We start from the raw sequence: 55278 nt of genomic DNA, 5'->3' as shown, positions 1-55278 counted from the left end.
GCCTTGCCGATGGGCAGGTTCGGGACGTAGTCGAGCAGGCGGTTGTTGTCGAGCACGATGATGGAGTCGGCTTCGTTGCGAAGCTTCTCCAGCCCTTCCTCGGCTTTCACCGTGCGGGCGCGCTCGACGTTGAACGGCGTCGACACCATGCCAACGACGATGGCGCCCTGCTCTTTGGCGATCTTCGAGACGACCGGTGCGGCACCGGTCCCGGTTCCGCCACCCATACCCGCGGTGACGAACACCAGGTCCGCGTCGCCGAGTACCTCCTTGATAGTCCCCTGTGCCATCTCGGTGGCGCGCTCGCCCATCGAGGGGTCGCCGCCGGCGCCCAGGCCGTTGGTCAGGGACTTGCCGACCAGTATCTTCGTGTCGGCTTCGATCATCTTGAGGTGCTGTTTGTCCGTGTTGATGGCCACGGTGTCGGCGCCCTCGACGCCGATGTTGTAGAGCCGGTTGACGGTGTTGTTGCCGGCGCCACCGCAGCCGACGATGACGATGCGGGGGTCACCGAAGCCGTCGACGTCCTCGTCGGACAGCTTCTTCGACTCCTGCTCGTCGCGTTCGAGGGCCTCGTTGACGATATCCTGCATCGTTACACCCTCGCCCAGGTCCGCTTCTTGTTCTCGGAGGCACGTTCCGAGCCCTCTTGCTCGGACAGCATCTCCCGGACGGCCGACCGGATCGCCTCGCTCCGGTTGGGGTACTCCCCCGTTTCGACCATCTGTTCGACCTCTTCTATCTGCTGCTTCGGAATCCGTAGTGTCACACGCTCCATGGTTATTTCCCTTTGGGTAAGACGATCCAAACGGGCCGTGTTTACGGCCCGCCTGACTGTTATACACAGCGAAATCGCCGGACGGCGACTGGTACGCCGTCGGGACCCCAGCTGTGTAAGACGACCGTCTTACGCACGATGTACCACAGACTATGGGATAATAAAACTTCCGCCGAGTGTATGACAAAGTAGCGTTTACGGCAGTAAGTTACCTCTACTCCCTGTTTGCACCGCTTCTGGGCTGTTCGAGTACGTCCGCCGCCGGGGTCCGTCGCCCACAGCCGGGGCAGAACCCCCAGTCCGACCGGAGCTCGTCGCCGCAGTCACAGAACACGCGCCGGGAGGCCTTCTCTCCGCAGTTCGGGCAGTACACGTGCGACGACGACAGGTTTTCGCCACACTGGGCACAGCTGGATTGGGCGTGTGACGCGTCCGTTTCACGCTCTTCGCCACCTGTCTTACGCTCTTCGTGGCCGTGTGATACACCCGTCGACTCCGCCGTCGCGGCGGTGTCTGACGCAGGTCTGCTGTCAGCTTCGTCATCCGTTACAGACCCGCTACCACCGTCGAGAGAGATGTTTACATTCACGTCCTGTGGCTGGCGGGTCGGTGTCACCGTTTCCAGTCGGTCCGCGATGATAGCGTCGACACGGTCCGCGATGAGCGCGTCGATGCTCTCGGTGTCGGTCGCCGATCTGGTTCCGTCCGACGGTGTCGACGTCTGGTCGCCCTCGCCGTCGAGGTACGCCCGGAGCGCCTCGCGCATGACCTCGCTTTTCGACGCCTCGAACTCCTCGAGGCGGTCGATGAGGTCGTCGTCGGCGCGGAACGTTATCTTGCTCATCCGACTCGTCATACAGGTTGTCTCCCGGGTATTTCAATCTTCCCGCCGTGTCTGACGCCCGTCTGCCGTCAGCGCGGGTCGAATCCGATGCTCCAGCTCAGTTCACAGTTGGGACAGCCTATCCTGTACGTGTTCGAGCGGAACAGGTGTGACTCGACTGTAACCGAGAGCTCACCCGCATCGCGGGCACATTTCGCGTGGAATCCCTCTCCACAGTGGTCACAGCTCACCGACTCCAGCTCGTTGGTGAGCGGGTCACTACAGTAGCTACAATCCCCAAGCACGTCCCCACTTCGTTCACCAATGATTTACATATTGTGTGCGATTGTCTCCATGTCACCGGACCGCGAACGCTTCGCGAATAACAATCCTTAAGTCCGGACGGCGGGCTATTTTCGACTGCAGCCCGCCCTTAGCTCAGACTGGTAGAGCAGTCGACTGTAGATCGACTTGTCCCCCGTTCAAATCGGGGAGGGCGGATTTGCGTAGCAAATCCGGCCGAGCCGATTGAGCTCGGTAGTTCCAGTCCGCACAGCGTAGCGAGCAGACTGTCTACCGGCGTTCAAATCGGGGAGGGCGGACTTCTCCTGTCCACTGTCACTCGCGAGTGGCCCACCGGCGACGGGCCCGCTCTTTCGACTCCAGACGAGCCCTCGCGGTAGATGTGCGGGATTCGTGGCGTCCAGTAGGCAGTCCCCGCCCGCACGGGCGTGTCGGGCTTTCACGCCACGAGACCTGTCGAGTTTGCAGCGGTATAGCCTGCTTATCGCAGTAAGTCACTCTCTACTGGCGGCCGAGGGGACCGGAAACACTTGCTCTGTCATGTCCCTACTCGGCTTATTTATGGGGAGCAGGTAACATATCATGCATCTCTAACGTATCGGCGGTAGTGACCGAGCACTGTGCCGCTCTCGCGCCGCGAGCGCCGTCTCTCGGAGCCCGCTGTCACCGGTCACCGACTACCGAACTTCCGGAACGCCGATTTCCCAAACCGACAGACGGCACCCGGTGAAATAGCATGAACTATCAGCGCTCTTTTTGATAGTATGGTTCTACCTACCGGTGTGGTCGTCGATGGGAGTCTTTGACAAAGCACGCAACGCTTCCCGCGGCGGGGAGCAAACGGGAAGCCCGTACATATGTCTAGCATGTGAGGCGTCGTTCGACCTCCAGCACCATTCCTGTCCGGCCTGTGGCGGCTACGATGTCCGCCGGGCCAAATGGGTCGAGTAGCCCTCGGCGTCCACGCCGGCACGTCCGCTTTGCTATCGGGCCGCCGCCCATTTTTCGGTGGTCGGGTTCGCTCTCGACGACCCGTGACCCGTCACTGCGCTCTCGACCGACGGCTACGTGGCTCACTCACCGCCGAGATATATAGGTATACGAACCAATCTCTGGCCGGAAACAGCGCGCTATCGACGAACAATACCGTCGGAGACATGCACGAACCAACTCGACTGAGTACGGCGGTTAGTATTCGACATCTAACTGTAAACACGCTCGCTTACATACGAAATATGATAGTATCGACACTCTCTACTATATGCCTTATTACATGTGCAAGACGACCGCAAGACATCGGCTGCTCCGTCTGCGGGCGGGTTCGACCGGTGCGGGGCAGTGACCGCACAGTTCAAGTGCGATTGCAGTAACCACACGGACGTGGTAGTTTCGTTCGACCTGTTCGGGACGCTCGTCGCGGCCGACCGGCCCGACGAGCCCTGGGCCGCCGTGGCCGACAGCCTCACAGAGCGCGGCGTTCCCGTGCCCGACGACTGGGAGGCCGCCTATCGTCGCTCCCATCGGGAGTACGACCGCGGGCAGGAGGCGCCGCTGGACGAACACGTTCGGCTCGCACTCGCCAGCCGTGACATCACGGTGACGGCGGTGACCGCTCGCGAGGCCGTTCTGGCCGCCTTCGACGGCTCGGTCGCCCGTCGCGACGGCGCCCGCGCGGCGCTCACCGCGGCGGCCGAGCGTGGCCCGGTCGCAGTCTGCTCGAACTGCAGCGTCCCCGGACTGGTCGAGCGGACGCTCGCACGGACCGAACTCGGGCGGGGTGCCGACGTGGTCGTGACCAGCGTCGGCTGTGGCTGGCGCAAGCCACACCCCGACATCTTCGAGGCGACCGCAGCGGCGCTCGACGCGCCGCTCTCGACGCTCGTCCACGTCGGCGACGACGCTCGAACCGACGGCGGCGCCGGCCGCGCGGGCGCTCGCTCGGTCCTCATCGACGACGTTCCGCTGCCGGCCGTCGCAACACGGCTCCGGGAGGGGCGGCTATGAGCCCCGTGGTCGCACTGCTGGTCGCCGGCGCGCTGGAAGCCGTCGTCGGCGAGCCGCCCACCCGGTACCACCCCGTCGCGTGGCTGGGCTCGCTGGTCGCGCCGCTGGACCGCGAGTGGACCCGCCCGCTGCTGGTCGGTTCGTTCGGCGCGGTCGCGCTCCCGCTCGCGGCGGCGGCCGTCGTCGCGGGCGCCGTCTGGGTCGCAGGCAGCGGACCGCCGCTTGGCGGGGCGCTTGTCGCGGGACTGGCCCTGTTTCTCTCGACGAGTCTCCGACGGCTGCTCACCGTGGCCCGGTCGGTCGTCGCCGACGCCGAGACCGATATCGACGCCGCCCGCGAGGGGCTGCTCGCACTCGCCGGCCGCGACGCCGCGGCGCTCTCGCCCGGACTGCTCCGGAGCGCCGCTGTCGAGAGCGTCGCCGAGAACCTCGCCGACGGACTGGTCGCGCCGCTTTCGGCGTTCGTCCTCGTCGCGGCGGTCGCCGTGACCGCCGGCGTCCCAGCGCTTCCCCTCGCGGCCGGCGCGGCGGCGTGGGTCAAGGCCGTCAACACCATGGACTCGATGCTGGGCTATCGCGCCAAGCGGGTCGGCACGCCCGCCGCCCGGCTCGACGACGCCGTGATGTGGCTCCCGGCCCGCCTGAGCGCGGCGCTTCTCGCGGTCGCGTTCGGGAGCGCTCGACCGCTCGCACACGCGCGAGCGTGGCTCGCCGGGGTCCCGTCGCCCAACTCCGGTTGGCCGATGGGCGTCGCCGCCGCCGGCCTCGACGTCCGCCTGGAGAAGCCCGGCGTCTACGTTCTCAATCCCGACGCCGCGCTCCCCGACGCAGCGGCCGCCGGCCGCGGCGTTCGCGCCGTCGGCGTCGCGGGCGTGCTGACCTACGTGCTCGCCGGGCTCTCGCTTGCCGCGCTGGGGGTGGGCACCTGATGTGGCGCGCGCTGCGTGGCTCGCTCGGGTTCCTCTCGCGGCTCCCGGTCGGCGGCGGCGAGGCCGCCTGGGCCGCGTTCACCGCGACCCCGGCCGCGTTCCCGCTCGCGGGCTACGTCGTCGGCGGACTCGTGGCGCTGCCGTTTCTCGCCGCGGGGAGCCTGCCCGGCCCCGTCGTCGCCGCCGCCTACCTCGCGAGCGTCGTCGCGGTCACCGGCGTCAACCACGCCGACGGGCTGGCGGACCTGGGCGACGCCGCGGCCGTCCACGGCGGGCCGGCCGAGCGCCGCGAGGTGATGCGCGATACGACCGTCGGCGTCGGCGCGGTGCTGGCACTCGGCACCGGCCTGCTGGGACTGGCGTTCGGCGCGCTGGCGGTGGCGGCACTGCCCGCGGCCGTGGCCGTGGCCGTCGTCGTCGCCAGCGAGGTCGGCGCCAAGCTCGCGATGGCCGCCCTCGCCTGTCTGGGCTCGCCCAGCCACGAGGGCTTCGGCGCGACGATGCTCGACGGGAACGGGCCGCTCGACCTGATTGTGGCACTCGCCGCGGCGCTGCCGGTCGCCGTCGTCGTCGTCCCGGTCACTGCCGTCGCGGTCGTCGCCGCCCTCGCCGTTGCCGTCCTCGTCCGTCGGTGGGCCCGGCACAGACTGGGCGGCGTCGGCGGCGACGTCTTCGGCGCGACGAACGAACTCGCCCGCGTCGTCGCGCTCCACAGCGCCGTCGCCGCGTGGCATCTCCTGGGGGGTCCGGTGTGGACGCTCTGGTGATGTGTGGCGGGCGCGGGACGCGCCTCGACACCGACGCCGAGAAACCCCTGTTTCGGGTCGGGGGCGTCCCGATGGTGGACCGCGTGCTCGGTGCGCTCGAAGAGAGCGCCGTCGACCGCGTCTTCGCGGTCACCTCGCCCGGTGCTCCCGAGACCCGCGCCCACCTCGATACCCCCTGTATCGGGACGCCGGGCGACGGGTACGTCGCTGACCTCGACGCGGCGCTCTCCGACGACCGCGTCTCGCTGCCCGTCCTGACCGTCGCGGCGGACCTCCCACTGCTCGACGGCGAGATAGTCGAGCGCGTGCTCGACGCTCACGTCGAGGGGTCACTGTCGGTACTGGTCCCCGCCGCCCGCAAGCGGGAACTGGGCGTGAGCGACGACGCGACCTTCGAGCGCGAGGGCCGCGAGGTCGCCCCCACCGGCGTCAACGTCGTCGGCGCCAGCGGTGACGACGCGTGGCTCACCGAGGATACACGGGTGGCTGTCAACGTCAACACGCTCGCGGACGCTCGGGTGGCCGAGGAGCTGCTGTAGCTCGTCCGGTGTCGTGTCGGCGCGTCTCCGAACCGGAAAGCTCCGACCGGGCAACTGGCTACAGGTGGGACTTTCTGACTGGTCGTCGTCACTCGGGGGGCGGACAGGTCGCACGAAAGTTTCTCCCCACTCCTCACCGTCGTCATTCCTATGGACCCCGACACCGTCGCGCAGTTGCGCGCCGCCGGCGACTCCGACCCGCACGTCGGCCCGGACGGGCGCGTCCCACACGGGAGCAGCGACGACCCCTCGCTGCTGGATTTCAGCGCGAACACCAACCCCCGGGTCCCGCCCGGCGCTCGCGACGTCTTCGAGGCGGCCTTCGACGCGGCGCGGACCTATCCCAACGACGGCTACCCCGACTTTCGCGCCGCCGCGGCCGAGTTCGTCGGCTGTGGCCCGGACGAGGTCATCCCCACCGCGGGCGGACTCGAAGCCATCCGGCTGGCCATCGAGACGACCGTGCACGCGGGTGAATCGGCCCTGCTCCCGGCCCCGAGCTTCGGCGAGTACGCCCGCGAGGTTCGCCTGCAGGGCGGCGAGCCGACGTTCGTCGCCCACGACGCGATACTGGACGCCGACCCCGCCGGACACGCCGTGGCCGTCGTCTGCAACCCGAACAACCCGACCGGGCAGTGCTACGACGCCGACCGGCTCCGGGCCTTCGCCGACCGCTGTCGGGCGGCCGGGACCGCGCTGCTCGTCGACGAGGCGTTTCTGGGTTTCACCGAGCAGCCCTCCCTTTCGGGCCGCGAGGGCGTGCTCGTCGCCCGCTCGCTCACCAAACTGTTCGGCCTGCCGGGCGTCCGCATGGGCTGTGTCGTCGGGACCGGCGCGGCGCTCGACCGCCTCGTGACCGCCCGGCGCGCCTGGTCGATGAGCGCACCGGCGGCGGCGCTGGCCACGCACTGCTACGGCGCCGACGAGTTCGTCACCGGGACCCGCGACCGCGTCGAGCGCGAGCGCGAGCGCATGCGCGGACGGCTCGCGACGCGGTTCGACGTGTTCCCCTCGGCCGCCCCGTTCCTGCTGTTCGGGACCGGCGAACGCGGCGTCGAGGAACTGCTCGCGACGGCCCGGGAGGCGGGCATCGCGCTGCGGGACGCCCGGACCTTCCGCCGGCTGGACAGCCACGTCCGCGTGGCCGTCCGCCTGCCCGCGGAGAACGACCGGCTACTGGAGGCGCTGGATGTTTGAGACGACCCGACGCGACGGCATCGCACAGCTCCGTCGCGACGGCGCCCGCTGGCTCTCGACGGCGTGGGACGGCGGCTACGTCGCGGCCGACGCGGTGTACAACGTCACCGTCCCGACCGGCTTCGACCGAACCGACCTCGACGCGTACCGCGAGGAGCGGCTCGCCGCCGCCGGCTTCCCGGTCGGCCCGGCGCTGCTGACCGGCGTCGAGATGCGCCACGCCCGGTGCGCCGCGAGCGGGCCGGTGACGGTGCTCTCGACGGCGGGGCTGTCGAACCCGGCGGTGTTGCCGGCCGGCGACGAGGCGGCGGGAGCGGACACCGACGGTCGGGCCGAGCCGGCGGACGCCGCGGCCGACTGGCGGCCCGGGACGGTCAATCTCGTCGTCGGCGTCGACAGGGCGCTCTCCGACGGGGCGCTCGCGACGCTGCTCGGGACCGTCGTCGAGGCGAAGGCGGCGACGCTGCTCGGGGCCGCCGACGCGCCCGGGACGACGTCGGATGCCGTCCTCGTCGGCGCGGACCCGGGCGCCGAGCGAGCGCGCTTCGCGGGGAGTGCCACCGAGGTCGGCTCGGCCGCCCGGGCCTGCGTGCGCGACGCCGTGCTGGCGAGTCTCGACGCCAGATACGACGAGGGGCCGCCCGCGGCCGCCGACGCCGAGTACGGTGTCGTCACCGACCGCCAGACGGATGTCCGCCAGCCCTGAACTACTGGTATGAGCGACAACACTGCCGGCCCGACCGCCGAGCCCATCGCCCCGAGCGCCCCCGAGGAGTTCGGCCTGGTGCAGGTGTGGTGGGGCGACGGCAAGGGCAAGACAACGGCGGCACTGGGGATGGCGACGCGCGCGGTCGGCCACGGCTACCGGGTTCACCTCCTGCAGTTCATGAAGGGCGGGACCGGGACTGTCGAGGACGTCCGCGGGGAGTACAACGCCATCGCCGCCTTGCCGGGCTTCTCCTACGAGAACGCCGGCCACTACGGCTGGCACGGGTTCATGGACGGGAGCTCGGACGACGAACACGCCGCCCGCGCACGCGGCGCGCTCGAACGCGCCCACGAGATTCTGTCCGCCAGCGCCGAGGCGGACCTCTCCGAACCGCTCGACGCCGACGGCCCGCCGGAGGACGGGGTCAACATGCTCGTCGTCGACGAGATACTCTACGCCGCGAACCGGGACCTCATCGACCCCGCGGACGTGGTCGAACTCGTCGACTCGAAACCCGACGACGTCGAGCTCGTCCTCACCGGCGGCCACGAGGCTCCCGAGTACGTCTTCGAGCACGCCGATCTCGTCACCGAAGTCGGGAAAATCAAGCACCCGCTGGAGGCGGGCCACCCGGCGCGGAAGGGAACCGAGTTCTAACGCCTCACCCGTCGGACAGCAGCTCCGCGACGAGTTCCCGCGCCGCGTCGACGTGCTCGTCTGCCTGCTCGTCCCCGGTCGTCTCGACGTGACCCAGTAGGTCCTCGACCTTCGCCAGGCGCTCCCGGCGCACGTCGGGGTCGGGGTCTCCCCGCACGATGTCGCCCGCGACGGCCTCGGCCTCGCCGAGCCACCGGCTCGCCGTCCGCTCGACCGGTCGCTCGCCCGTCGCCGCCAGCCGCTCGTAGAGCTCGTCGAGTCTCTTCTCGTCCATACCCTGTCCAGATGTGCCGGCCCCAAATATCCGCCGTCGAACGACTCATGTCCGCGGCGCTCCCAGCACAGGGCGATGGCCGAGACGCTACTGGTCGCCGGTACAGCCTCCCACGTGGGCAAGAGCACGATAGCGGCCGGACTCTGTCGGCTCCTCGCGGATCGGGGCGTCTCCGTCGCGCCGTTCAAGGCCCAGAACATGAGCAACAACGCCCGGGCGACCCCGGGGGGCGAAATCGGCGTCTCCCAGTACGTTCAGGCCCGCGCCGCCCGCGTGTCGCCGACGACCGACCACAACCCCGTTCTGCTCAAGCCCCGGGGCGACGGGGAGTCCCAGCTCGTCGTCGACGGCGCGGCCGTCGGGGATTACGCCGCCGGCCAGTACTACGAGGACCACTGGGACGACGCGCTGGCGGCCGCCCGCGCCGCCCACGCGAGACTCGCCGCGGCCCACGACGTCGTCGTCGCAGAGGGGGCGGGCTCCATCGCCGAGATCAATCTCCACGACCGGGACCTCGCGAACGTCGAAACGGCCCGCTTTGCCGACGCGGACGTTCTGCTGGTGGCGGATATCGAGCGGGGCGGTGTCTTCGCCTCGCTGGTGGGGACACTCGAACTCGTCCCCGGGGACATCCGCGACCGAATCGCCGGCGCCGTCGTCACGAAGTTCCGGGGCGACCAGTCGCTGCTCGCCCCGGGACTCGACGCCTTCGAGGAGCGCACCGGCGTTCCGGTGTTGGGCGTGCTCCCGTACGACGACCCGGGTCTGCCCGAGGAGGACAGCGTGGCGCTCCCGCCGGTCGGCGAGCGGGCGGTCCGGGGCGCCGACGACGGCGTCCCCGACCACCAGAGCGTCACCGTCGCGGTGCCGAGGCTCCCCCGCATCTCGAACTTTACGGACCTCCAGCCGCTGGCGGCCGAACCGGGGGTCCGGGTCGCCTACGTCCCGCCGTCGGCCTCGCTCGACGGTGCCGACGCCGTGGTGCTCCCGGGGAGCAAGAACACCGTCGACGACCTGCTGGCGCTGCGCGAGGCCGGCTTCGACGAGCGACTCGCCGGCTTCGACGGCCCGGTCGTCGGCCTCTGTGGCGGCTATCAGATGCTCGGCGAGACGATATCGAACGCGTCCCTCGAAGGAACCGGAGACGAAGACCGCATCGACGGATTGGGATTGCTCCCAGTCAGAACGGTCTTCTCCGCGGAGAAGACCGTCGAACACGTCGAGCGTGAACTCGACGGCGTCGGGCCGCTCGCCGGCGCGGGCGGCACCGTCTCGGGGTACGAGATACACATGGGTGACTCCGAACCGACCGCCGACGTGGCGCGGCCGTTCGACGGCACCGGCGCAGCCACGGCCCGCGTTCTCGGGACCTACCTCCACGACCTCTTCACGAACCGGACTGCAAGGGATGCCTTCGTGAGAAATACGTTCGAGGCAGCTGGTGTCGCCCGCGACCCGGTCGAATCGACGGCGCGGCCTGACCCGTACGACCGGGCCGCCGAACTCGTCGAGACGCACGTGGAACCCGGGCCGCTGCCGGTCGACTGGTAGTTTATTCCCCGAGAGACGACCGGAACTTTATATGCTGTCGGCCGGCCACTACCGATAATGGTCGAAGTGTTCGCTGTCGCCAGCGGGAAGGGCGGGACCGGGAAGACCACGAGCACGGTCGCGCTGGGGATGGCACTCGCCGAGCGCTACGACGTGACCGTGGTCGACGCCGACACCGGCATGGCGAACCTGCTCTTTCACGCCGGCCTCTCGGACGCGGAGACGACGCTGCACGACGTGCTCGCCGATTCGGCGGCGGTGAGCGAGGCGACCTACGACCGGTTCGGTATGACCGTCGTCCCCTGCGGGACGAGTCTGGACGGCTTCCGCGACGCCGACCCGACGCGGCTGCGGGAGGTGGTGGCGACGCTGGCCGCCGACACCGACGTTATCCTGCTCGACTCGCCGCCGGCGCTCGACAGCCGGGCCGCGGTGTTGCCCGTCGTCATGGCCGACCGGGCCGTGGTCGTCCTCCAGCCGACCATCCCCGCCATCTCCGACGGCCTGAAAGTCCAGGAGTACGCCGCGTCCTACGACACCGACGTGGCGGGCATCCTCTTCAACAAGGTCCGGGAAGACGGCATCGAGGCCGTCGCGGAGAAGACCGAGCGCTACTTCGAGGGGCCGACGCTCGGTGCGGTCCCCGAGAGCGAGTGTGCACGCGAAGCCCGACGTGCCGGCCGACCCCTGCTCGCTCACGCGCCCGACTGTGCGGCGGCGCAGGTCTACCGACGGGCCGCCGATTCGCTGTCGGTCCGGGACGGCGAGTCGGGCGACGTCGCCGACCGGTTCCGCAGCGCCGTCATCCCGGAGACACCATGAGGCTCCCCCGTGGCCGGCTCCGGAAGTCACGCGTCGTCAGCGACCCGCGGGAGCCGCTGGCGGACGTGCTCGACCGGGCCGTGACCGGCTACGCGGTGTTCGAGTCACAGGACTCGCTGTTGCTCGACGCCGACGGCCGCGGCGTCGTCACGTTCACCGACGGCGTCCCCGTCGTGGCTTACCACACCGGCACTGGCAGGGGCGGTCCACCGGCGCTGGCTGACCTCGCCGTCCCCGGGCCGTACCACGTCTCCGTCTTCGAACTCGACGCGGACGACCTCGCGCCCGTTCACGATGTCGAGACGCTCTGTGTGCCGCCGGGCATGCCGGCCGAACGACTCGCCGGCGACCCCGCGCTGGCCGACAGTACCCGACGGGCGGCCCCGGCGGAGCGGACGACTGCGGCGGCGGCCGAGCAAGACGGGGACCACAGTGCCGTCGAGGCGTTCCTCGAAGACGAAGCGAAAATCGCTGCTATCAGAGAACAGGCCCGCAAGGAAGCCAGACAGCGCGCAGCGGAATGGGGGCTGAACGATACGTAATTAACGCTTCGTCGAGTAGTAGCTGCCACACTAATGCGGCGTTCTTTCGCCATCGTGATTGCCGTGTTCGTTCTCGCCGTCGTCGGGCCGCTGTCGGCGCCGGTCGCGGGTCACGGCCCGGAGCGGTCTCCGCAGGCCGCTCAGTCGAAGACGATGATCGAGGTCGCGGACACCGGCGACCGGCTGTGGCCCTACACCAGCCGCTCCGAGACGTTCGACGAACGCACGCTCGTGATGAACGCTCTCGTCACCGAGGACCCGGAGACCGCCAGAGAGCTGCTGGGCGAGAACGTCGAGGACGGGTGGCAGCGGACGAAACCGACCAGACAGCCCCTGGGCGCACAGATAGACGTCACTAACGGCGACTCGGTCTCGAACTGGAAACACGCCCACGGCTCGGTGCGGTACACCTACGTCGAAACCCGGTCCGACGGCGAGGGCCGCTGGCTCAAACAGCAGTACCAGCTCCACGTCGGCACGTATCTGGGCTCGCGCCACCACATCAGGGCCTTTGCCCCCTCCGAGGAGTCGTCGTGGACGGCGCTGCAGGCCCACTCCGAGTACTGGGACTGGTTCCGGCTCCGCCACACCGTCACCGACGTCCGGGGGACGGCGGACATGCTGGAGTCCGAGTTCGAGGAGAGCGACGTCCGGGCCGTCGAGCGGCGACACAGGCAAAACGCCCGGGGGCTCGACCGCGGTATCGTCGTCGTCGTGAGCGCGCTGGTCCCGCTGCTCTTTGGCATCACAGCCCGGGAGGAGTGGACCGACATCGACGAGCGGCTCTCCCAGCCCACCCGCCGTAACCAGACGCTGCTCGTCTTCGGGCTGGCCGCCGGCATCCCGCTGGCGATTCGGGCCGTCGGCATCGGGCTGGAAGACGCCATCCCGGTGGTGACGCCGAAGCTGTTCGTGTTGCTGCTGTACCCGTGTCTGGCTGTCGGGCTCCCGGTCGCCGTGGTGTGGTACGCCGCCGACCTGCCCGCGTGGCTCGCGGCCCCCGCCGCCGGCGTCGGGCTCGCGTTCGGGTTCGCGTTCGAGTTCGCCATGCTCGCTGTGGTCCCACCGAACCCGATACTGCAACACCGACTGCTCGTCGCGGCCGGGCTCGGACTGCTCGTCGCAGGCGGGGGCGACCGGCGGTCGCTGTACACCCTCGTTGGCGCCGCTGTGTGGGTCTGGGGGCTGGTTGCCCCCCTGTTCGGATTCCTGTGACCGCTCGGTGACAAACACAGGGCTGTTATATCATGAGCTAAACACCTACAGTAATGGAGACCCGTTCCGGTGGTGATATCGGGGTCACCCGTCGGTCCGCACTGACAGGTCTCACCGCGGGGATTGCCGCGACGAGCGGCTGTCTCAGCAAGATACGCGCCCTCGTCAGTCGGAGCCGACCGACTACTGTCTCGTTTTCGATCAAGACGCTTCCGGTGGATCAGGACCCGTACGCTATCGCGATTGCGCGCCAGGTGTCGGCGTGGTTCGAGGCCGCGGGCATCCAGGCCAGCATCCAGCCGATGACCGCAGAGGAGCTCTACCGACAGACGCTCACCAACCATCAGTTCGACGTGTTCGTCGGACAGTATCCGGGTGAGTTCGCGGACCCGGACGCGTTCTACCCGCTGTTGCACTCCACGTATTCGGTCGAGTCCGGGATGCAGAACCCCTTTGGCTACACCAATCTCTCGATGGACGACCTGCTGGAACAGCAGCGCCGGGAGACCGGCACCGACCGAACCGAGACCGTGACCCGCATCCAGCGCCGGGTCGTCCAGGAGTGTCCGTTCGTGGTGCTCGGGTTCCCGAACGTCATCAGGGCCGCGCGCACCGACCAGTTCACGGGGTGGTCGGGCGTGTTCGACCCGACGCCGGTGAACCTGCTGTCGCTGAACCGCACCGACCCGTCGGCGACGACGCTCCGCGCGACGACGCCGGACGACCGGCCGATGCGGAACCTGAACCCGCTGATGTCGACGTACCGCGGGCCGGGCGACGTGACCGACCTGCTGTACGATTCGCTCGCCCACCGCTACCGGGGCACGCTCTACCCCTGGGCGGCCGCGAACTGGGAGTGGACTGGCGAGGACCCGCTCGAACTCGAGGTGACGCTGCGCGAGGACCTCACGTGGCACGACGCCGAGCGCCTGACCGCTTCGGACGCCGCCTTCACCTACCGGTTGTTGCGCGACACCTCGCTGGGCGCGCTCGACGAGACCGTCCCCACGTTCCGCTTCCGGGGCCGCTCGTCGCTCGTCGAGGACGCGACCGCCGTCGACGACCTGACGCTTCGCATCCAGTTTACCGACTGCAGCCGGCAGGTCGCGCGCCGGGTGCTCACCGTGCCCGTGTTACCCCGGCACATCTGGAGCGACCGCACGGACAAGGCGACGCTCAGCGGTGTCGACGTCGGCGTGACGACGACTGACGCGCTCGTAAACCAGAACATCCCGCCCATCGGGAGCGGTCCGCTTGCCTTCCGCTCGGTGACGCGTGGCCAGTCGCTCCTGCTGGAGCGGTTCGACGACCACTTCGTCGAGCGGGAGGACGAAACAGGGGTCCCGAGCGACCTCAGCGGTGGGATTCCCTTCGAGGAGTTCGAGCTGCGTTTCATCGGCTCGGACTCCTCGGCCGTCAATCTCGTCGTGGACGGCGAGGCCGACGTGACCGCGCGCGGCGTGGGTCCCGACCTCACGTCGAGAATCGGGGTCGCGGAGGACGTCTCGCTCAACATCGACCGCAGTGGGGCGTTCTACTACCTCGGGTTCAACACCCGCCGGTCGCCGCTGACGAACCCGCGCTTTCGGAACATCGTCTCCAGACTGGTGGACCGGGCCGCGCTCGCAGAGTCGGTGTTCGACGGCTACGTCGACCCCGCCGTCAGCCCGCTGGCCGGGAGTTCCTGGCTCCCCTCGGACCTCGCCTGGTCTGTGTCGGACCCCGTTATCGAGTTTCTCGGGAGCGACGGGGCAGTCGACGCCGAACGGGCCCGTGAGGCGTTCCGCGCGGCCGGATACCGGTACAACGAACAGATGCAGCTCCTTCGCTCCTAACGATGGGTGTCGTCGCCGTCTTCCTGGAAGTCGTCGCGGTGCTCTCCCTGCTGTTGACGGTATCGCTGACCGTCGTCGTTGGCCGGGGTCGGCTCCGGGCCGCCGCGAGCGAGCTCCCGGCGCGGCTCCGTATGGCAGCGAAACCGATAGGGTTGCTCGTGGTGGTGCTCGCGATAAACAGCCGCGTCCGTACCACCGGCGTCGACCTCTCGTGGATAATCGGCGTCAACATCACGCGGCTGATATACACCCTCGAAGGGACGGCCGTCGCGACCATCCAGTCGATAGTCCCCGGCTGGCTGACGCTGTATTTCGGCTACGTGTACGTCTACGGCTACGCGTTCCTGCTCGTCTTCCCGCTGCTTGCGGGTATGCTCGCCGCCGAGCGACGGCTCCTCCGACAGACGGCCGTCGCCTACGCCATCAACTACACTATCGGGATGGTGTGTTACCTGCTCTTTATTGCCTACGGCCCGCGCAACTACATGCCGGCGCTCGTCGAGCCGCTGCTGTTCGATACGCTCCCGCGGTTCCAGTTGCTCACGAGCGAGGTCAACGCCAACACGAACGTCTTCCCGTCGCTGCACACCTCCCTCTCGGTGACCGTCGCCCTGCTGGCGATTCGGGACCACGAGACGTTCCCGAAGTGGACGCCGGTCGCCGTCTTCCTCGCGGCGAGCATCGTGCTCTCGACGATGGTGCTTGGCATCCACTGGGCGACCGACGTGGTCGCGGGCAGCCTGCTCGCCGCCTTCAGCGTCTGGGTCGTCTCCTCGGCCCGCGTCGGACCGATGTTCGACCGGCTCGGCTCACTCACCGATAGCTGGCGTTCGTTGACTGACCGCTGGCGCTAGTCCGGCGGAAGATGACCACCCCGTCGTTCTCGAAGGCCCGCTCGTAGCGCGAGTGGTTCTCGAACGACCGGACCAGCGAGCCGTCGGCCCAGTGGTGGTCGCCCCGGACCGTGTACCCCCCGCGGGGCAGGTAGACGTAGTCGGGGCGGGCGTCGACGGACGCCATCGCCCGCTCGGCACAGCTCGCGTTCTCACAGACCGAGCCGTCGGTGAACGCGTCGAGGTGGGGACCGTAGGTGTCCGGGCCGCGCCACTCGGCGCCCCACGGCGAGACGAGGATGGGCCGGTCGGCGACGACGGGGAACCACTCGGCGGCGTCGCCCCAGACGACGAAGGTGGCGTTTTCAGGAGTCTCGGCGGCGGCCCACTCCATCGCCGCGACGTCGGCGCCGTCGACGAACTCCGGCGTCGTCCCGTCGCCGGGACCGGCAAAGGCGTAGCCGACGCCGCTCGCTCCGACCACCGAGAGGACCACCATCGCGGCGACGACAACCCGCGCCGTCCCGACGTCGGGTCGGTCGAGGGCCCCGGGAGCGGAGCGGCCTCGGTCGACGAGCGCCGCGACTCTGTCGACGTATCCCCGCTCGGCGAGTTCGGCGACGGCGGCGACCACCGCCACCGCCCCGACGGCGTAGGTAAAGCGCGGCTGGGCGAACAGCAACCAGACGACGACGGTCCAGCCCCCCAGTACGCGGCGGTCCGTCGCCAGCAACCCGACGGCCGCGACCAGTGGCAGGACGCTCCAGGTCAGCCCCCACCTGCGGAGCCGGTAGACGCCGCCGAGGAGGCCGCCGTGTGTGCCCGCGGCGCCGGCAAACACCGAGACGCCGTGGTAGCGCACCACGGTCCACAGCCACGGCGTCGCCAGCGCGAGCGCGCCGAGGCCGACGACGGCGCCACGCCCCAGCCCGATCAGCGAGCGGTCGTAGCCGGCCCAGAACACGAGGTAGGTCGCGACGGTGAAGATGGTGTAAGTCGGATGCGTGTGTGCGACCAGCGCCACCGCGAGCAGCCCCACCGGGACCCACTCGGGGTCGCTGTCACGGAAGATCCGGAGCGCGGCGTAGCTGCCCCAGAGCGCGAACACGAACGCCGGCGCGCGGACGAGCCCGCCGGCGCTTACGTGCCACTCCAGGACCTGCGGGTTCAGGACGACGAGCAGCGCCACGGCGGTTCCGGCCCGGCGGTCGCCTATCGCGTCACGGCCCAGCAGGTACGCCGGCACGAGCGCCGTGACGGTGACCAGCGGGGGGAGATACAGCGCCATCGCGAAGGCCCCCACACCGAGGTCACGCAACACCGCGAGGACGTAGAACATGAGCGGCGGATAGGCGAAGGGCACGCCCTCGGGACCGTAGTGTGGCACCGTCGCCGGGAGCGCGTAGCCGTTCGCCCGAACGGTGTCGGCCGTCAGGGTGTACAGCCCCGAGCCGTAGGCCGGGTAGTCGTTCGTCGCGACGTACAGCGCGGCGACGGCGAGCCCCACCGCGAGCGGCCAGCCGAGCCAGCGGGCGTCGCCGCGACCCAGCGGTGACGCCGGCAGCCGCTCGCAGAGCCCCTCGACGAGGTGGGAACCGGTCATCGATTACGTATCTGGAAGGGCCACTGCAAATGCACTTCGAAGGCGCGCCGACGCCACTCGACGACAGTCCACAGCGTCAGGACGACCAGCAGGCCGAACGCGGCCAGCAGCTCGACGGTGCCGACCCAGCTCGGCAGCAGGTAGGCGACGCTGTTGACGAGCGACTTCGGGAGCAGGGTCGTCGCCTCCTCGACCGCGGTGCGGTCCGAGGCGTTCGGGACGTGGTCCGGGAGCCCGAGCGCGGCGGCGCTTCGCCCGCCCGTGCTCTCGTCGCCGGTGCCCAGCCGTTCGGACTCGTAGGGGAAGCCGACGGTGGTCTCCCAGACGACCTCGGCGTCTTCGTCGACTTCGAGGACGCGGTCGCCGTTCGAGTCGGTCAGCAGCGTGTGGCCGTTCGGGAGGCGGTCGGCGTCACGGACCCACGTCAGCCGCTGGTCGCGCCACTCCCAGGACTGTTCCCAGGAGCCGTTTTGGCGCTGGTACTCGACGACGCGGCCGTTCTCGGAGTCGGCGACGAGGACCGCCGGGCCGCCGCGTTCCGCGGGGATGTAGTCGGGGTTGTGCTGCTCGTACAGCGTGTCGTGGTCGCCATCGCTGCCGAGCGTCCAGTTCTCGCGCAGCCCGGTCTCCATGTCGACGAAGACGACCTGGTCCTGGTTGCGCACGCTCACCATCACCGTTTCCCGGCCGTCGAGTTCGACGTACTCGACGTCGTTGATGTGCGTCCAGTCCTCGGGGTACGGACCACCGCTGGCCGTATCGAAGTCCGTCTGGGCGTCCCACGACCAGGTGACTCGCTCGCTGGTGGTGTTGACGACGAACGCACGGTCCTGAGCGATGTCGGCCACCAGCAGGCGGTCCTCGCCGATGCGGTCGGCGTCGTGCCACCGCGTCGAGTGTTTCCCCGGGGTGATGCGGGCGTATATCTCGGTGACGTTGCCGGTGGTCAGGTTCACCCGCTCGACCCCGTTACGGGTACAGACGCTCCCGGAGTGACACTCGTCGGGCGTGAGGTGGTCGGAGTAGAGATACTCGACGGTCGCGTCGGTCCCCTCGACGGGGTCGACGTCCCAGTAGCGCGTGTGGGTCTCGTTGCGGTAGTAGATGCTGCCGTTCGGTGCGAAGGCGACCAGCTCCGCCCGCTTTCGCGGGCCGTCGCCCTCGTTGGTGATAAACGCAGTCGAGTCGGTCGAGACGACGGTGATGTTGTCCCGGGGCGGGACGACCCGCTCGCTCGTCCCGTTGTTCGGGTCCGCTTCGACTACCGAGCCGCTTCCGGCCTGATTCGCGCCGGCCTGCGCGGTCACGTAGCCGCCGGCGAGCACGAGCGTGAAAAACACTGTCGCCAGCGCGAACACGACCCTGAGCCGCCGTGTGGACAGCAGTGCCCTCGGGTTCATGTGGGCTGGCCACGCGGCTGTGATGTCGCTGTCACGTCGCTGCCGGCCATCGTCAGTCGGTTCGGACCGGAATCCACCACACTCGCGAGCGCCCGCCGACTTTCTTGCTGGTGATATCCGTCTCGGCTTCCAGGTCGTGGAGCTTGTTCAGCGCCGTCCGTCGCGAACAGCCCAGCCGGTCAGCGATCTCCTTCGCTGTCAGCGGCTCGGCGTAGTCGCCCCGGTCTTTGAACACCTCGATGACGTCCGATTCCGTGTACTGGACTTCACGCCCGGGCGGTGACATATCAGAACGAAGGAGTGCCGGGTACTTAATGTTCGCCCGGGGGAGTCATGCCATGCTCCTGACGGGGCCGTCGGCGGCGTAGAACTGCCCGTGGAAACCGTAGGGGAGCCGGTGGGGCAGCGGCGCCCGCGCGAGCTCGCTCATCGTCGTCGCGTCGAGGACGACCAGGAACGACCCGCCGGTCTCGCCGTCCAGCACGACCGAGAGGACGGCGCCCTCGGTGTCGGCCGTCGCGGGCGCGCTGACGAACATCGGTTCGCCGGGAAAGACGCCGGGTTCGCCCCACGTCGTCGCCTCGCCGTCCGGGACAGTGACGCGAGCCAGCCGGGTCGGCAGCGGCGAGTTCCGGTCGGTCTCGGCGACGTAGACGCGGTCGTAGGGCCGTCCGAGCGTCCCCGGGTAGTCGATGACGGGGAACTCCATGTGGCCCTCGCGGATGGTCTCGCCGGTCGCGCGCCCGCCGTCGAGCGGGAGGCGATAGCGCTGGAGGTCGCCGCGTGGCACCGATGGACTGTCGCTCCGGAGGTTCGCGATGGTCAGGTCCGTCACGGCTCGCTGGTCCCGGTAGCCCACGAGGTCGACGACGAGTTCGTCGCCGTCGGGAAAGGCGTTAGCGTGGTGGTAGACGAACAGCGGGTCGACGCGCGGGCGGGCCGCGACGCTGCCGGTCTCGCGGTCGACGACGACGAACTCGCCCGCCCGGTCGAACCGCTCGAAGGCGTCGACGAACGTCCGTCCGGTGAGCGCCCCGGTGAGCAGTGCGGTCGTGTCGAGGCCGAACGGCATCGCCGGGAGGACGGCGTAGCGGTCGGTCAGGGCGAACGAGTGGACGTAGGGAGCGTCGTCGAAAGCGACCCGCGCCGTCGGTTCGACAGCGCCGCCGTCCCGTCGAAACAGGGTGTAGCTCGTCTCCCGACCGTAGCTCACGCCGAGGTTGACGAGCGTCTCCCGCCGGGGGTCGTAGTGGGGGTGGCCGAGCGTGAGGTCGACGTCGAGCCCCTCGGTGAGGTCGATTCGGCCCGTCGTGGCGAGCGTCTCGGGGTCCAGCGTCAGCGCGACCGGCGATTCGGTGATGGCGGCGAGCCCGCCGTCGATTCGCGCCACGCCGATGACCGGGTTGTCCGGGAACGTCCCCGTCAGGGCCTGCCGGAGCCGCGTCCACACCGGGCGGTCGGGCGGCGTCCCGGGGAACTGCGTCCGCACGCGGCCCCGGTCGCGAGCGAACGCGAAGTCCCGGCTCCGGACGAACTTGTTCGTGTAGCTGACGCCATCGTCGATGCGGAACCCGCGGACCATGGCCAGCGGGTCGAACCAGTGTCCGAGCGTCCGGCCCCCCACCTCGAACTGCCCGGGGCCGTTCTGGACGTAGTGGCCCGCGAGCCACGACGGAACCGTTCCCTCGACCGGGAGTCCTTCGCTCGTGACCTCCTCGCGCTGTGTCTCGAAGCCGCGACGGTGTGGAGATGTCACATAGCCTATCGGTGGTCCGGGCCCAAGAGCCTGTGGCCGGCGTCTTCCCCGGGGGTGTTACAGCCCCTGTAACATCTATTAGCGAATAAGTATAGGATGGTCCCACCAGACCACAAACATGGGGAAACCAAACGGATTGCCCGCGTGTCCCGACACGCTCGTTTCGGCCTTCCGCCGATGTCAGCGCCCCTGTCCTTGCCTCTGACTGCGCTGACACTACTCCCGTTGCCAGCGCCCCCTCCAGTGCGCTGGCGTTACCCCGTTGTCAGCGCTTCTGGCTCTCCACCCTGTCGCCATCGCTGCCGTACAGCGCCGCGAGCGGGGTCGATCGCTCGCGGTGGCGTTCGTAGACGTCCTGCACCCACTCGTAGAGCTCGTCGTTCGTCGCCTCCAGCATCGCCCTGATGTTGTTGTTGTCGTCGTAGGCGACCACACAGCAGCGCCTGTCGTCGAAGGCCACGCCGATGGCCAACGGCGTCTCGTGGACGTAAATATCTATCTGGCCGTGGTCCGCGCCGAACTGCAGCTCCGATTCGTACTGCGCTTTGGACTGTTCGAGCACCGTGGCGTCGATGACGAACCCGATTCCCGTGTCTTCGTCGAGTAGCTCCGCGCCGATCTCGTTGAACGGCCGGGCGACGACGGGCGAGATGGCGCACATGTCGCCCTCGACGGCCTGCAACCACTCGGTGAACCGGCTGAGCGCGGCCAGTGGACTCCCCTCCTCACTCACTGTGAGCCGGCCCGTCTCCAGTGCCGCCGCCGGCAAGTCGTCGGCAATCGGCCCCAGATGTGCCGCAAACGGACCGAAGCGCCGCGCCCGCGCTACCTCCTCGTGCAGTGACTCGTACCGGTCCCGGACCCGCCGCCCGGTCACTGTCGCCCGGTAGTCGCCGTCGTGTTTGACGACCCATTGGCGCTCCCGGAACCCGGCGAGGATACGCTGAATCGTCGTCCGCGTGGCGTCGATATCCGCACAGAGTTCGTGGGGACGGGCCGGTTCGTCACACAGCGCACCGAGGACGGCTCGACGCTGTGGTGAACCGGTGAGAAACTGGATATCCCCGTACGCTTCATGCTCCTGTACCATCGCTGTTGACCCCCATTGGATAGCCAGCATTGTTAGTGCCCCGGTTGTGTGCGATACGATACCACGTACGGGTCGGCTGGTCGGGGATGGACGCCATAGCGACTCGCCGGACACGGCGGTAACCGCTCGTTACCCGACGAAGCCCGTTCGTACCGCCTGACAGCGCCTGTATACTCTTTGGCCGACGCCCGGTCGTCCGACCATGAGAGATTTTCCTCGCCGGGCGGACGGGGAGTGTTGACGCGCCGCTCGATACGGCTCGTCGCCCTCGTCGTCACCTGTCTCTCGGCCGCGGTGGTCGCTCAGGGGGCGATGACGGCCCCGCGAACCGGGACCGCCGCGGACGTGCCCGAGGCCCCGCCGCGTGCGGGCATCACGGTCGCGACCGAATCCGCCCGCTACGGCACGCTCATGGCGTGGCATCCGAACGGCAGCCGGCTCTACTACGCCGACGAGCACACGAAGTACTTCGACGTGGACCCCGTCGCGGGCACGGCGGCGACCGTCGAGTACACGGCCACCGATACGATTCACACCGAGGGCCCCACCTGTCGGGACCCGCCGTGTGCCCGCAATCTGGTCGAGCGGACGAACCTCACGACGGGCGAGACCGAGGTGATACGCGCCCGCTACGACCACACCGAGACCGCCGCCGAGTGGCACGACCACACGCGCATCAACGACACCCACATCGCCATCGCCGACATGGTCGCCGACCAGGTGCTGCTGGTCGACACCGCGACCGGCCTCACCGAGTGGCGATGGGACGCACAGAACGCCTACCCCCTCGAAAGCGGCGGCGGGTACCCCGGTGACTGGACTCATCTGAACGACGTGGAGACTCTGCCCGACGGCCGCATCATGGTGAGCCTGCGCAATCAGGACCAGGTCGTCTTCATCGACCCCGATTCCGGGGTGCAGTCGAACTGGACGCTCGGGCGCGACGACGACCACGCCGTCCTCCACGAGCAGCACAACCCCGACTACATCCCCGCGGAACGCGGCGGCCCGGCCGTCGTCGTCGCCGACTCCGAGAACAGCCGCGTCGTCGAGTACCAGCGCGAGAACGGGGGGTGGAACCGGACGTGGGCGTGGGCCGACGGACGGCTGCAGTGGCCTCGCGACGCCGACAGACTCCCGAACGGGAACACGCTCGTCACCGACACGCACGGCGGGCGGCTCCTCGAAATCGCCCCCAACGGCAGCGTCGTCTGGTCGGTCGGGCTGGACCACCCCTACGACGCCGAACGGCTGGGCACCGGCGAGGGGAGCGCGGGCGGCCCGAGCGCCCGGCGGGCAGACCTCGCGTCCCGCGGTTCGCCCGCCGCCTCGCCGGACTCCAGCGCCAAGAGCGACAGGGACACCGTCGTCGCTGTGGTGAAGCTCCTGCGACAGGTCGTCCCGTCGCGGTGGCTCAACGCGCTCTACTACGTCGCGCCGGTGTGGATGGGCGTGGCCGAGGCCGTCGCGACCGTCGCCGGGGCGGCGACGCTGCTCGCGTGGGCGGTCCTCGAACTCCGGTGGCGCTCGTTGCCGGTCGGCCTGCGGTTGCCGGTGTACCGCAGCTCCACGGGTCGGGACCGCGACGGCGCGGAGCCCGCGGCCGACGGCGACGGGGTCGACCACGAGACGTGAGACCGCCGGTTGTCCGAGCGCCGTTCGGGCCGATGGCTGTCTGCGGGGCGGTACCGAAGGGTCGGACCGGGTGACTGAGGCCGGCGAGATGATGTAAAATATCCAATCACTCTTCCCGTCGGAGCGCCCACAATCGACCGGGAGGGACTCACTGTGACAACGTACTCCGACTGGGAATCCCAGCAGGACCACGCCGCCGTCACGGTCGATGGCCACGACCTCGACGTCGCCTACTACGACGCGGGGGAAGGCGAGCCCGTCGTCTTCGTCCACGGCATCCCGACCAACTCGTTCCTGTGGCGAGACGTGGTCGGTCCGATAGCCGAGGAGCGACGGGTCGTCGTCCCGGACATGCTCGGCTACGGGAACGCCTCGATGACGGACTCGTTCGACCGCTCGATTCGCGCACAGGAGCGGATGCTCGAAGCGCTCGTCTCGGGACTCGACCTCGGCACCGTCTCGCTCGTCGGCCACGACCTCGGCGGGGGCGTCGCGTTGCGGTACGCCTCACACGCGCCCGATCTGGTCGACCAGCTCGTGCTGTCGAACGCCGTCGCCTACGACTCCTGGCCGGTCGATACGATTACCGAGCTCGGACTGCCCGAGACCGCCGAGGACCGGAGCGTCGAAGATATCCAGCAGCTACTGGAGAAGCTGTTCAGGAACACGCTCGAACGCGACGACCCCGACGAGGAGTTTCTACAGGGGATGAAAGCGCCGTGGGCGTCCGAGGCGGGCGTGACGTCGCTGGTCCGCGACGCCGTCGCGACCAACACCAACCACACCACCGAAATCGACCCGGGGGAGATCACGGCCGAGACGCTGTTGCTGTGGGGGGCCGACGACGACCTCCAGCCCATCGAGTACGCCCGGCGACTCCACGACGACATCCCCGACTCGACACTGACCGGTCTGGACGACGCCACCCACTGGGTGATGGTAGACCGGCCCGAGACCTACCGCGAGGAACTCGCCGCGTTCCTCGTCCGCTGAGACCACCGCGGACTCGCTGCCCGGTGAGCGATATATCCGTCTGCTTCCCGTAGTGACGGCGATGCTCGGATACGCCTGTCTGAACCGCACACTTCGGGAGCGCGAGCCGCCGCTCAGATGCAACCGCGACATGCAACGGAAGACGTGGGAGTCCCGTGGTGTGGAGTACGCCGCCGAACTGACGCTGCGGAACCTCACGGACCTCTACGAGATACTGCAGTGGAACGTCGACCACGACATCTACTTCTATCGGTGTACCTCCGATCTGGTGCCGTGGAACTCCCAGTTCGACCTCGCCGACCTCCCCGACTACGACCGCATCGCGGAGCGTGCGGCCGACTGCGGCGCGTTCGTCAGGGACCACGGGATGCGCCTGACCTTCCACCCGGCCCACTGGTGTAAGCTCGCCAGCGACACCGAGGAGACCGTCGAGAACTCGCTGAACACTGTCGAGTACCACGCCGACTGGCTCGACCTCATGGGACTGGACCGGTCCCCCTACTACAGCATCAACGTCCACATCGGGGCGACCTACGGCGACAAGGCGGCGACCGCCGAGCGCTTCCGGGACGCCGTCGCCCGGCTCTCGCCGGGCGCCCGACAGCGCCTGACCGTCGAGAACGACGACAAATCGAGCCTCTGGAGCGTCCCGGAACTCGTCGAAGAAGTCGGTGAGACCACGGGCGTCCCGGTCGTCTTCGACTACCACCACCACCAGTTCACCGACCGCGGGCTGACCCACCGGGAGGCGTTCGACCTCGCCCGGGGCACCTGGGGCGACGTCCGCCCGATCGCTCACTACTCGGAGCCCGCCCGGCTGTACGGGGGCGACGCTCGCCCGCAGGCCCACGCCGAACACGTGACCGACCTCCCGGCGTGGCTCTGTGAGGCCGCCGACGTGATGCTCGAAGCGGGCGCGAAGGAGCGGGCGCTGCTCGCCGTCCGCGACGGGCGGGACTGACAGTCAGTGCCGCTCGAACCCGAGCGGCCGCTTGCACGCTTTACAGAGGAACAGGTCGCCGGTCTTGTCCCCGTAGGGAGTCACAGTTCCGCCCTCGGTGTCGATCTCCGTCACCGCCTCGCTCTCCTCCAGGTCGTCGGTCGATTCGATGTCGTTGCCACAGCCCGGACAGGTCATCGTCGCTGCCATACGCGCCAGTATGTCAACGCAGGAGAAATTAGTTTCCGTGTCGTGTGGTGCCGTCACACGAACAGCGGCAGTCGAGCGCGACGGTTCGGCACCGAGGGCGGGGCTGTGACGCACATCGCCTCCTCACCACGGCGACGACCCGGCCGTTCGGTCGCCGGGTCGGCTATGGCCCGACCGGATTTCCGGAACCGGCAACCGATTTCGGGACGGTACGCCGTTATAGTACAACTTATGATAGGTTGTGGCGGCAGTGGCTTGCCTTTCAATTAATGTTACGAAAACTGGGAGTTTGTTATCAGAATAAATAATTGCGGGCGCAAAATCCGACTGCACCGGTCTCTCGAAAATGCACTTCTGAAGTATGACTGGCTAAAAATAATCTTCAGGGCCTATGAAACGGTTTAATAAAGTTAAAATCAACGACGTTTCTGGATCCCTCCAGCGGAAAATACCGTCGTCAATATTTCACTTCTGATAATCAGAAGCCGATAGCTGATAGTATCGTACTCGGAATCTGACATTTACCTCGCTACTATCCGGAAGTATCGGAACTAGCACACCTTTATTTATCTTGCTTTGAACCCCACTCAACACAAACCAATGCTAAATCAGGCTTCAGTCTTCCAGGAGCAGTTCGTTCCGGCCGACATTGTCCATCGCGAAGACGAGGTCACCACGATTAGCAACGCGCTTCGGCCGATACACTCCCACGGGAACCCCGAGGTGACGTTCCTGTTCGGGCCGACCGGTGTCGGAAAGACGTGTGTTGCCAAACACACTGTCAACGAACTCGAAGCCGACCTGTCGGACGTGGACGCCCAGTACGTGAACTGCTGGCAGGACTACACCCGCTTTGGGGTCCTGTACAAGCTGCTCGAAGGCATCGATGCCCACGGCACCGTCCATCGGCAGTCGACGCCGAAAGACGAACTGTTCAACCGGCTTCGCGAACAGCTCTCACGGCCCTACGTCGTCATCCTCGACGAGGTCGACCAGCTGGCCGAGGACCACGTGCTCTACGACCTCTATCGTATCCCGGAGATTTCGCTCATCTGTATCGCCAACCGGAAAGACGACGTGTTCCCGACGCTCGACACCCGGGTTCGCTCCCGCCTGGAGACCGGCCTCGAACTGCAGTTCGACCGGTACAGTCAGTCCGAACTCGTCGATATCCTCTCGGGCCGAGTGAACGAGGGGCTGACCGCGGGGGTCGTCACCGACGACCAGCTCCGGCGGGTCGCGGAGCTCGCTTCGGGCGACGCACGCGTCGCCATCGGAACGCTTCGGGCCGCCGCGAACGCGGCCCACCAGTCCAACGCGACCCGGATTACCGACGCGATGATAACGCAGGGGGTCCCGGAGGCGCGACAGCGAGTCGAGAAGGACGGGCTCGACCGACTCACCGACCACCAGCAGGAGCTGTACTACATCGTCAAGGACGACGGGCCGATCGCCCCCGGCGAGCTCTACGCCACCTACTCGGAACGGGTGTCCGACCCCCGATGCAAGCGGACCGTCCGGAAGTACCTCCGGAAGATAGAGCAGTACGGCCTGCTCGAAAGCGACGGACAGAAGCGCGCCCGAACGTACGACGAGCGCTGAGGCGGCGCGGCGGCCGGAAGACGGACTTTTTCCTGTCGCGCACACACCGCCAGCGACGGCTCGGTCGGCTACCGGAACGCTACCGGAAGCGGACCGACCGCCCGATTTCTGTGGGCTGTGGGCTCCTGTGGCCCGACTGGCGAGCGGCAGCGTGAAACCGGAACTACCGGCCCCGCTGCGCCTGTGGTTAACTGTTACTCGGTGCTTTTCTGTCACAGGTCGCTGCCACCGCCGGCCCGCGCTCGGCGGTGTGACGGCCAGACAATCCGGTCCGGCTGACGCGTCACCCGACGCGGATGACACCCGACCGCACAGTTCCAACCATGATCGGAAACGACGCATTCTGCCCGGAGAGCGGTGCCCCTCTCACAGAGGCGCAACACTACGACGCCGACGGACAGGCGTGGCGAGCGGTTCGCTCGGACGACACCCACGACGGGGCGGCCGAGGGGCTGCTCACGAACGGGGCCGTGCAGTCCACGCGGACCGCGCTGCTAAGCCATTTCCGTCGGTGCCACCAGCGCTCCCACGAGCCCGACGAGGCGCTCTACGGAACCGTCTCGCTCGCGCTCTGGCGGCTCAAACGGGCCGCCGAGGGAGCCCAGGCGTGGGACGTCCACGTCTGGTACGCGCTGCAGCATCGGCTCGCCCGGAACGGTCACGACGTGGCCTGGATGGGGAGCTACGCGACCCTGCGCTGTCCGGACTGTCACGGGACCCTCGCTTACCGCGCCGTGGGCGACGGCGTCGTCGCACAGTGTGGCACCCGCTGTACCGACCGCCGCGACGACCGACTGACGGCCATCCGAGAGACGGTGGCCACGCTGTACGCCGGTGCCTTCGAGGACGGGCCCGACCGGGCGTCGCTGCTCCGGTTCTGACCGCGGCGCGGTCCCCCGATACAGGTAGTACTCACAATATGACAGAAGATTCACAGAAATCGACTCGTACCGACACCGACAGGCTCTCGGCCGAGCGTCGGACCCGCGACGACCGCGGCGAGCTGGCGATGAGCGAGGAGAACATGCGTCTCCTCGAAATCCTCGTCCTCTCCGCGGACGTGCGGGCGAAAGTAACCGATATCCTCGACGCGGACGACCTGGACTACGTCGTCGCCGACGGCGGTGACGACGACAGCGCTACCGTCTCGGCCCCGATTCCGGCCGAATCCGTCGAACACGTCCAGCGTCGGCTGGAGGGACTCGACATCCACGACGAGCTCTACACCGTCGTCGTCGACACGGAGGCCGTCGTCTCCGACCGCTTCGAGACCGAAGCGAAGTACACGACCGTCAGCGGGCTCGGCTATCAGGGCGTCTCGCGGAGCGAACTCCACGCCACCGCGACGAACCTGATGCCCGACCTCACCATCTACACGCTCCTGACCGCGATAAGCGCCATCGTGGCCGCGGCGGGCGTGCTGTTGAACTCGCTACCGGTGCTGGTCGGCTCGATGGTCATCGCCCCGCTCATCGGCCCTATCATGGCCGCGAGCGTGGCCACCATCATCAGCGACGACGCGATGGCCGAACGCAGCTGGAAGTACCAGCTCGTCGGGCTCTCCGTCGCCGGCGTCAGCTCGACTCTCTTCTCCGTGCTCATCCGCTTTACCTCGCTGGTAGCGCCGGGGATCACGGCCACCGAACTGCTCCAGCTCAGCAGCCACACCGCGCCGAACCTCCTGCTGGTCGTCGTCGCGCTGGCGGCCGGCTTCGCGGGCGCGCTCAGCATCTCGACCGGCGGGGGTATCGACCTCGTCGGCGTGATGATATCCGCCGCGATCATGCCGCCCATCGGCGTGATGGGCGTCGCCGTCGCCTGGGGCCAGCCCGGCGTGGTCGTCGGCTCGCTGGCCGTCGTGCTGGTGAACCTGGCCTCGGTGAGCCTCGCTGCCATCGTCAGCCTCTGGTATCTCGGGTACCACCCCGAGAGCCTTCAGGAGCTACGCAAGGCCCGCAGCACCGTCATGGCCCGCGTCGTCGGCCTCGTGGTAATCATCCTCTCGGTCTCGGTCGTGCTCGCTCACGTCTCGGGCACCGGGCTCCCGTCGCCGCTCGGAGTCCTGGTATGAGTACCGACCGCGAGTGGGGTGAGCTGGCCGCCAGCGTGCTGACAGGCGCCGTCCGGCTACTCACGATCCTCGGCCACGGTATCTGGGTCGGCACCCGGACGGCCGTCGTCGGCCTCCTGCTCGTTACCGCGCTCCTGGCCAACGAGGAGCGACGGGCCCGCGCGCGCCGCTGGTTCCTGCTCGAAGGGGACCGGTGGGTCATCGCGGGCATCCTCGTCGTCGCCGTGTTCGTGGTCTCGTTCGTCCTCGGGCTCGTCGACGTCGTCGGCGTCGCGGAGCCGGCCTTCGTGACGACGATGTTCAGCGGCATCATCGGCGGGCTGTTCTCCTTCGTCCCCATCGTCATCTCGGTCAACCAGCTCACCATCTCCTCGCTGTTTGGCACGCCGGCCGAACTCCGCTCGGAGATAGAGAGCGTCGACCACCTCCGGACCGCCATCGAGACGATGCACCCCGACGAGCCGGTCAGTTCGACCGAGCCCTCGGAGTTCCTCTGGGTCGTCGTCGAGGTGATACACGACCGGGCCGACGCGCTCTGTGACGCCGTTCCCGAGGACACGGCCGCCCGCGAAGCGGTCGATATGTACCTCGACGTCATCCGGACGCAGGTGAGCGACCTCAACCGCACGCTGGGCGACCAGCGCAACCGGCTGTTCACCGTCTTGCTCCCGATGATGGGCGACGGCTACTCCCGGAACATCAACGACATCCGGCGCATCCGCACCGAGTACGAGGACACCCTCACCGAGGAGGCCATGGACCAGCTAGCGGAGCTCAAGGAGCTGTTCGTCGAGCTGGACATCCTCCGGCAGTACTTCAAGTCGATGTACATCCAGCAGGAGCTGTCCTACCTCTCCCGGATGGTCGGCTACACGGGCATCGGCGCGTTCCTGATAGCCGTCTTCCTCGTCATGCTGTTCTCGAACGGCCAGCCCCTGTCGAACCACCAGTTCGTCCTCGAAGCGCTGGTGAGTCTCGGCGTGGCGGCGGCGACGGCACCCTTCGCGATGCTGGTGTCGTTCATCGTCAGAATCGGCACCATCGCCCAGCGGACCGCCGCCTCCGGCGCGTTCACGCCGCCCCGGGAGAGCTCCGACCACGCGACCCACCGCTGAGTCGCTCCCGTTCCGTTCTCTACGGCCGCCCCATCGTGGCGGTCGCTATCGACGCACAGTGTGACCGACCGAACCCTGCGACCACTCCACCAATGGAAACCGACAAACTCCGTAGTTACACGAACCGACTCCAGACCGAACTCACGCCGGGCGAGCTCCCGGCGGTGACCGCCGCGATGGCAGCCATCGCCGCGCTCGCGTGGGTCGCGATGTTCGACGGCTGGCTCCCCATGCCGATGCCCGAGACGGGGCCGATGTCGGCGCCGGGCATCCCCGAAGCCATCGGGACCTCGAACGGCCTCGGCGGCGTCGTCGCCTACCTCCTGATGTTCGGGGTGATGATGATCGCGATGATGTACCCCGCGATGGTCCCGTTCGTCCGCCGCTACGCGGACGCAGTCGAGGGGTCCACGGCCGACGTGGCCACCGCCGCTGGCGGCTTCCTCGCCGCGTACTCGCTGGTGTGGACGGCCGTCGGCGTCGTGCCCCTGGCGCTCGACGCCCTCGTCGACGTCCACGGGCTCCTCGCGAGCCACGGCGCGTTCGTGCTGGGCGGGGCGCTGGTGGCCGCCGGCCTCTACCAGTTCTCCGACTACAAGCAGCGGACGCTCGCGGACTGCTGTGGCGACGTCGGGAGCGTCACCGGCGAGCTCGGCCCGGCGCTCCGTGACGGTCTCGACCACGGTATCGAGTGTGTCCGCTGTACGGGCTTCCTGATGGCGCTGCTGGTCGTGCTGGGCACGATGAACGCCTTCATGATGCTCCTCGTGACGTTCGTCGTCACCCTCGAACGCCACGCCGGCTCGGAGATCGCGACCTCGGTCGGGCTGCTGGCCACGGCGAGCGGGCTGGTCGTCTGGCTGTTCGGCGTCTCACCGCTCTAGGAGGATATAGTATGGATCCATCACACGCCGAGCGGACGGCGACGGCAGGCGACCGGGACCGAACGCCGACGCGGCGACAGTTTCTCGCCGCGGGCGGGCTCGCGGCGCTGGGCGCGCTCGCCGGCTGTGGGGGACAGAACACCCCCCACGGCTGGGTCGAGGCCAGCGTCCCCGGCAGCGGCGCGCTCTACGACGTGGCGATGACGGACGCCGGCCCACACGCCGTCGGGGAGGCCGGGCGCATCGTCGCCCGGACCGACGCCGAGTGGCGCGGGGTCGTCGCCGACGGCCCGAACGGGAACCAGACGACACTGACCGCCGTCGACGTCACCGACGACGCCCGTCGGCTGTGGGCCGCGGGCTCCAGCGGCGCGCTCGTCCAGTACGACACGGCCAGTGGCTCGCTCGTCGACTTCTCCGCGCCGCTGGGCAAGACCAGCAGCTGGGAGGCCGTCGCCGTGACGGGCCGGACCGGCTCCGAGCGCGTCCACCTCGTCAACGGCTCCGGGGAGCTGCTCTCCGGGCGGGTCGGGCCCGATTCGGTCCAGTGGGGCCAGGTGAGCAAACCCACCGGCGGCGAGAGCGCGACCGCGCTCGATTTCGCCGGCGGCACCGGCTTCCTCACCGACACCGGCGGCGGCATCTACCGCACGACGGGCGACGACTGGACGGCGGTCGGGCCCGGGCTGGACGACACGGTCCACGACCTCTCGGCCACCGAGCGGGGCCTCGCGACCGTCGTGACCGACGGCGGCACCGTCCGCCTGTTCACGGGCTACAACTGGCTCGACCTCGCCTCGACCGAGTCGGCGCTCCACGCCGTCGACTCCTGGGAGGCACACGGAGTCGCCGCCGGCGTCGACGGCGTCGTCTACGAATTGGACAGAAACGGCTGGGAGCAACAGGACTCGCCCACCTCGGCGACTATCCACGGCGTCACGCTCGGGCGGGACACCTACTCCGACGTGGCCGTCGGGGCGAACAACACGGTCATGGAGCGGTTCGCATGACCGGCTCGGAGTACGGCCGGACCGAGCTGGCGGTCGACGGGATGGTGTGTGCGAACTGCGAGCAGCTGGTGGCGGCGGCGGTCGTCGACGTGCCGGGCGTCAGCCGCGCCTCGGCCGACGCCGACAGCGGGACCGTCGTGGTCCACGCCGACCCGGACGCCGTCCCGGTCGTCCGCGAGGCCATCGCGGCCACCGGCTTCGGTGTCGAGTCGTGATGGTTCTCGAAGCGTTCGTCCGGCTGGTGACGCTGGTCGGCGAGATGGTCTGGGACACCTGGTGGGCGCTCGTCCTTGGCTTCGCGCTCTCGGGCGCCGTCGAGGCGTTCGTCAGCGAAGAGCGGATGCAGCGGGCGCTCGGCGACGACGGCTGGGAGCAACTGGGTCTCGCGGGCGTCCTCGGTGCGGCCTCCTCCAGTTGCTCGTACTCCGCCGTCGGCACGACCAAGACCCTGTTCAAGAAGGGGGCCTCCGGCGCCGCGAGCCTCGGCGTGTTCATGTTCGCGAGCACCGACCTCGTCGTCGAGCTCGGGCTGGTCATGTTCGTCCTGCTGGGCTGGCAGTTCGTCGTCGGCGAGTACTTCGGCGGCATCGTCGCCGTCCTCGTGCTGGCGGCGATATTCAAGTATCTCGTCCCGGAGGCGTGGGTCGAGACCGCCCGCGAGCACGCCCGCGCCGCCGACGGTATCACCTGTGGCGGCTGTGACGCCGAGATGGACCCCGAGGCGGACGACGCCCTGCGCGTCGAGAGCGAGACGGGCGTCGAGCACTTCTGCTGTGGCGGCTGTCAACGCGTCTACGAGGCCCGAACCGACGAGACCGTCGGGTGGCGAGAGCACCTCGCCTCGCCCGAGGGCTGGAAGAGCGCCGCCCGGGCCAGCATGAAAGACTGGGAGATGCTGTGGGACGACATCGCCGTCGGCTTCGTCGTCGCCGGGCTGGCCGGCGCCCTGATTCCGGCGGCCTGGTGGGCGGCGCTGTTCCCGGCGGAAGCGACCGTCGGCGGCGTCGTCGCGGCGACGGCGCTGGCCGTCGGCATCGGCGTGGTCACGTTCATGTGTTCGGTCGGGAACGTCCCGTTCGCGCTCGTCCTCTGGACGAACGGGCTCCCCTTCGGGGCCGTCCTGTCGTTCATCTACGCCGACCTGCTCATCCCGCCGCTGGTGAACGTCTACCGGCGGTACTACGGTGCCCGGATGGCGGCCGTCCTGACCGTGTCGCTCACCGCGGCGGCCTTCGTCGCCGGTATCGCCGCCCACTATCTGGTCGGTCTCACCATCGCGCCCCCGACCGGAACCGTCGGCGGGACCGTCCCCGACAGCTACACGCTGGCGCTGAACGCGGTGTTCACCCCGGTGTTCCTCGCTCAGGCCTATCTGGTGTACGGACGCGAGGGGCTGGCCCGACGCGTCGACACCGTGGTGGGTGCGCTGACCCGTGCACTCGCCGTCGCCGTCGGGCTGGGCGCCGGTGCGCTCGTCCTCGCACGCGCGGTCTGGATATGGAACGGTCACTTCCGGCGGTGTTCGGCCCCGGCCCGCGAGCAGCTCGGCGGGACCGTCCGGCGCTGGTTCATGGCCCTGACCGCCCTCGTCGTGGCCGCCAGCGAGGCCTGGCGGTTGACCCGCGAGCGCCTCGACGAGGAGTATCTGGACGACACGGACGACGGGTCCGGCCCGCTTCGGTGGGTCCTGCATCGATTCCGCGACGGCGGGGGCCGGTGACGCCCGTGCTCGACGCCTCACTCTCGCGGCTCCGCGCCGGGGCCGCGTCCTCGCGCCGGCAGCTCCGCGCCGTCGGCGCGTCGCTCTCGCAGCTCGACACCGACCGCGCGGTCGGGCCGACGGTCGGCGCCGCCGTCGTCTTCGACGCGCTCGTCTACGCCAGCGTCCGGTACGCGCCGGAGTACCTGCGGCTGCTCGGCACGTCGCCCGTCGCCATCGGCCTGTTCGGGAGCGTCGGCATCGCGGTCAGTCGGCTGGGCGCGCGGCGGAGCGGCGGCCCCTCCAGGTGGCTCGCCGCCGGGCTCGCCGCGCTCGGCCTCTTCTGCTGGACGGTCGCGGGAGCCGTCGGCGGCGCGGCCGTGTTACTCGTCGCCGGGACCGTGCTCGTCGGTCCGTGGTGTGCCGACTCGGCGGACCGACTCGGTCGGTCCGTGACCGAACGGGGCTACTCCGGCTACCACCTCACGCCCGTCGACGGCCGCTCAGGGGTCGCTATATTCGGGATGCTGGTCGTGACAGTCGTGCTCGCGGCCGGGACCGTCCTCGCCGGCCTCCGGGTCGCGATGGCGCTCGCGACCACCTTCGGCGTCGCCGTGACAGTCGCCGCCGTCGTCGAGGACCCCCCACGACTCGACGCCGTAGGGGCCATCGGGCTCCCGTCCCTGCCGACCGCGGTTCCGAAGCCACACCTCGTTCCGGGCCGGCTCGTGGCGGCCGTTCGGGCGGTCCCGGCCGGCGCCCGCGCGCTCGTCTTCGGCTCGACGCTGGTGACGATGGCCCCCGCCGCGGTGTCGGTGTTCGTCGTCGTCACCGTGACGACGACACTTGACCCGTCGCTGACGGTCGCCGGCGCACAGCTCGGCTCGGCGGCCGCCTTCGGGCTCTTGCTCTCGACCGAACTGGTCGTCGGCGCCGCGAGCTACCGGTTCGGCGACGCGCTCGAACGGTGGCTGGGCTCGAAACCCCTCGCCATCTGGGGGCTGTTCGTCTCTGCGACCTTCCCCCTGTTGCTGGTCGGCGTCGCGCCCGAGTTCACCTCTTTCGTCGTCCTCTTTGCCCTCTATGGCACGCGGTTCGGCGCGGTCGCCGCCCGACAGCGGCTCCTCGCTGACGCCGTTCCCGACACGGCAGGCCGGACGCTCCCGGCGACGACCCGGACAGTCCGTGACGCGATGGTCGTGGTCGCGCCCGCTATCGGCGGCGTTCTCTACGGCGCGAGCCCGACACTCGCCTTCGGCGCCGCGACGACCGTCGGCGCGGTCGGCCTGCGCGAGTACGTCCGGGCCTGCTATCTATGAGCCCGGCCGCGACGGCCGCCGTTCCCGACGACCTCAGACGGTGGCTGACGACGCTCGACCACGCCGACATCGGCCGGCTCTACCTCGCGTTCGCGACCGTCGCCGGGCTCTGGGGCGCGACCGACGGGATGGCCATCCGGACCGAGCTGCTCTCGCCGGCGGCGGGTGTCTGGGGCCCGTCGACCTACGCCGCCTTCTTCACGACCCACGGGCTGACGATGCTGTTCTTCTTCGCGACGCCCGCGGCCTTCGGCTTCGCGAACCTGGTCGTGCCGGCCCTCGTCGGGGCCGACGACATGGCGTTCCCGCGGGTCAACGCGGTCGCCTTCTGGCTGCTCCCGCCGGCGCTGTTGCTCGCCCGTTCGGGCATCATCCTCGGCATGCTGGGGCTGCCGGTCGACCCGCCGGGGACCGGGTGGACGTTCTACCCGCCTATGGCCGTCGAGAAGCCAAACGTTGGCATCGACCTCGTGCTCGTCGGCCTCCACCTGAGCGGGGTCAGCACCATCGCGAGCTCGGTCAACCTCATCGTCACCATCTGCTTCGAGCGGTCGGTCGGCTGGCACCGGCTCTCGGTGTTCTCCTGGTCGATACTCACGACCGCCGGGCTGGTGCTGTTCGCGTTCCCGGTGCTTGGCAGCGCTATCCTGATGTTGCTCGCGGACCGCAACGTCGGGACGGTGTTTTTCGCCGTCGGCGGCGGCAGCCCGATTCTCTGGCAACACCTGTTCTGGTTTTTCGGCCATCCGGAGGTGTACATCCTCGTCCTGCCGTCGATGGGCATCATCAGCTACGTCCTGCCGAAGTTCTGCGGGCGGCGGCTCTTTGGCTTCCGGTACGTCGTCTACTCGACGCTGGCCATCGGCGTCCTCTCCTTCGGCGTCTGGGCCCATCACATGTTCACGACGGGGCTCGACCCTCGGCTCTCGGCGTCCTTTATGGCCGTCTCGCTGGCCATCGCCGTCCCGAGCGCGGTCAAGACGTTCAACTGGATCACGACGCTGTGGAACGGCGCCATCCGGCTGACCGGTCCGATGCTGTTCTGTCTCGGCGCGGTCGGCTTCTTCGTCGTCGGCGGTGTCACCGGCGTGTTCCTCGCCGCCATTCCCGTCGACCTCGTGCTCCACGACACCTACTACGTCGTCGCGCACTTCCACTTCGTCCTCGTCGGAACCATCGTCTACGCCCTCTTTGCGGCCGGCTACTACTGGTTCCCGCTGCTGACCGGCTCGCGCTGTGACCCACTGCTCGCCCGGACCCACTTCTGGCTGAGCACGCTCGGGACGCTCCTCACCTTCGGCGCCATGCTCGGGCTGGGGTATGCGGCCCTCCCCCGGCGGATGGCGACCTACCCCGCCCGGTTCGCGCCCCTCCAGACGGTCGCGACGGTCGGGGCGTTCGTGCTCGGCGTGGCCCAGCTGTTCTGGCTCTGGAACGTGGTCGTCTCCGCCCGCGGCCCGCCCGCCGACGACGACCCGTGGGACCTCGGCCGGCACGGGCGACTCCCACGCGAGTGGGCGTGGTTCCGGCGGCGACGCGAGGAGTAGCTGCGGTCGGTACTCAGGCCGACGACGGGTTCGAGCCCCGTCCGCAGTGTGGCGGTTCGCCGCCAGTGATATCGCTATGCACGACCACACCAGTGACGCGGCTTCGGCGAGGGACAAGTGGGTCCCCCGCCGGCCGCTCGACGTGGCGCCACCCGGCCAGTTCCGGCCGGTTGGCGCCGACAGTCGCATCGACCAGCAGTTGACCACCACCGACGACGCGCCCGAACTGTTCGACGACCGGGCCACGCGGCGCGGCCCCGACGACTCGGCCGGCGACCTGCCCGACGAAACGGAGGTGCCCGGCGATGCTCCTTAGCCAGACCATCACCGCGGTCGTCCTCGCCTTCCTCGCTATCGGTCCGGCCATCTACTACCTGGTCCCGCTGGGGCCGACCGGCGCCACCCCGTCCTACGAGCGCGCCGTCGCTATCGCGCTGGCCGGCTTCGCTATCGGCGGCCTCGGGACCTTCCTGCTCGGCTGGATTCCCCTGCTGGGCCGGCTCGTCGCGCCCGCCTCCTGGGTCGGCGTGTTGCTGTTGCTCGACGACATCGACAAGCCCACCGCGGCCGGTGTCGGTCTCGTCAGCTGGCTCATCTCGGCGGTCGCCTTCGCCATCACGGGGATGCTAGTATGAACGAGGCCATCGCGCTCTCTGTGCTCCAGCTCGTCGCGCTGACCATCCCGCCAATCGCGGTGCTCATCCAGATGGTCCGCAAGTCCGAGAACCTCCCGTGGCGGATGCGCAAGCTCAGCTTCGGGCTCGCGCTCACCAGCGCGCTGTCGTTCATCGGCACGGGTGCGGCCGTCACCGGCTACATCCTGTTGAACACGTCGCTCGGCCCGCTGCTCCAGCTCGGCCTCGGACTCACCGTCTTCGGCCTGATACCCTTCGCCGCGTTCATCGGCGTCCTCTACCAGGAGCACAAGGCCGCCGTGGGACCGTGATGACCGACAGCGACCCGCTTCGAGACACCTCCCTCTTCGACCTCATGATACACGACAGACACGGCCTGACTGTGGTACCGACGGCGTCCCACCGGCGACACGACCTCGGGGGTGAGCGCTGATGTTCGGCAGCGAGTCCGACGACGAGACCGACACCGACACCGGCTGGGCGGCGGTCGACTCACCGACCGAGAAGACGCTGACCGGCGTGGTGATGACCGTCGCCGGTCCGGTCGCCGTCGGCGGCAGCGGCAACGTCATCGCCCGCTTCGAGGACAGCTGGGAGGTCGTCATCGACGGCGGGCCCGCCGCTCGCCGGAACAAGCTCACCGACGTCGACGTCTCCGACGACGGCAAGAGCGTCTGGTTCTGTGGCTCCAGCGGCGCGCTGGGTCGGTACGACATCCCGACCAGACAGAAGTACGACTACTCCGCCCCCAAGGAGAAGACGAGCACCTGGGAGACCGTCGCCGTCGCCGGTGAGGCCGGCGACGAACGCCTCTACGCCGCCAACGGTTCCGGCGAGGTGATGGACGCCACCGTCGACGGCGAGGGCTGTGCGACCTTCGGTGACGTCGTCAAACCCGGTTCCGGGTCGACTATCACCGCCCTCTCGTTCGGTAACGGCAACTGCTACGCTATCGACACGAGCGGCAACGTCTTTCTCACGGACGGCGAGGAGTGGACCGACATCGGCATCCGGAACGCCCAGGTAAACTTCTTCGACGTGGCCGCCCACGACGGCGCCGTCTTCGTCGCCGCCGGCGGCGGCCTGGTGTACCGATACGACCGCCCCTGCCGGAACTGGACGCCCGTTCAGGCCGGCGAGGGGCTGTTGCGAGCCATCGACGTGACCGACGAGCGCGACATCGTCGTCGGCGCCGGCGGCAATGCCTTCGAACAGCGCCCGAAGGAGGTGTGGAAACCCGTCGAGACGACGGTCGAAGTCGTCCTCCACGACGTCGCTCTGGGCGAGACCGACGTGGCCGTCGGCGAGGCCGGTACCGTCATCGAACGGTCGTGACCACCGGAGCCAGTGGGCGGTCCCAGTCCGGTGACGTTCTTGTCCGAGCCCGCCGAACGGTTCGGTATGCCGATCCAGATCGAGACCACCGACCGCCTCGACGTCGTCGACATCACCGCCGAGGTCGAGCGTGCCGTCCCAGCGGAGTTCGACAGCGGCCTCTGTACCGTCTTCGTCGAGCACACCACGGCCGGCGTCGTGGTCAACGAGGCAGAACAGCGCCTGCTCGGTGATATCGAGGGGTATCTCGAACGCCTCGTTCCCGACGCGGACGGCTACGCCCACGACGAACTCGACGGCAACGCCGACTCCCATCTCCGGACGCTGCTGCTGGACGAGAGCGTCTCTGTGCCGGTCAGGGAGGGAGCGCTCGCGCTCGGGACCTGGCAGTCCGTGCTTCTCGTCGACTGTGACGGCCCGCGGACGCGGTCGGTGACGGTGACGTGTACGTCGTAGGCGCTGTGACGATACGGCTTCGGTCCCCGTGACCGCGACCGGTCAGCCTGTCGCTCACCCGCGCGTCTCCAGCGGGAGATCACCGAGCCGACGGTCGATAGACTCCAGGATTCCGACCGCGAGGGGCTTGCCCCGTCGGGCGTGCCGACGGGCCTCGGCGACCGCCGTCGCATCGGCCAGCGGCGCGAGCCGAACGTCGGTGCCGCTCGGTCCGATCCGGATATCCAGCATCGCCTGTGGATAGGAACAGACCGCCGGTGCGATGACCTCCTTCGGACCCCGGTGGTCGAGGACGGCGGGCACGTGATGGTGCGCACTCAAGACGAGCGCTACGTCGTTGGCGACCAGTATCTCCCTCGTCTCCCTCGCGTCGTCGACCGGGAAGTTCGCCCAGTTCCCGCCCGGGTTCTCCGGCAGCGAACCGAGGTTGTGATGCAGCAGGACGATCGGCTGTTCGAGCCCCGGCAGCGTGTCGCTGAGCCACCGGCGGGTTGTTGCACCCACCCGACCACCCCACGTATCACGGAGCGCCCCGGTCCGGTCGGTCGCCGTATCGATACCGACGAGCGTCACCCCTCCGAGCTTCCACGTGAACGGAAGCCCGGGCGTGTACCGCTCCGCGAACGCCGACACGGGAATCCCCGAGTGCTCGTCGAACGCTTTCGGCACATCGTGGTTCCCCGGAACGGCGACCCGTGGCACCGACAGTTCCGAGAGGCAGCTCTCGACACGCTCGAAGCTGTCCGCCCGGCCGTCCCCGGTGAGGTCGCCCAGGAGGACAGCCATATCACAGCTGTTGGCGAAGTCGCAGGCGCGCTCGAACCGTGCTTCGCTCCGATGGGCGACCTTCCAGGTCCCAGTGCCCTCGGTCACGTGCGGGTCGGCGATAACGGCGAGTCGGTGTCGGTTCTCGGTGCGTGGCCGAGCCAGCCGGGCGAGCAACGGACCGACAGCGCTGTGGGCGGTCACTGTGTCAGGACGTGCAGTCGCTCGCGGTCGACGGAGAGTGATACCTCTGTGTCTTCGGGAACGCCGTCAGGGTCGAACCGGAGCGTCAACTCGCGCCCGTCCGGTGTTCGCGCCGTCGCACGGACGTGTTCACCGACGTAGAACCGGTTCTCTATCGTCGCCTCGACCGGTCCCCCGTCGACGGTGAACGCCTCGGGGCGGGCGACGACCGTGACCTCCCCGTCCGGTGTCCCCGTCGGCGCGTCGAGGCGCGCGTGTCCGATGTCGATAGTACCGTTCCGGACCGTCCCGGGGAGCCGATTCGACGTGCCGACGAAATCCGCGACGAACTCGTTTGCGGGCTGTTCGTACACCGCCGTCGGCGTGCCGATCTGTTCGACGTCGCCGTCGTTCATCACGACGAGTCGGTCACACATCTCCATCGCCTGTTCCTGGTCGTGTGTGACGTACAGCGTCGTTACGCCGAGCTCGTCGAGCAACGCGCCGAGTTCCGTCCGGAGCGTCTGTTTCAGCTTCGCGTCCAGCCCGGTCATCGGCTCGTCGAGCAGGAGGAGCCGCGGCTCGATAGCGAGCGCTCGCGCGAGGCCGACACGCTGTTGTTGCCCGCCCGAGAGCGTCTGCGGGTCGCGGTCGGCCAGCGCTTCGATGTCGAGCATGTCGAGGAGCTCGTGGGCGCGGTCCCGCCGCTCGTCGGTGTCCACGCCGTGCATCTTCGGCCCGAAGGTGACGTTCTGCAAGACGCTCATGTTGTTGAACAGGGCGTACGACTGGAACACGAGCCCGACGTTCCGGTTCTCTGGCGGGACGTGCGTGACGTCCTCGGCGTCGTACTGAATCGTTCCTTCGGTGGCGGTCTCGAACCCGGCGACGAGCCGGAGCAGCGTCGTCTTTCCACAGCCCGAGGGACCGACAACGCCCATCGTTTCACCGTCGTCGATCGTCAGCGAGACGTCGTCGACGGCGAGCGTTTCGTCGTACCGTTTGGTGAGGTGGTGGAGTGAGACAGTGGTCACGAATCAGGCCCTCCGTCTCGCGCCGCGAGTCCCGACCAGCTGGAGCGAGATGGTCACGAGCGCTATCAACAGGAAGAACACGGACACCGCTGCGGCCGCGTTCAGGAACGAGGCGTTGGTGATGTTGTTGAAGAGGAATATCGACAGCGGCGGGGTCCCACGCGAGTAGACGATGTAGGAGAAGTTGAACTCCGCCGCGGCGAGCGTCCACGAGATAATCGAGCCGGCGACGATGCCCGCTTTCGCGTTCGGGACGATGACGGTCAGAAACGCCCGCGGCCAGGACGCCCCGAGCGAGCGTGCGCTCTCCTCTAGCTGCTGGAGGTCCATCGACTGGAAGCTCGACTGGACGGCCATGACCATGTACGGCGCTTTCAACAGCGAGTAGCCGATGACGAGCGCGACGCCGGACGTCGAGAGGTTCGGGTACGAGCGAAGGAACGCGATACCGAGGATGATTCCGGGCGCCAGCGGGAGGATAGCGAAGACGTTGACCCAGTCGCGACCGACAAAGTCGTAGCGGGCGATGGCGTACGCGATGGGGACGCCGACGACCAGATTGATAAGGACTCCGCCGAAGGCGAGCCCCGCGCTGTAGATCAGGGACGAGCCCACGGCGACGTCCGCACCGACCTCCGTTCCCATCGTCACGTCTTCCCAGTGGTCGAGCGTCGGCGGGCCGCTCGGAAGCGGCCCGACCCACTGGGTCGCGAACGACCCAGCGAACGTGAGCACGACGGGGAGCGTGAGAAAGAGCAGCGCCAGCCCGAACACGAACAGCACGAACGGGCGACCGAAGCGCGCCGAGAGGCTCCGTCCCCGGAACCGGCCCGCCATCAGATGCTCACCTCGGCGCTCGTGTAGCGAATCGCGAGCAGCGTGAACCCGAAGACACAGGCGAACCAGACCGTCGCCATCGCCGACGCGCCCGCGATGTTGAACCCGTTCCCCGCCCCGAGCTCTCGGTTTATCTGGAGCGTCCAGACGAGCAGGCTCTTCAGAATCAGAATCGTCCCGAAGATAGCCAGCGCCGTCCGGAACACGAGGATTACAGCGCCGATGACTCCGGGTTTGATCTGCTGGAACGTCACGTAGCGGAACGTCTCGAACGGTGTCGCACCGAGACTCCGAGCGGCTTCCTCCGCGTCGGTGTTCACTTCGGCGTACGTCCCGCGCAACAGCAGTAACGCGCGTGGAATCATCGAGTAGAGGTACGCGAAGAACAGCCCCGCGACGCCGGTCGCCGTCGCCAGCTCGGTCGGTGCTCGCCCCGACAGCACGGCGAAGACGTTCGTGACGATACCGGTGTTCCCCAGCAGGACGATTATCATGAACGCCGCGACGATGCCGGGCAGGCTGTTCGGGAAGGAGAGGACGGTCAGCAGAATCGGCTTCCCGGGGAGCTCGTACTTCTCCAGTGCGTGTGCGACCGGGATGGCGACCGCGACCGACGCGACCGTCGTCGCCACGGCGAACCAGAGCGTGTTGAACGCGATGGTCCGGTAGTACGGGTCGGTGACCAACTGCTCGTAGTGAAACAGCGTGAATCCCGCCGTGACGAGGCGCTTCTCGGAGACGCTCATCCGGAGCATCTCCGCGAGCGGCACGATTCCCGAGACCGACAGCAGTGTCAGGAACGGGAGACAGAGCGCGACGATTCGCCGCCGCTCTCGCTCGCGCTCGGAGGTCGGCCGGACCAGCGCCTCGACGGTCGCCCGAACCCGAACCCAGGGAGTGTTCGCTGTTGGTTCTATCTCGGCGGTCATCGCTTACAGACCGGCACCGCGCGTGATGTCCTGAATGATGCTCTGCTGTTTGTCGTTCAACGCCGTCTGGTCGACGGTGAACTCCGTTCGGTCGTACGTGCTCTGGTCGGGGAACTCGTCGGGCATATCCATCTCCGAGGCGCGGATGGGCCGAGCGTAGGCGTCGAGGAAATGCTGCTGGCCCTCGATGGAGAGCACGTAGTCCATGAACAGCTTCACCGCACCGGGGTTCGGCGCGTTCGCGAGCATCGCGTAGCCATAGAGGGCGTTGAACGCGCCCTCGTTCCCGTTCTCGCCGCTGAGCAGGGCGACACCGACGTCCTCCTCGGCCACGTCGTCGTTGTTGTATTTCAGGTCGAGACCGGAGTAGTCGTACCGGATGAACGACGCGTACTCCCCGCGCGTGAACTGTGCGAGGAAGTTATCGGTGTACTCCGCACCGCCCTCCTGAATCCGGTTGTAGTAGTCGATTACCGGCTGGACGTCGTCGAGACTCCCGCCGCGAGCGTTGTTGATGGACAGCGCTGCCGCGAGCCCGACAGCCGCCTGTGGCGTCTGGAGCGCGAGGTCTTTCATGATGTCGGGGTGGAGCAGGTCCTCCCACGTCTCCGGCTCGTCGAGCCCGCGCTCGTCGTAGAGGTCCTTCCGGTAGGTGAGCGCCGTCGTCACTTTCCGGGTGCCGGTACAGTGACCGTTCTCGGTTTTGGCGTTGTCCGGGACCTTGTCCCAGTTGGCGGGTTTGTACGTCTGTGTGAGCCCGTCCCGCATCGCCTGAATCGCGTAGCTGTAGCCGCCGTTGAACGCCGAGTGTGTCGGGTTCTGCGCGTGTGACCGCGCGTCCTTCAGCGCCTCACCGGACGAGCGGTCGTCGTCGTTGAGCTCGACGCCGTACTGCTGTTTGAAGGCTGCCATCACGGAGGGCCAGTTCATCCAGCCCGACTGGACGGCGTAGACGTACAGCTTCTCGTCGGTCGGGAAGTTCGCCGAGTTCACGGTCGTCTGTGAGTCGCCGTAGCCGACCTCGTACGTCTCTCCACCGCCCTGTCCGCCCCCGCCCAGGATACCCGAACAGCCGGCCAGCGCGGTCGCGACCGCGGCCGCGGAGCCTGTGAGCGCAGTTCGCCGGGAAACGCGTCTATCTTCCATGACATCCTGAAAGGACAATCAGGTGTGCATAAGCGGTTATATGATTGCTATATGTCCCGTTGGAACGTCACGTCCGGCTCCGTGGTCTACATAGTCGGGTATATATCGGACGCAGCTACGTCGCTGCTCACGCACCGGCGCGAGGGCGACGGCGGGGAGGTCGCGTTCCGTCGTAGCGCGGTTTCCGGTCGGTCAATCGGTCGAGGTCGCTGGTGTCGCCGTCTCCGTAGCGGCCATCGACCGGAGCTGTTCGCCGACCGCGGCCACGAGGGGGTCATCGCCGGCCTCACCGAGCACAGTCACGCCGAAGCCGGGCCCGTCGTCGTACTGGCCGACCGGCACCGCGACCGCAGACAAGTCGAGTAGGTTCACGTAATCGGTGTAGTATCCGAGGTCGGCGTTCCGTTCCATCGGTTGCTCGCGGACCTCCTCGATCGTGTAGATGGTCCCGACTGTCGGCGTGACGAGTACGTCTATGTCGTCGAACACACGTGCACTGGCTCGTTTGAGCCGTTCCAGTTCGTGCAGCGCCCGGAAGGTATCGATAGCGGTGTACCGGCGACCCTCGGTGACGATCCGTTCGACGATGGGGTTCATGGCGTCGGCGTGTGTTTCGACGAACGTCTCGATCGCTTCGAGTCGCTCTGCGAGCCACGGCCCCCCGTACAGTAACTCGGCGGTTTCGACGAACGGATCGAAGTCGACCCTGACGGACTCGCCGAACCCCGCAGTGACCGTCTCACACACCCGGTCGAACATCCGCTCCGCTTCGGTATCACCGAAAAACTCCAGTCCCGTCGTCTCGGGAAGGCCGACGGTGACCGCGTCCGGGTCCTGGGTCGGCGGATCGAACTGGGTGTCAGCAGCCAGCCGGCGCGAATACGGGTCGGCCGAATCGAAGCCGGCAATCACGGATTCCACTCGCAGCGCCTCCGAACAGGCGTCGGTGAAAACCGAGACACAGTCCAGACTGGCACAGGCGGGGACCACGCCATCGGTACTCACCGTTCCACGGGTGGGTTTGAGCCCGACGATGCCGTTACAGGCGGCCGGGACACGGCCGGAGCCGGCTGTGTCCGTCCCGAGCGCGAAGGCCACGTGGTCCCGAGCGACTGCGACGGCCGAGCCAGCGCTCGACCCGCCGCTGATGTACGCCGGATTGTGGACGTTCCGACAGACACCGTAGGGACTCCGTGTCCCGACCAGTCCGGTCGCGAACTGGTCCATGTTCGTCTTCCCGATCAGGAGCGCGCCGGCGTCGAGGAGCTTCTCGACGACCGTCGCGCTTGCTTCGGGCTCGTACGCGTACGCGGGACAGGCGGCAGTCGTCGGCAGACCGGCGACGTCGATGTTGTCTTTCACCGCGAACGGGACGCCGTACAGCGGCTGGTCGGCGGGTGCATCGAGCGCCTCAGCGTCCGCCAGCACGGCTTCTCTGTCCCGAACCGTGATCCACGCGTTCGTCTCGTCGGCTCGTATGCGGTCGAATACGGTCTCGACGGTCTGTTCGGGGGTTCTGTCGCCAGTGCTGTACTCGCTTCGGAGCCGGGAGATCGTGAGTGAGTCGTCTTCCATGTCGGGTCAGTCGGTGAAATCGGGTGTGTGGACGGCCTCTGCGATCGAGGTGATGGCGGCGTCCTCGAACGCTTCGCCGACGATACTGATACTGAACGTCGGTCCCTGTTCGTACTGTCCGACCGGTACAGAGACGGCCGAGAGATCGATCAGGTTGACGAAGTTCGTGTAGTAACCGAGCTGGCTGTTGATCTCGATCGGGTTCAGCTGCTCTCCTTCGATGGTGTAAATCGTGCCCAGTGTCGGTACGACGAGCGCGTCGATGGTCTCGAAGATGGCCGACGCGTCCTTCCGAAGTCGTTCCAGTCGATGGAACGCGTCGAACGCGTCCGACGCGGAGTACATCTCGCCGTCGCGGATGATACCCCGGACGGTCAGGTCGATGTCGTCGGGGTTTTCCTTGATGAACTCCCCGACGGTGGTCAGTCGCTCCGCGACCCACGGTCCGTTGTACAGCAGGTCGGACGCCTCCTCGAAGGTGGAAAAGTCGACCCGTTCGACCGCGCCGAACGTCGACCGGAGCGTCTCGACCGCCTCGTCGAACAGCTGTTCGGATTCACTGTCGCCGAAAAACTCCAGTTGCGCCGGCTCGGGCACGCCGATACAGCGGTCCGCCTCGTCACGGGGCCGTCTGTCGAACAGCCCGGCCGACCGCCGCGAGTACTGGTCTGCCGAGTCGAACCCGGCCGCCACTTCTTCGACACATGCGGCGTCGTCGACGGTTCGAGCGAGGACGGAGATACACGAGAGGCTCGCACAGCCGGGCACGACCCCGGCGTTGCTGAGCACCCCACGGGTCGGTTTGAGTCCGACGAGTCCGTTCAGTGCGGCCGGAATACGGCCCGACCCGGCCGTGTCCGTCCCCAGTGCGAACGGCACGTGACCCCGGGCAACGGCGACGGCCGACCCACTCGAAGACCCGCCGGAGATATACTCGGGATTGTAGACGTTCTTGCACGTCCCGTACGGGCTCCGGGTCCCGACGAGACCGGTCGCGAACTGGTCCATGTTCGTCTTCCCGATCAGGAGCGCGCCGGCGTCGAGGAGCTTCTCGACGACCGTCGCGCTCTCCTCCGGTTTGTAGGTGTACGCCGGACAGCCAGCGCTCGTCGGTAGGTCCTCGTAGTCGATATTGTCCTTTACCGCGAACGGAACTCCGTACAGTGGTTTGTCGGCGACAGACGCCGTCTCGAGCGCGGCGGCGTCCTCGAGTACGGCGGCCTGACTCCGGGTCGCTATCCACGCGTTAGTGTCGTCCTGCCCGAGTCGGTAGTAGACCCGCTGGACGACCTCTTTTGGCGTTAGCTCTTCGGCTGCGTACGCGTCGAGCAGGTCGCGCACACCCATCGTGTCCCTCGCTTTCGCGACCGTACTCATCTGCCGTCTCCCGAACCCATTGCCTGCCGTGGCAGTCGTCTCATCGTATACGACAGTGTGCAGTTCCGGACGGGTACTTTATCGCTTCGTAGTATCCATATGTAAAATATAATCACCAGCGCCATCCCGTTTGATATGCCCAGTTATACGCCGTATAAATGGACGAATAGCAACGGAACCGCGGCGACGAGATAGACGGCTCGCCACGGACCGAACTTCCCTTTCCAATCGTCCGGTTTCGGCGACGATATCGCAACTTTGTCAACCAAGAACACGCAGGGCTACAAAGAATCATTACTCATGGGCTGATAATGTTTAAGTATCTCTCCGAGACGCTTCGATGTATGTCATCCACAACCGGTGACAGCAGTGGAATCGTACAGAAATTACGGGAATTCTTCAAACAGGACTCGGAGCGCGACGAGTATTCGGACCAGCGGGTGCCGGACAGTGAACGCAAGGGCATCTGGAAACCCGCGACGGTGTGGATCGGGTTCGCAATCGCCTACTCCATCGCGTTCATCGGGAGCCAGATATACATGGGGCTGGGGATGCCCGAAGCGCTGTACGCCATCGTCATCGGGAACGTCATCCTCGCCATCTACGCGACCCTCATCGGTGTCGCAGCCGTCGACGGGGGCCTCAATTTCCCGTTACAGGTCAGAGAGGCGTTCGGTCGGAAAGGGGCGTTACTGCCCATCGCCGTTCTCGGGATACTCGTCAACGGCTGGTACGCGTTCCAGGCGTGGCTCGCCGCCGACGTGATTCGGGCGGCCTACGACCCGAACTGGTACGTCCTCATCACTCTGGTCGTCCTCGCGTTCGGGATTCCGGCAGTGCTTGGTGTCGACGCGATGTCCGAGATCGTCGAGAAGCTCGTCATCCCGATTATGCTGCTCTTTGTCGGATACATCCTGTTCGCACAGGTGATCCCCGCCGGGACGTCGATTCTGAGTCAGCCGGCACCCGGCGAGTCGATTCCGTTCCTCGTCGGCGTGGGACTCACGTGGGGGACGTTCGCCGTGAGTGGCACCGCGACGGGCGACATTGTCCGGTTCGCGGAGAACAAGAAACAGGTTATCGTCGCGACGGTCATCGCCTTCCTGATCTGCAACACGGTGATGATGCTCGTCGGGGCACTGAGTGCCGCCGCGCTGGCCTCGCTCAACCCCTACTTCGGGATGATCGGCGTGCTGGGGTCGGTTCCCATCGTCGCGGCGGCCGTGGTCAGTCTCTGGTCGACGTGTGACGCCTGTAACTACGGGGCGACGATGGCGTACACCAACCTCTCAGACCTGGTTAGCTGGCGCGTCGCCGGCCTGATCGCCATCGTCGCGGCGTACGTGACGGCGATCACGGAGGTCATCTCCCAGCTCCAGAGCTGGCTCCTCCTGATAGGTATCGTCGTGCCACCGATCGGGGGCATCGTCATCGCCGACTACTTCCTGCTGCGCTCGCGTGGCTACGACGACGTCCGCACAGCGGACTTCAACTGGGCCGCCCTCGTCGCGCTGTTCGCGGCTGTCGGTCTCAATTACTACGCGTATCAGAACATCCCCGAAGCACTACCGGGTGCACTGGGCCTTATCCTGACGCTAGTCGTCTACCCCATCGCGATGCGGGTAGGGACGCGGGTGTTGGGTGACGACCGGATGGGATCGACGTTCGAGTCCTACGAGCAATCGGTCTCGACGTCACCGAGCGACGACTGACGGCGGTCGTTTTTTTCGGTATCGCTACCAACTCGACCCGTCCCAGACGGCGGTTGCTGTCGTCCCAGAGTCGACGGCGTTTAATCCGGAGACGGTCGTTCGTCGCGCTCCGACGGAGTGTTCGTCCGGATGTGACTGCTACTGGTTGTGCGGGATGCGAGGGACTGCTTGCCCGTTATCCACAGCGTGGCCGGTAGAAGAGAGAAAACGGGACTCGGGGCCGTTATACCAGTGCCGATTCGACGGCCTCGGTGAACCGTTCTGTGTCCGACACCCAACCGAAGACCCCGCCCTGCATCTTGACGGATTTGATGGCGGCGTCCCGGTTGCCGGGGTCGGTGGCGCCGGTCGCGTCCTTCAGAAGGGTACACCAGTAGCCGCGGTCGTTGGCTTCGCGCATTATCGTGTGCACACAGACGTCGGTCGTGATGCCGGCGATGACGAGATGCGTCGCTCCGAGCCGATTCAGTACCATGTCGATGTTGGTGTTTCCGAACGCCCCTTTGGTGGGTTTGTCGACCACCGGCTCGCCGGCTTCGGGGGCCAGTTCGTCGATGATGTCCCAGTTCTCGTGGCCCCGCGTCAGCAGCGGACCGACACCGCCGGGCGGCGTCTCCCCGATGCCGTGGCCATCACCCGCCATCTTGCTGCGCAGCAGCTTGTTGAACGGGGCGTCCGCGAGCTGCGGGTCGTGGCCCTCCCGCGTGTGGACGACGTCGATCTCGGTCCGCCGGACCGTCTCGAGCACCTCTTTGATCGGTTCGACAGCCCGGCGCGTCTGACCGAGGTCGTACCCCATCGTATCGACGTAGCCGTCGTAGCCACAGAAGTCCTGCTGCATGTCTATCGAGAGGAACGCCGTGCGCCCCGAGTCGAACTCGAGTTCGGCGGTCTCACCGAACTCGGGGCAGTCCTCTACCTCGACTCGAAACAGCTCGCCTTTCGGCGGGCCGTAGAGCCACTCCGGGTAGTGGATGACTCCCGTCTCCTGGTATCGCTCGTACGCCTCTGTGACTTTTTCGAGGTACGTCCCGCGACCGTCTCGAGGCGCTTGGACGAAATCTTGGTTTGACATATGTGCGTTGTCTCCTCGTACTTCGTTTGGACTGGTCGAATTTCGACGTATAATAGTTCTGTCTATACAATAGATGGGCATTAGAGTGCCTAATACGCTAACTCGTGGGCGATTGACGTACGGTCAGTTTGCGGTGACATTGCGGTTCAGACTGGACGTATGTCGACCCGGCTCGGGGTGTCGACTGCTGGCTCCCGAGGCTGCTCTCACGTTCCGTGCCGCCGTGTTGACACCGGTTCCGGCCGCCTTGCAACCACTGTGTTGGCGGACGTGACGGAACCGATTGTTGTAAAAAAGGGCGCGAAATTTCCGACTGCCTGTAGTATATAAACGGATACTACTAGCACAGGGAGAGTCTTATTATGAAAGAGTTGCGGTTTTGTACAGCTATACCGTGTGGCGACTGCTGTTCGTGGTATGACGGTCGATACAGTCATCACGAACGGTACCGTCGTCAACCCGGACGGAACAGTCGAGGCGGACGTCGCGATCGACGGCGAGCAGATCGTCGCCGTCGGTGACCAGTCGACGCTGCCGGACGCGGAGACGACAGTCGACGCGTCGGGGAAGATGGTCCTTCCCGGTGCGGTCGACGTCCACGTCCATCTGGACGACATGTTCTCGAACGACACCTACGAGACGGCCTCGAAGGCCGCGGCGCTGGGCGGGACCACGACCTTCATCGACTTCGCCTGGCAGGCCTGGGACAGCGAGGGAAGCATCTGGGACGAACCGAGTACGTTGCTCGAAGGCATCGAGCGCAAACAGGAGAAGGCGGCCGACACGCTCATCGACTACAGCCTCCACGGGGCGATCACGCGCGACGATTACGCCGTGTTCGAGGAGTTCCCCGAGGTGATAGAGCGCGGCGTAACCTCGATAAAGATGTTCACGGCCTACGAGTTCGGCCTGTCCAGTGGGTTCATCAACGAGGTGTTACAGGAGGCCGCGGACTACGACCTCGTCGCCGTGCTCCACACGGAGGACTCGTCGGTCTGTGAGGTCATCACCGACCGGTTCAAAGCCGCCGACAACGGGGAACCGGAGTACTATCCGAAATCGCGGCCGGACTACGCGGAGGCGATGGCCGCCGACAACGCGATCACGATGGCGATGGAGGCCGGCTGCCGGTACTACGGCATCCACACCACCTGCCGAAAGGCGGCCGACGTTATCGCCGAGCACCGCGACGACCACGGGGAGCTGATACGGGCCGAAACGTGTACCCAGTACACCGTCGCGGACGATTCGTTGTTCGATGAGGTCGGGCTCCTCCCGATGGCTGCCCCGCCTCTCCGAAAACCGGACGACAACGAAGCGATGTTCGAACATCTCGACCGCGGCACCATAGATGTCGTCTCGACCGACCACTGCGGCTATACGACCGAACAGAAACAGGTCTACCCGTGGTGGGAGGGGACCTACGGGATGAACTCGTTGCAGCGGAGTCTGCCGGTGTTTCACGACGAGGCCGTGTCGGAACGCGAGTTCAGTTACCCGTTCCTCGTCAGGAAACTGGCCGCGAACCCGGCCCGGATATTCGGGCTCGAGAACAAGGGGACGATTACGCCGGGCACACACGCGGACATCGTCGTGTTCGACCCGACTCGCACCAGCCCGATCGACCCCGCGGACAACGCCTCTATCGCGGACTTCTCCGTCTACGAGGGCCGGGAGGTCGGGACGGTCGAACAGACCTACGTGCGCGGTGAACTGGTCGCCGACGACGGCGAAATCGTTCAGGATGCCGGCTACGGCGAGTTCGTCGAGCGCGAGATACCCTCCTGGGGGAACCGGCATGAGTAGCCCCCTCTCGGTCCCGGAAGCGACTATCGGGGAGATACATCGGGCGATGGACGAGGGGACACTGACGAGCGCGGAACTCGTCGAGACGTATCTCGACCGCATCGCGGCGTACGACCGTGACGGACCCGAACTGACCGCGATCGTCACCGTGAACCCGGACGCCAGAGCACGGGCGGCGACACTCGACGACGAGTTCGCGGCCAGCGGCCCGGTGGGCCCACTCCACGGGATTCCCGTGCTGGTCAAGGACCAGGCCGAAACGGCCGGGATACCGACCTCTTTCGGGTCCGAGGCCTTCAGCGAGTACACGCCGACCGAAGACGCCGAACTCGTCGCACGGATAAAGGACGCCGGCGGTATCGTGCTGGCGAAGACGAACCTGCCCGACTGGGCCGCCTCCTGGTTTGGCTACTCCTCCGTTCTCGGTGAGACCAAGAACCCGTACGCACTCGACCGCGACCCGGGTGGATCGAGTGCCGGAACCGGCGCCGGCGTGGCGGCCAACCTCGGGACCGTCGGTGTCGGCGAGGACACCGGTGGCTCGGTCCGCGTGCCGGCCTCGTGTTGCAACCTGTTCGGTATCAGGGTGACGACCGGGTTGATCAGCCGCACGGGGCTCTCTCCCCTGGTCACGCGCCAGGATACGGCGGGACCGATGGCTCGTACTGTCACGGATATGACGCGGTTGCTGGACGTGATGGTCGGCTACGACCCCGCGGACCGGTGGACGGGTGCTGTCCACCGGGCCCAGGCTGCTGACTACCTCGACCAGCTGGATACCGACGCGCTGTCGGGCGCCCGTCTGGGCGTCCTCCGGGACGCCTTCGGCGACGATGGCGATCCGGACGCCGAGCCGGTCAACGCGGTCGTCGAGGTGGCCCTCGAACGAATCGCCGACGCGGGCGCGACGCTGGTCGACCCGGTGACGATACCGGACCTCGACGAGCGAATCCGGGAGACATCGCTGTACGTCCTCCAGTCCAAGCGCGACCTCAACGACTTCTTCGCGGCCCGGGACGACGCCCCCGTCGACTCGGTCACGGAACTGTACGACCGGGACGCCTATCACGACAAACTCGACCTGTTTGCCGATATCGCCACCGACGGTCCGGCGGACCCGACCGCGGCGGAGTCGTACTGGCGGAAGGTCGCGGCTCAGGAGGCACTACAGCGGGAGATACGGTACGTCCACGCCGAGCACGACCTCGATGCGTTGATCTTCCCCGACGTGCAGGTCGTCCCGCCGACGCGAGCGACCCTCCAGGCGGGAATCGATACGGCGGCGTATCCGACCAACACGGTTATCGGGTCTCAGTCGTCCTGTCCAGCCGTCTCGATGCCGGCGGGCTTTACCGACGACGGACTCCCGGTCGGTGTCGAGTTACTCGGAACCCCGTTTCGCGAGTCGAGCCTGCTGTCGCTCGCCTACAGCTACGAACAGGCAGTCGACCCGCGCCGACCGCCGGAGCACGCGCCCGAACTGCCCACCTGACCGCTTCGCGAACTGGGCACGTCCGGACGGGCCTACGTCTGTGTCGTGAGCGAGACCAGTTCGATGTCCGTCCCGTCGAGACGCCGGTGTATCGCATCGAGGATTTCGACGACGTTTGGCGTGTCCCCGTGGATACAGATGCTGTCGGCCGGAATATCGAGTGTGGTCCCTGAGACGGACTCGACAGTCCCCTCGGTCGCGATCTCGACGAACCGGTCGGCGACGACCGTGGGGTCACGTGCCTCTTTGCGCTTCGGGATGATGACGCTCCGGTCGTCGCGGTAGTCGAGGTCGACATACCCCTCGAACACCGCGTCGAGGGGAGACTCCGTCGCGAGGTCGTAGAGCTGTATATCCGTGGCCAGGTATGTCAGCGTCGGGTCCACCTCGACGATACCTTCGAGGACGGCACGGGCGTGCTGTTCGCTGTCCGAGAGGATAGCGTACAGGGCGCCGTGTGGTTTGACGTGTGTGAGCGCCAGCCCCTGTGTAGCCGCGACGGCGCGTAACGCACCGATTTGATACACCACGTACTCTCTGGCCTCCGTCGGCGTGATATCGATCTCGCGCCGGCCGAAGCCGAGCTTGTCCGGCAGCCCCGGATGGACGCCGATATCGACGCCCTCGGCGGCCGCGGTTGCGACTGTCTCGTGCATCACGTGCGGGTCACCCGCGTGGAACCCAGCGGCGATGTTCGCCGCCGTGATGTATGGACAGACTTCGGCATCGCTGCCCTTGGTGTACGTCCCAAAGCTCTCGCCCATATCGCAGTTGATGCTTATGCGGACGGGCATTCAGTACGCACCTACTGTCTCCGGGGACGGTTTAGGAGTGGTCGCGCCGGTCCCCGTGACAACAGTCCCCCGAGTGGCCGGGGATGTGTGGTGTTCTGGCGCGGCGGAGAGACGTGCCCTGCTGAGTGTCGCGGCGTTGGTCTGTTCAGCCATCAGTTCCCGTCCAGGACTGGATTGAGTCCGGATTTCAACCCTTCGTATAAACTGTAAGCACACCTAATATCGGTTCGCTACGTCGCGGAGTCAGCCGTCAGACGACCCCCTCGAAACTGGGCAGGTCGGGCCACTCCTCTCGCCCAGCGAGGGCAAGAAGACGAGAGCCCTCCCGAGACCCTGCTCACCCGCCCAGCCCTCGAAGCACCACCGTCACCCTCGTCTCGCCACGCTGGCTCGTCGTCGTCACGTCGAACCCCACCGCCAGCACGTGCGTGCGGTCGACGCGTCCCTGGACGACCACGCCGCGGTCGGTGACACAGTCCCCGAACTGGCGGTCCGGACCGCCCGGGCAGTTGCCACGCTGCCACGCCTGCGCCGCGGTCGTATTGTAGGTGATCTCGGTGACGGTCCCGCGCTCGATTTCGGCGCTCCCGAGCCGCGAGCGGACCGGTGCCAGGTCGCCGCGGAGGTCGGTCACCGCGGCGTCGCGGTCAGCCCACGCGTAGCGCCGTGGCACGTCGGCGCTCTCGCGGGTCACGGTCCGGTCGAGAACGCGAACGGTGTCGGCCGTCGGGTCGTCGTAGGCTGCGGTCGCCCGCACGTCGCCGTGGTAGCCGAGCTGGAGGTACGCGAGGACGACGGGCGCGAGCGCGACGGCGACCAGCACCGCGGCGACGAGAACGAGCTGGCCGCGCTCGGTCACGCGTACCACACCTCGATTCGGACGGTCCCGGCGCCGGTCGGCACCGTCGCAGTCCCGGTCGTGGTCCGCTTCGGTATCGGCGTCCCGACCGAGCCGTAGGGCGTTCGGACCCGGAACAGGACGTTCGACGGGAGGATGCGCTCGACGCGCCGCTCAAGCGCGTCTCGCTCGCGCTCGAAGGCCGGCTCGCTGGCGACGAGTTCGCCCAGACGGGTCGTCCCGTCGTGTCGCGCGGGGTCGTTCTGCAGAATCGTCGCCGTGTCCTCGGCGTACGCGGTCAGTTGTGGCCCGCGCGTGTCCGGCTCCGGCGTCGCCAGCGTGAATCCGAAGGCGACACCGAGAATCAGCGTCGCGCCCAGCGCCACCTCGACGAGCGAGAGCGGCAGTTGCGCCCTAGACATCGACCGTCACCGCCAGCGTGGCTTTTTTCGTGCGAGGCGTCTCGTAGGTGACCTGTACGGAGCCGTTTTCGACCCTGCCTGCCGTCTGAAAGTCGATGCGCGTCGTCTCGTAGGGCGTCAGCCGCACGTCGACGGTCCCCCGAACGCCGCTGTCGTTGTGCAGACGGACCTGGTCGTTGACTCGCATCGTCCGGACCGCCGAGCCGTTGCCCGGG

57 protein-coding genes and 1 tRNA gene (2 of these 58 only partly in view) are annotated in these 55278 nt (G+C 67.6%); 36 read left to right on the top strand and 22 right to left on the bottom strand.

Features of this window, described 5'->3' with window-relative positions; all coding sequences use genetic code 11:
* The 3 genes from ftsZ to NDI56_RS14585 form a co-directional block, all read right to left on the bottom strand.
* On the bottom strand, positions 1 to 593 hold the 5' portion of the coding sequence (gene ftsZ, locus NDI56_RS14595; protein ID WP_310920341.1) for a cell division protein FtsZ. Its footprint begins 619 nt before the window's first position; the window shows 593 of its 1212 coding nt (coding positions 1–593); it begins with the start codon at positions 591 to 593; its stop codon lies beyond the left edge, outside the window.
* Positions 594 to 595: 2 nt separating this feature from the next.
* Positions 596 to 778 carry a ribbon-helix-helix domain-containing protein gene (locus tag NDI56_RS14590; protein ID WP_310920340.1) on the bottom strand — a complete coding sequence of 61 codons (183 nt, stop codon included), beginning with the start codon at positions 776 to 778 and terminating at the stop codon, positions 596 to 598.
* 214 nt (positions 779 to 992) lie between these two features.
* Positions 993 to 1622 (bottom strand): double zinc ribbon domain-containing protein, encoded by a 630-nt coding sequence (locus NDI56_RS14585; RefSeq protein WP_310920684.1) that lies wholly within the window; start codon positions 1620 to 1622, stop codon positions 993 to 995.
* Between the two features lie 406 nt (positions 1623 to 2028).
* On the opposite strand from NDI56_RS14585, the gene NDI56_RS14580 reads away from it, so the two are divergent.
* The 8 genes from NDI56_RS14580 (at position 2029) to NDI56_RS14545 (ending at position 8706) form a co-directional block, all read left to right on the top strand.
* Positions 2029 to 2102: transfer RNA gene (locus tag NDI56_RS14580), tRNA-Tyr, on the top strand.
* A 1182-nt stretch (positions 2103 to 3284) separates the two neighbouring features.
* Complete coding sequence (locus NDI56_RS14575) at positions 3285 to 3908, top strand: HAD family hydrolase (protein ID WP_310920339.1); 624 nt, start codon at positions 3285 to 3287, stop codon at positions 3906 to 3908.
* Positions 3905 to 4837 carry a CobD/CbiB family cobalamin biosynthesis protein gene (locus NDI56_RS14570; RefSeq protein WP_310920338.1) on the top strand — a complete coding sequence of 311 codons (933 nt, stop codon included), beginning with the start codon at positions 3905 to 3907 and terminating at the stop codon, positions 4835 to 4837. Before NDI56_RS14575 ends, NDI56_RS14570 begins: the two co-directional genes overlap by 4 nt.
* Positions 4834 to 5604, top strand: coding sequence for an adenosylcobinamide-GDP ribazoletransferase (gene cobS / locus NDI56_RS14565; RefSeq protein ID WP_310920683.1), 771 nt, complete (start codon positions 4834 to 4836; stop codon positions 5602 to 5604). The genes NDI56_RS14570 and cobS overlap by 4 nt, the downstream gene beginning before the upstream one ends.
* The gene (locus NDI56_RS14560) at positions 5604 to 6143 is read left to right on the top strand and encodes an NTP transferase domain-containing protein (protein WP_310920682.1); all 540 of its coding nucleotides are present in this window, start codon (positions 5604 to 5606) and stop codon (positions 6141 to 6143) included. Before cobS ends, NDI56_RS14560 begins: the two co-directional genes overlap by 1 nt.
* 150 nt (positions 6144 to 6293) lie before the next feature.
* Positions 6294 to 7340: an aminotransferase class I/II-fold pyridoxal phosphate-dependent enzyme gene (locus NDI56_RS14555; RefSeq protein ID WP_310920337.1), complete on the top strand. Its 1047-nt coding sequence runs from the start codon at positions 6294 to 6296 to the stop codon at positions 7338 to 7340.
* On the top strand, positions 7333 to 8046 hold the full coding sequence (locus NDI56_RS14550; RefSeq protein ID WP_310920336.1) for an adenosylcobinamide amidohydrolase: 714 nt from the start codon (positions 7333 to 7335) through the stop codon (positions 8044 to 8046). Before NDI56_RS14555 ends, NDI56_RS14550 begins: the two co-directional genes overlap by 8 nt.
* A 9-nt stretch (positions 8047 to 8055) precedes the next feature.
* Entirely contained in the window at positions 8056 to 8706 is a 651-nt protein-coding gene (locus NDI56_RS14545; protein WP_310920335.1) for a cob(I)yrinic acid a,c-diamide adenosyltransferase, read from the top strand.
* A 4-nt stretch (positions 8707 to 8710) separates the two neighbouring features.
* Here the strand turns inward: NDI56_RS14545 and NDI56_RS14540 are convergent, their stop codons facing one another.
* Positions 8711 to 8980, bottom strand: coding sequence for a DUF8152 family protein (locus NDI56_RS14540; RefSeq protein ID WP_310920334.1), 270 nt, complete (start codon positions 8978 to 8980; stop codon positions 8711 to 8713).
* Positions 8981 to 9055: 75 nt separating this feature from the next.
* Here NDI56_RS14540 and NDI56_RS14535 point away from each other — a divergent pair, with 75 nt between their 5' ends.
* The 6 genes from NDI56_RS14535 to NDI56_RS14510 are packed head-to-tail and all read left to right on the top strand — an operon-like array spanning position 9056 to position 15799.
* The gene (locus NDI56_RS14535) at positions 9056 to 10531 is read left to right on the top strand and encodes a cobyric acid synthase (protein ID WP_310920333.1); all 1476 of its coding nucleotides are present in this window, start codon (positions 9056 to 9058) and stop codon (positions 10529 to 10531) included.
* Between the two features lie 57 nt (positions 10532 to 10588).
* The gene (locus NDI56_RS14530) at positions 10589 to 11353 is read left to right on the top strand and encodes a nucleotide-binding protein (RefSeq protein WP_310920332.1); all 765 of its coding nucleotides are present in this window, start codon (positions 10589 to 10591) and stop codon (positions 11351 to 11353) included.
* Positions 11350 to 11895 (top strand): DUF8054 family protein, encoded by a 546-nt coding sequence (locus tag NDI56_RS14525; protein WP_310920331.1) that lies wholly within the window; start codon positions 11350 to 11352, stop codon positions 11893 to 11895. Before NDI56_RS14530 ends, NDI56_RS14525 begins: the two co-directional genes overlap by 4 nt.
* 33 nt (positions 11896 to 11928) lie before the next feature.
* Positions 11929 to 13110: a hypothetical protein gene (locus NDI56_RS14520; protein WP_310920330.1), complete on the top strand. Its 1182-nt coding sequence runs from the start codon at positions 11929 to 11931 to the stop codon at positions 13108 to 13110.
* A gap of 53 nt (positions 13111 to 13163) precedes the next feature.
* Positions 13164 to 14945, top strand: coding sequence for an ABC transporter substrate-binding protein (locus NDI56_RS14515; RefSeq protein WP_310920329.1), 1782 nt, complete (start codon positions 13164 to 13166; stop codon positions 14943 to 14945).
* 2 nt (positions 14946 to 14947) lie between these two features.
* Positions 14948 to 15799, top strand: coding sequence for a phosphatase PAP2 family protein (locus tag NDI56_RS14510; RefSeq protein WP_310920328.1), 852 nt, complete (start codon positions 14948 to 14950; stop codon positions 15797 to 15799).
* Here the strand turns inward: NDI56_RS14510 and NDI56_RS14505 are convergent.
* From NDI56_RS14505 to NDI56_RS14485, 5 genes are all read right to left on the bottom strand, one after another.
* On the bottom strand, positions 15759 to 17381 hold the full coding sequence (locus NDI56_RS14505; protein ID WP_310920327.1) for a hypothetical protein: 1623 nt from the start codon (positions 17379 to 17381) through the stop codon (positions 15759 to 15761). The genes NDI56_RS14510 and NDI56_RS14505 overlap by 41 nt on opposite strands.
* Complete coding sequence (locus tag NDI56_RS14500) at positions 17378 to 18781, bottom strand: arylsulfotransferase family protein (RefSeq protein ID WP_310920326.1); 1404 nt, start codon at positions 18779 to 18781, stop codon at positions 17378 to 17380. Before NDI56_RS14500 ends, NDI56_RS14505 begins: the two co-directional genes overlap by 4 nt.
* 52 nt (positions 18782 to 18833) lie before the next feature.
* Positions 18834 to 19067: a helix-turn-helix domain-containing protein gene (locus NDI56_RS14495; protein ID WP_220586463.1), complete on the bottom strand. Its 234-nt coding sequence runs from the start codon at positions 19065 to 19067 to the stop codon at positions 18834 to 18836.
* 45 nt (positions 19068 to 19112) lie between these two features.
* Positions 19113 to 20537: a carotenoid oxygenase family protein gene (locus NDI56_RS14490; RefSeq protein ID WP_310920325.1), complete on the bottom strand. Its 1425-nt coding sequence runs from the start codon at positions 20535 to 20537 to the stop codon at positions 19113 to 19115.
* 265 nt (positions 20538 to 20802) lie between these two features.
* Positions 20803 to 21627: a helix-turn-helix transcriptional regulator gene (locus NDI56_RS14485; protein WP_310920324.1), complete on the bottom strand. Its 825-nt coding sequence runs from the start codon at positions 21625 to 21627 to the stop codon at positions 20803 to 20805.
* Between the two features lie 234 nt (positions 21628 to 21861).
* On the opposite strand from NDI56_RS14485, the gene NDI56_RS14480 reads away from it, so the two are divergent.
* The 3 genes from NDI56_RS14480 to uvsE all read left to right on the top strand — a co-directional run bounded on the left by NDI56_RS14480 (position 21862) and on the right by uvsE (position 25216).
* The gene (locus NDI56_RS14480; RefSeq protein WP_417936022.1) at positions 21862 to 23262 is read left to right on the top strand and encodes an aryl-sulfate sulfotransferase; all 1401 of its coding nucleotides are present in this window, start codon (positions 21862 to 21864) and stop codon (positions 23260 to 23262) included.
* Between the two features lie 153 nt (positions 23263 to 23415).
* Entirely contained in the window at positions 23416 to 24255 is an 840-nt protein-coding gene (locus NDI56_RS14475; RefSeq protein WP_310920322.1) for an alpha/beta fold hydrolase, read from the top strand.
* A 61-nt stretch (positions 24256 to 24316) separates the two neighbouring features.
* On the top strand, positions 24317 to 25216 hold the full coding sequence (gene uvsE / locus NDI56_RS14470) for a UV DNA damage repair endonuclease UvsE (RefSeq protein WP_310920321.1): 900 nt from the start codon (positions 24317 to 24319) through the stop codon (positions 25214 to 25216).
* A gap of 3 nt (positions 25217 to 25219) precedes the next feature.
* On the opposite strand, the gene NDI56_RS14465 is transcribed toward uvsE, so the two are convergent.
* Positions 25220 to 25405 (bottom strand): hypothetical protein, encoded by a 186-nt coding sequence (locus NDI56_RS14465; RefSeq protein WP_310920319.1) that lies wholly within the window; start codon positions 25403 to 25405, stop codon positions 25220 to 25222.
* 600 nt (positions 25406 to 26005) lie between these two features.
* Between NDI56_RS14465 and NDI56_RS14460 the strand changes: the two genes are divergently transcribed.
* The 16 genes from NDI56_RS14460 to NDI56_RS14385 all read left to right on the top strand — a co-directional run bounded on the left by NDI56_RS14460 (position 26006) and on the right by NDI56_RS14385 (position 39078).
* The gene (locus NDI56_RS14460) at positions 26006 to 27007 is read left to right on the top strand and encodes a Cdc6/Cdc18 family protein (RefSeq protein WP_310920318.1); all 1002 of its coding nucleotides are present in this window, start codon (positions 26006 to 26008) and stop codon (positions 27005 to 27007) included.
* 323 nt (positions 27008 to 27330) lie between these two features.
* On the top strand, positions 27331 to 27888 hold the full coding sequence (locus NDI56_RS14455; protein ID WP_310920317.1) for a hypothetical protein: 558 nt from the start codon (positions 27331 to 27333) through the stop codon (positions 27886 to 27888).
* Positions 27889 to 27926: 38 nt separating this feature from the next.
* Entirely contained in the window at positions 27927 to 29078 is a 1152-nt protein-coding gene (locus tag NDI56_RS14450; RefSeq protein WP_310920316.1) for a TIGR00341 family protein, read from the top strand.
* Positions 29075 to 30193 carry a DUF7972 family membrane protein gene (locus NDI56_RS14445; protein WP_310920315.1) on the top strand — a complete coding sequence of 373 codons (1119 nt, stop codon included), beginning with the start codon at positions 29075 to 29077 and terminating at the stop codon, positions 30191 to 30193. The genes NDI56_RS14450 and NDI56_RS14445 overlap by 4 nt, the downstream gene beginning before the upstream one ends.
* 92 nt (positions 30194 to 30285) lie before the next feature.
* Positions 30286 to 31077: a DUF2182 domain-containing protein gene (locus NDI56_RS14440; RefSeq protein ID WP_310920314.1), complete on the top strand. Its 792-nt coding sequence runs from the start codon at positions 30286 to 30288 to the stop codon at positions 31075 to 31077.
* Between the two features lie 11 nt (positions 31078 to 31088).
* On the top strand, positions 31089 to 32087 hold the full coding sequence (locus tag NDI56_RS14435; RefSeq protein ID WP_310920313.1) for a beta propeller repeat protein: 999 nt from the start codon (positions 31089 to 31091) through the stop codon (positions 32085 to 32087).
* Positions 32084 to 32302 (top strand): heavy-metal-associated domain-containing protein, encoded by a 219-nt coding sequence (locus tag NDI56_RS14430; protein WP_310920312.1) that lies wholly within the window; start codon positions 32084 to 32086, stop codon positions 32300 to 32302. Before NDI56_RS14435 ends, NDI56_RS14430 begins: the two co-directional genes overlap by 4 nt.
* The gene (locus NDI56_RS14425; RefSeq protein ID WP_310920311.1) at positions 32302 to 33807 is read left to right on the top strand and encodes a permease; all 1506 of its coding nucleotides are present in this window, start codon (positions 32302 to 32304) and stop codon (positions 33805 to 33807) included. The genes NDI56_RS14430 and NDI56_RS14425 overlap by 1 nt, the downstream gene beginning before the upstream one ends.
* Positions 33804 to 35105 (top strand): MFS transporter, encoded by a 1302-nt coding sequence (locus tag NDI56_RS14420; RefSeq protein ID WP_310920310.1) that lies wholly within the window; start codon positions 33804 to 33806, stop codon positions 35103 to 35105. The genes NDI56_RS14425 and NDI56_RS14420 overlap by 4 nt, the downstream gene beginning before the upstream one ends.
* Positions 35102 to 36652, top strand: a complete 1551-nt coding sequence (locus NDI56_RS14415) for a cbb3-type cytochrome c oxidase subunit I (protein WP_310920309.1) — start codon at positions 35102 to 35104, stop codon at positions 36650 to 36652. Before NDI56_RS14420 ends, NDI56_RS14415 begins: the two co-directional genes overlap by 4 nt.
* A gap of 76 nt (positions 36653 to 36728) precedes the next feature.
* A complete protein-coding gene (locus NDI56_RS14410; RefSeq protein WP_310920308.1) occupies positions 36729 to 36968 on the top strand; it encodes a hypothetical protein in 240 nt (79 codons plus the stop codon).
* Entirely contained in the window at positions 36958 to 37287 is a 330-nt protein-coding gene (locus tag NDI56_RS14405) for a hypothetical protein (RefSeq protein WP_310920307.1), read from the top strand. The genes NDI56_RS14410 and NDI56_RS14405 overlap by 11 nt, the downstream gene beginning before the upstream one ends.
* Positions 37284 to 37598 carry a hypothetical protein gene (locus NDI56_RS14400; protein ID WP_310920306.1) on the top strand — a complete coding sequence of 105 codons (315 nt, stop codon included), beginning with the start codon at positions 37284 to 37286 and terminating at the stop codon, positions 37596 to 37598. Before NDI56_RS14405 ends, NDI56_RS14400 begins: the two co-directional genes overlap by 4 nt.
* On the top strand, positions 37598 to 37720 hold the full coding sequence (locus tag NDI56_RS14395) for a hypothetical protein (protein ID WP_310920305.1): 123 nt from the start codon (positions 37598 to 37600) through the stop codon (positions 37718 to 37720). Before NDI56_RS14400 ends, NDI56_RS14395 begins: the two co-directional genes overlap by 1 nt.
* Entirely contained in the window at positions 37720 to 38622 is a 903-nt protein-coding gene (locus tag NDI56_RS14390; protein ID WP_310920304.1) for a WD40/YVTN/BNR-like repeat-containing protein, read from the top strand. The genes NDI56_RS14395 and NDI56_RS14390 overlap by 1 nt, the downstream gene beginning before the upstream one ends.
* 66 nt (positions 38623 to 38688) lie before the next feature.
* Complete coding sequence (locus tag NDI56_RS14385; protein WP_310920303.1) at positions 38689 to 39078, top strand: secondary thiamine-phosphate synthase enzyme YjbQ; 390 nt, start codon at positions 38689 to 38691, stop codon at positions 39076 to 39078.
* Positions 39079 to 39132: 54 nt separating this feature from the next.
* On the opposite strand, the gene NDI56_RS14380 is transcribed toward NDI56_RS14385, so the two are convergent.
* The 7 genes from NDI56_RS14380 to atzF (NDI56_RS14350) all read right to left on the bottom strand — a co-directional run bounded on the left by NDI56_RS14380 (position 39133) and on the right by atzF (NDI56_RS14350) (position 46924).
* Entirely contained in the window at positions 39133 to 40047 is a 915-nt protein-coding gene (locus NDI56_RS14380; RefSeq protein WP_310920302.1) for a metallophosphoesterase family protein, read from the bottom strand.
* Positions 40044 to 41060 carry an ABC transporter ATP-binding protein gene (locus tag NDI56_RS14375; protein WP_310920301.1) on the bottom strand — a complete coding sequence of 339 codons (1017 nt, stop codon included), beginning with the start codon at positions 41058 to 41060 and terminating at the stop codon, positions 40044 to 40046. Before NDI56_RS14375 ends, NDI56_RS14380 begins: the two co-directional genes overlap by 4 nt.
* A gap of 3 nt (positions 41061 to 41063) precedes the next feature.
* The gene (locus NDI56_RS14370) at positions 41064 to 41897 is read right to left on the bottom strand and encodes an ABC transporter permease (protein ID WP_310920300.1); all 834 of its coding nucleotides are present in this window, start codon (positions 41895 to 41897) and stop codon (positions 41064 to 41066) included.
* The gene (locus NDI56_RS14365) at positions 41897 to 42826 is read right to left on the bottom strand and encodes an ABC transporter permease (protein WP_310920298.1); all 930 of its coding nucleotides are present in this window, start codon (positions 42824 to 42826) and stop codon (positions 41897 to 41899) included. The genes NDI56_RS14370 and NDI56_RS14365 overlap by 1 nt, the downstream gene beginning before the upstream one ends.
* Before the next feature lie 3 nt (positions 42827 to 42829).
* Positions 42830 to 43972 carry an extracellular solute-binding protein gene (locus tag NDI56_RS14360; RefSeq protein ID WP_310920296.1) on the bottom strand — a complete coding sequence of 381 codons (1143 nt, stop codon included), beginning with the start codon at positions 43970 to 43972 and terminating at the stop codon, positions 42830 to 42832.
* A gap of 192 nt (positions 43973 to 44164) precedes the next feature.
* Positions 44165 to 45547: an allophanate hydrolase gene (atzF, locus tag NDI56_RS14355; RefSeq protein ID WP_310920294.1), complete on the bottom strand. Its 1383-nt coding sequence runs from the start codon at positions 45545 to 45547 to the stop codon at positions 44165 to 44167.
* 6 nt (positions 45548 to 45553) lie between these two features.
* Positions 45554 to 46924, bottom strand: a complete 1371-nt coding sequence (gene atzF / locus NDI56_RS14350) for an allophanate hydrolase (RefSeq protein WP_310920292.1) — start codon at positions 46922 to 46924, stop codon at positions 45554 to 45556.
* Positions 46925 to 47268: 344 nt separating this feature from the next.
* Between atzF (NDI56_RS14350) and NDI56_RS14345 the strand changes: the two genes are divergently transcribed.
* A complete protein-coding gene (locus NDI56_RS14345) occupies positions 47269 to 48636 on the top strand; it encodes a purine-cytosine permease family protein (RefSeq protein WP_310920291.1) in 1368 nt (455 codons plus the stop codon).
* A gap of 223 nt (positions 48637 to 48859) precedes the next feature.
* On the opposite strand, the gene NDI56_RS14340 is transcribed toward NDI56_RS14345, so the two are convergent.
* The gene (locus NDI56_RS14340; protein WP_310920289.1) at positions 48860 to 49711 is read right to left on the bottom strand and encodes a cysteine hydrolase family protein; all 852 of its coding nucleotides are present in this window, start codon (positions 49709 to 49711) and stop codon (positions 48860 to 48862) included.
* Positions 49712 to 50128: 417 nt separating this feature from the next.
* Here NDI56_RS14340 and NDI56_RS14335 point away from each other — a divergent pair, with 417 nt between their 5' ends.
* Both NDI56_RS14335 and NDI56_RS14330 read left to right on the top strand, forming a co-directional pair.
* A complete protein-coding gene (locus tag NDI56_RS14335) occupies positions 50129 to 51517 on the top strand; it encodes a dihydroorotase (RefSeq protein ID WP_310920288.1) in 1389 nt (462 codons plus the stop codon).
* Entirely contained in the window at positions 51510 to 53009 is a 1500-nt protein-coding gene (locus NDI56_RS14330) for an amidase (protein ID WP_310920287.1), read from the top strand. Before NDI56_RS14335 ends, NDI56_RS14330 begins: the two co-directional genes overlap by 8 nt.
* Before the next feature lie 32 nt (positions 53010 to 53041).
* Here the strand turns inward: NDI56_RS14330 and NDI56_RS14325 are convergent, their stop codons facing one another.
* From NDI56_RS14325 to NDI56_RS14310, 4 genes are all read right to left on the bottom strand, one after another.
* Positions 53042 to 53803, bottom strand: a complete 762-nt coding sequence (locus NDI56_RS14325; protein WP_310920286.1) for a LamB/YcsF family protein — start codon at positions 53801 to 53803, stop codon at positions 53042 to 53044.
* A gap of 337 nt (positions 53804 to 54140) precedes the next feature.
* Complete coding sequence (locus NDI56_RS14320) at positions 54141 to 54671, bottom strand: DUF7261 family protein (protein ID WP_310920285.1); 531 nt, start codon at positions 54669 to 54671, stop codon at positions 54141 to 54143.
* A complete protein-coding gene (locus NDI56_RS14315; protein WP_310920284.1) occupies positions 54659 to 55063 on the bottom strand; it encodes a DUF7262 family protein in 405 nt (134 codons plus the stop codon). The genes NDI56_RS14320 and NDI56_RS14315 overlap by 13 nt, the downstream gene beginning before the upstream one ends.
* On the bottom strand, positions 55056 to 55278 hold the 3' portion of the coding sequence (locus NDI56_RS14310) for a DUF7263 family protein (protein WP_310920283.1). It continues 503 nt past the right edge of the window; 223 of the gene's 726 nt are visible here — the last part of the coding sequence; its start codon lies beyond the right edge, outside the window; it ends in the stop codon at positions 55056 to 55058. The genes NDI56_RS14315 and NDI56_RS14310 overlap by 8 nt, the downstream gene beginning before the upstream one ends.

The sequence above is a fragment of the Halomicroarcula saliterrae genome (assembly GCF_031624395.1).
GTDB classification, from domain to species: Archaea; Halobacteriota; Halobacteria; order Halobacteriales; family Haloarculaceae; genus Haloarcula; species Haloarcula saliterrae.
This window is presented reverse-complemented; position numbering and strand designations above follow the sequence as displayed.

Excerpts from the sequence above, each read along its gene's own strand:
- NDI56_RS14590 (WP_310920340.1), bottom strand. The coding sequence starts at position 778 with ATGGAGCGTGTGACACTACGGATTCCGAAGCAGCAGATAGAAGAGGTC.
- NDI56_RS14585 (WP_310920684.1), bottom strand. The coding sequence starts at position 1,622 with ATGAGCAAGATAACGTTCCGCGCCGACGACGACCTCATCGACCGCCTC.
- NDI56_RS14570 (WP_310920338.1), top strand. The coding sequence starts at position 3,905 with ATGAGCCCCGTGGTCGCACTGCTGGTCGCCGGCGCGCTGGAAGCCGTC.
- NDI56_RS14560 (WP_310920682.1), top strand. The coding sequence starts at position 5,604 with ATGTGTGGCGGGCGCGGGACGCGCCTCGACACCGACGCCGAGAAACCC.
- NDI56_RS14555 (WP_310920337.1), top strand. The coding sequence starts at position 6,294 with ATGGACCCCGACACCGTCGCGCAGTTGCGCGCCGCCGGCGACTCCGAC.
- NDI56_RS14550 (WP_310920336.1), top strand. The coding sequence starts at position 7,333 with ATGTTTGAGACGACCCGACGCGACGGCATCGCACAGCTCCGTCGCGAC.
- NDI56_RS14545 (WP_310920335.1), top strand. The coding sequence starts at position 8,056 with ATGAGCGACAACACTGCCGGCCCGACCGCCGAGCCCATCGCCCCGAGC.
- NDI56_RS14540 (WP_310920334.1), bottom strand. The coding sequence starts at position 8,980 with ATGGACGAGAAGAGACTCGACGAGCTCTACGAGCGGCTGGCGGCGACG.
- NDI56_RS14535 (WP_310920333.1), top strand. The coding sequence starts at position 9,056 with ATGGCCGAGACGCTACTGGTCGCCGGTACAGCCTCCCACGTGGGCAAG.
- NDI56_RS14530 (WP_310920332.1), top strand. The coding sequence starts at position 10,589 with ATGGTCGAAGTGTTCGCTGTCGCCAGCGGGAAGGGCGGGACCGGGAAG.
- NDI56_RS14525 (WP_310920331.1), top strand. The coding sequence starts at position 11,350 with ATGAGGCTCCCCCGTGGCCGGCTCCGGAAGTCACGCGTCGTCAGCGAC.
- NDI56_RS14520 (WP_310920330.1), top strand. The coding sequence starts at position 11,929 with ATGCGGCGTTCTTTCGCCATCGTGATTGCCGTGTTCGTTCTCGCCGTC.
- NDI56_RS14515 (WP_310920329.1), top strand. The coding sequence starts at position 13,164 with ATGGAGACCCGTTCCGGTGGTGATATCGGGGTCACCCGTCGGTCCGCA.
- NDI56_RS14510 (WP_310920328.1), top strand. The coding sequence starts at position 14,948 with ATGGGTGTCGTCGCCGTCTTCCTGGAAGTCGTCGCGGTGCTCTCCCTG.
- NDI56_RS14505 (WP_310920327.1), bottom strand. The coding sequence starts at position 17,381 with ATGACCGGTTCCCACCTCGTCGAGGGGCTCTGCGAGCGGCTGCCGGCG.
- NDI56_RS14500 (WP_310920326.1), bottom strand. The coding sequence starts at position 18,781 with ATGAACCCGAGGGCACTGCTGTCCACACGGCGGCTCAGGGTCGTGTTC.
- NDI56_RS14495 (WP_220586463.1), bottom strand. The coding sequence starts at position 19,067 with ATGTCACCGCCCGGGCGTGAAGTCCAGTACACGGAATCGGACGTCATC.
- NDI56_RS14485 (WP_310920324.1), bottom strand. The coding sequence starts at position 21,627 with ATGGTACAGGAGCATGAAGCGTACGGGGATATCCAGTTTCTCACCGGT.
- uvsE (WP_310920321.1), top strand. The coding sequence starts at position 24,317 with ATGCTCGGATACGCCTGTCTGAACCGCACACTTCGGGAGCGCGAGCCG.
- NDI56_RS14465 (WP_310920319.1), bottom strand. The coding sequence starts at position 25,405 with ATGGCAGCGACGATGACCTGTCCGGGCTGTGGCAACGACATCGAATCG.
- NDI56_RS14460 (WP_310920318.1), top strand. The coding sequence starts at position 26,006 with ATGCTAAATCAGGCTTCAGTCTTCCAGGAGCAGTTCGTTCCGGCCGAC.
- NDI56_RS14455 (WP_310920317.1), top strand. The coding sequence starts at position 27,331 with ATGATCGGAAACGACGCATTCTGCCCGGAGAGCGGTGCCCCTCTCACA.
- NDI56_RS14450 (WP_310920316.1), top strand. The coding sequence starts at position 27,927 with ATGACAGAAGATTCACAGAAATCGACTCGTACCGACACCGACAGGCTC.
- NDI56_RS14445 (WP_310920315.1), top strand. The coding sequence starts at position 29,075 with ATGAGTACCGACCGCGAGTGGGGTGAGCTGGCCGCCAGCGTGCTGACA.
- NDI56_RS14440 (WP_310920314.1), top strand. The coding sequence starts at position 30,286 with ATGGAAACCGACAAACTCCGTAGTTACACGAACCGACTCCAGACCGAA.
- NDI56_RS14435 (WP_310920313.1), top strand. The coding sequence starts at position 31,089 with ATGGATCCATCACACGCCGAGCGGACGGCGACGGCAGGCGACCGGGAC.
- NDI56_RS14430 (WP_310920312.1), top strand. The coding sequence starts at position 32,084 with ATGACCGGCTCGGAGTACGGCCGGACCGAGCTGGCGGTCGACGGGATG.
- NDI56_RS14425 (WP_310920311.1), top strand. The coding sequence starts at position 32,302 with ATGGTTCTCGAAGCGTTCGTCCGGCTGGTGACGCTGGTCGGCGAGATG.
- NDI56_RS14415 (WP_310920309.1), top strand. The coding sequence starts at position 35,102 with ATGAGCCCGGCCGCGACGGCCGCCGTTCCCGACGACCTCAGACGGTGG.
- NDI56_RS14410 (WP_310920308.1), top strand. The coding sequence starts at position 36,729 with ATGCACGACCACACCAGTGACGCGGCTTCGGCGAGGGACAAGTGGGTC.
- NDI56_RS14405 (WP_310920307.1), top strand. The coding sequence starts at position 36,958 with ATGCTCCTTAGCCAGACCATCACCGCGGTCGTCCTCGCCTTCCTCGCT.
- NDI56_RS14400 (WP_310920306.1), top strand. The coding sequence starts at position 37,284 with ATGAACGAGGCCATCGCGCTCTCTGTGCTCCAGCTCGTCGCGCTGACC.
- NDI56_RS14395 (WP_310920305.1), top strand. The coding sequence starts at position 37,598 with ATGACCGACAGCGACCCGCTTCGAGACACCTCCCTCTTCGACCTCATG.
- NDI56_RS14390 (WP_310920304.1), top strand. The coding sequence starts at position 37,720 with ATGTTCGGCAGCGAGTCCGACGACGAGACCGACACCGACACCGGCTGG.
- NDI56_RS14385 (WP_310920303.1), top strand. The coding sequence starts at position 38,689 with ATGCCGATCCAGATCGAGACCACCGACCGCCTCGACGTCGTCGACATC.
- NDI56_RS14370 (WP_310920300.1), bottom strand. The coding sequence starts at position 41,897 with ATGGCGGGCCGGTTCCGGGGACGGAGCCTCTCGGCGCGCTTCGGTCGC.
- NDI56_RS14365 (WP_310920298.1), bottom strand. The coding sequence starts at position 42,826 with ATGACCGCCGAGATAGAACCAACAGCGAACACTCCCTGGGTTCGGGTT.
- NDI56_RS14360 (WP_310920296.1), bottom strand. The coding sequence starts at position 43,972 with ATGGAAGATAGACGCGTTTCCCGGCGAACTGCGCTCACAGGCTCCGCG.
- atzF (WP_310920294.1), bottom strand. The coding sequence starts at position 45,547 with ATGGAAGACGACTCACTCACGATCTCCCGGCTCCGAAGCGAGTACAGC.
- atzF (WP_310920292.1), bottom strand. The coding sequence starts at position 46,924 with ATGAGTACGGTCGCGAAAGCGAGGGACACGATGGGTGTGCGCGACCTG.
- NDI56_RS14345 (WP_310920291.1), top strand. The coding sequence starts at position 47,269 with ATGTCATCCACAACCGGTGACAGCAGTGGAATCGTACAGAAATTACGG.
- NDI56_RS14340 (WP_310920289.1), bottom strand. The coding sequence starts at position 49,711 with ATGTCAAACCAAGATTTCGTCCAAGCGCCTCGAGACGGTCGCGGGACG.
- NDI56_RS14335 (WP_310920288.1), top strand. The coding sequence starts at position 50,129 with ATGACGGTCGATACAGTCATCACGAACGGTACCGTCGTCAACCCGGAC.
- NDI56_RS14330 (WP_310920287.1), top strand. The coding sequence starts at position 51,510 with ATGAGTAGCCCCCTCTCGGTCCCGGAAGCGACTATCGGGGAGATACAT.
- NDI56_RS14325 (WP_310920286.1), bottom strand. The coding sequence starts at position 53,803 with ATGCCCGTCCGCATAAGCATCAACTGCGATATGGGCGAGAGCTTTGGG.
- NDI56_RS14315 (WP_310920284.1), bottom strand. The coding sequence starts at position 55,063 with ATGTCTAGGGCGCAACTGCCGCTCTCGCTCGTCGAGGTGGCGCTGGGC.